Annotated in this window: 49 protein-coding genes and 7 tRNA genes (1 of these 56 running past the window's edge); 27 read left to right on the top strand and 29 right to left on the bottom strand. The window is 57.9% G+C overall.

Features of this window, described 5'->3' with window-relative positions; genetic code table 11:
• The 11 genes from carA to rpsF all read right to left on the bottom strand — a co-directional run.
• On the bottom strand, positions 1-48 hold the 5' portion of the coding sequence (gene carA / locus ACTNB2_RS06480; RefSeq protein ID WP_441042195.1) for a glutamine-hydrolyzing carbamoyl-phosphate synthase small subunit. It extends 1398 nt beyond the left edge of the window; only the first 48 of its 1446 coding nucleotides appear in the window; it begins with the start codon at positions 46-48; its stop codon lies beyond the left edge, outside the window.
• A 411-nt stretch (positions 49-459) separates the two neighbouring features.
• Complete coding sequence (locus ACTNB2_RS06475) at positions 460-1425, bottom strand: hypothetical protein (protein WP_427729200.1); 966 nt, start codon at positions 1423-1425, stop codon at positions 460-462.
• 19 nt (positions 1426-1444) lie between these two features.
• Entirely contained in the window at positions 1445-3214 is a 1770-nt protein-coding gene (locus ACTNB2_RS06470; protein WP_441042197.1) for an ABC transporter ATP-binding protein, read from the bottom strand.
• Positions 3215-3296: 82 nt separating this feature from the next.
• Complete coding sequence (locus ACTNB2_RS06465; protein WP_441033470.1) at positions 3297-3992, bottom strand: NUDIX domain-containing protein; 696 nt, start codon at positions 3990-3992, stop codon at positions 3297-3299.
• Between the two features lie 21 nt (positions 3993-4013).
• Positions 4014-5318: a phosphoribosylamine--glycine ligase gene (gene purD, locus ACTNB2_RS06460; RefSeq protein ID WP_441042199.1), complete on the bottom strand. Its 1305-nt coding sequence runs from the start codon at positions 5316-5318 to the stop codon at positions 4014-4016.
• Between the two features lie 120 nt (positions 5319-5438).
• On the bottom strand, positions 5439-6725 hold the full coding sequence (locus ACTNB2_RS06455) for an adenylosuccinate synthase (RefSeq protein WP_427717940.1): 1287 nt from the start codon (positions 6723-6725) through the stop codon (positions 5439-5441).
• A 92-nt stretch (positions 6726-6817) separates the two neighbouring features.
• Positions 6818-8215, bottom strand: a complete 1398-nt coding sequence (gene dnaB, locus ACTNB2_RS06450) for a replicative DNA helicase (RefSeq protein WP_441042237.1) — start codon at positions 8213-8215, stop codon at positions 6818-6820.
• A 218-nt stretch (positions 8216-8433) separates the two neighbouring features.
• Positions 8434-8973 carry a 50S ribosomal protein L9 gene (rplI, locus tag ACTNB2_RS06445; RefSeq protein ID WP_154516756.1) on the bottom strand — a complete coding sequence of 180 codons (540 nt, stop codon included), beginning with the start codon at positions 8971-8973 and terminating at the stop codon, positions 8434-8436.
• Positions 8974-8988: 15 nt separating this feature from the next.
• Entirely contained in the window at positions 8989-9255 is a 267-nt protein-coding gene (rpsR, locus tag ACTNB2_RS06440; RefSeq protein ID WP_006235829.1) for a 30S ribosomal protein S18, read from the bottom strand.
• A 72-nt stretch (positions 9256-9327) separates the two neighbouring features.
• The gene (locus ACTNB2_RS06435) at positions 9328-9780 is read right to left on the bottom strand and encodes a single-stranded DNA-binding protein (RefSeq protein WP_006235830.1); all 453 of its coding nucleotides are present in this window, start codon (positions 9778-9780) and stop codon (positions 9328-9330) included.
• A gap of 48 nt (positions 9781-9828) precedes the next feature.
• A complete protein-coding gene (rpsF, locus tag ACTNB2_RS06430; protein WP_006235831.1) occupies positions 9829-10122 on the bottom strand; it encodes a 30S ribosomal protein S6 in 294 nt (97 codons plus the stop codon).
• A gap of 493 nt (positions 10123-10615) precedes the next feature.
• Between rpsF and ACTNB2_RS06425 the strand changes: the two genes are divergently transcribed.
• From ACTNB2_RS06425 to ACTNB2_RS06410, 4 genes are all read left to right on the top strand, one after another.
• A tRNA-Ser gene (locus ACTNB2_RS06425) sits at positions 10616-10706 on the top strand.
• 48 nt (positions 10707-10754) lie between these two features.
• Positions 10755-10845 (top strand) — tRNA-Ser (locus ACTNB2_RS06420).
• A gap of 300 nt (positions 10846-11145) precedes the next feature.
• Positions 11146-11835, top strand: coding sequence for a trimeric intracellular cation channel family protein (locus ACTNB2_RS06415; protein ID WP_229770653.1), 690 nt, complete (start codon positions 11146-11148; stop codon positions 11833-11835).
• A gap of 184 nt (positions 11836-12019) precedes the next feature.
• Complete coding sequence (locus ACTNB2_RS06410; protein WP_441042201.1) at positions 12020-13165, top strand: polymer-forming cytoskeletal protein; 1146 nt, start codon at positions 12020-12022, stop codon at positions 13163-13165.
• 104 nt (positions 13166-13269) lie between these two features.
• Here ACTNB2_RS06410 and typA read toward each other — a convergent pair whose 3' ends face one another.
• From typA to ACTNB2_RS06340, 14 genes are all read right to left on the bottom strand, one after another.
• Positions 13270-15108: a translational GTPase TypA gene (gene typA / locus ACTNB2_RS06405; RefSeq protein ID WP_441032650.1), complete on the bottom strand. Its 1839-nt coding sequence runs from the start codon at positions 15106-15108 to the stop codon at positions 13270-13272.
• A 117-nt stretch (positions 15109-15225) separates the two neighbouring features.
• On the bottom strand, positions 15226-15675 hold the full coding sequence (locus ACTNB2_RS06400) for a hypothetical protein (RefSeq protein ID WP_154516767.1): 450 nt from the start codon (positions 15673-15675) through the stop codon (positions 15226-15228).
• A 30-nt stretch (positions 15676-15705) separates the two neighbouring features.
• On the bottom strand, positions 15706-16095 hold the full coding sequence (locus tag ACTNB2_RS06395; RefSeq protein WP_441015226.1) for a hypothetical protein: 390 nt from the start codon (positions 16093-16095) through the stop codon (positions 15706-15708).
• A complete protein-coding gene (locus tag ACTNB2_RS06390) occupies positions 16096-16596 on the bottom strand; it encodes a bifunctional nuclease family protein (protein ID WP_441042203.1) in 501 nt (166 codons plus the stop codon).
• Positions 16597-16749: 153 nt separating this feature from the next.
• Positions 16750-16826 (bottom strand) — tRNA-Ile (locus ACTNB2_RS06385).
• A gap of 4 nt (positions 16827-16830) precedes the next feature.
• Positions 16831-16906: transfer RNA gene (locus ACTNB2_RS06380), tRNA-Ala, on the bottom strand.
• Between the two features lie 67 nt (positions 16907-16973).
• Positions 16974-17050: transfer RNA gene (locus tag ACTNB2_RS06375), tRNA-Ile, on the bottom strand.
• A gap of 298 nt (positions 17051-17348) precedes the next feature.
• Positions 17349-20060 (bottom strand): DNA gyrase subunit A, encoded by a 2712-nt coding sequence (gene gyrA, locus ACTNB2_RS06370; RefSeq protein ID WP_441042239.1) that lies wholly within the window; start codon positions 20058-20060, stop codon positions 17349-17351.
• Between the two features lie 185 nt (positions 20061-20245).
• Positions 20246-22276 (bottom strand): DNA topoisomerase (ATP-hydrolyzing) subunit B, encoded by a 2031-nt coding sequence (gene gyrB / locus ACTNB2_RS06365; protein WP_441042206.1) that lies wholly within the window; start codon positions 22274-22276, stop codon positions 20246-20248.
• Between the two features lie 104 nt (positions 22277-22380).
• Positions 22381-22944, bottom strand: a complete 564-nt coding sequence (locus ACTNB2_RS06360) for a DciA family protein (protein WP_441042208.1) — start codon at positions 22942-22944, stop codon at positions 22381-22383.
• Positions 22931-24037, bottom strand: a complete 1107-nt coding sequence (gene recF, locus ACTNB2_RS06355) for a DNA replication/repair protein RecF (protein ID WP_427717918.1) — start codon at positions 24035-24037, stop codon at positions 22931-22933. Before recF ends, ACTNB2_RS06360 begins: the two co-directional genes overlap by 14 nt.
• Positions 24038-24046: 9 nt before the next feature.
• Entirely contained in the window at positions 24047-25150 is a 1104-nt protein-coding gene (gene dnaN / locus ACTNB2_RS06350) for a DNA polymerase III subunit beta (protein WP_427794035.1), read from the bottom strand.
• A 238-nt stretch (positions 25151-25388) separates the two neighbouring features.
• The gene (locus ACTNB2_RS06345; RefSeq protein WP_441042211.1) at positions 25389-27092 is read right to left on the bottom strand and encodes a DnaA ATPase domain-containing protein; all 1704 of its coding nucleotides are present in this window, start codon (positions 27090-27092) and stop codon (positions 25389-25391) included.
• A gap of 15 nt (positions 27093-27107) precedes the next feature.
• Positions 27108-28484: an ATP-binding protein gene (locus tag ACTNB2_RS06340; RefSeq protein WP_441042213.1), complete on the bottom strand. Its 1377-nt coding sequence runs from the start codon at positions 28482-28484 to the stop codon at positions 27108-27110.
• Positions 28485-28829: 345 nt separating this feature from the next.
• Here ACTNB2_RS06340 and rpmH point away from each other — a divergent pair, with 345 nt between their 5' ends.
• The 9 genes from rpmH to ACTNB2_RS06295 all read left to right on the top strand — a co-directional run bounded on the left by rpmH (position 28830) and on the right by ACTNB2_RS06295 (position 33866).
• Positions 28830-28964: a 50S ribosomal protein L34 gene (rpmH, locus tag ACTNB2_RS06335; RefSeq protein WP_019127408.1), complete on the top strand. Its 135-nt coding sequence runs from the start codon at positions 28830-28832 to the stop codon at positions 28962-28964.
• Between the two features lie 20 nt (positions 28965-28984).
• Positions 28985-29323, top strand: coding sequence for a ribonuclease P protein component (gene rnpA / locus ACTNB2_RS06330; protein WP_154516785.1), 339 nt, complete (start codon positions 28985-28987; stop codon positions 29321-29323).
• The gene (yidD, locus tag ACTNB2_RS06325) at positions 29320-29544 is read left to right on the top strand and encodes a membrane protein insertion efficiency factor YidD (protein WP_154516787.1); all 225 of its coding nucleotides are present in this window, start codon (positions 29320-29322) and stop codon (positions 29542-29544) included. Before rnpA ends, yidD begins: the two co-directional genes overlap by 4 nt.
• A 29-nt stretch (positions 29545-29573) precedes the next feature.
• Positions 29574-30344 (top strand): YidC/Oxa1 family membrane protein insertase, encoded by a 771-nt coding sequence (locus ACTNB2_RS06320; protein ID WP_441042215.1) that lies wholly within the window; start codon positions 29574-29576, stop codon positions 30342-30344.
• A gap of 44 nt (positions 30345-30388) precedes the next feature.
• Complete coding sequence (locus ACTNB2_RS06315) at positions 30389-30958, top strand: Jag family protein (protein ID WP_154516793.1); 570 nt, start codon at positions 30389-30391, stop codon at positions 30956-30958.
• Positions 30959-31055: 97 nt separating this feature from the next.
• The gene (gene rsmG, locus ACTNB2_RS06310; RefSeq protein ID WP_441042217.1) at positions 31056-31793 is read left to right on the top strand and encodes a 16S rRNA (guanine(527)-N(7))-methyltransferase RsmG; all 738 of its coding nucleotides are present in this window, start codon (positions 31056-31058) and stop codon (positions 31791-31793) included.
• 130 nt (positions 31794-31923) lie between these two features.
• Positions 31924-32724, top strand: a complete 801-nt coding sequence (locus tag ACTNB2_RS06305) for a ParA family protein (protein ID WP_427729019.1) — start codon at positions 31924-31926, stop codon at positions 32722-32724.
• Positions 32725-32743: 19 nt separating this feature from the next.
• Positions 32744-33622 carry a ParB/RepB/Spo0J family partition protein gene (locus ACTNB2_RS06300; protein ID WP_427748147.1) on the top strand — a complete coding sequence of 293 codons (879 nt, stop codon included), beginning with the start codon at positions 32744-32746 and terminating at the stop codon, positions 33620-33622.
• Positions 33612-33866, top strand: a complete 255-nt coding sequence (locus ACTNB2_RS06295; protein WP_441042219.1) for a hypothetical protein — start codon at positions 33612-33614, stop codon at positions 33864-33866. Before ACTNB2_RS06300 ends, ACTNB2_RS06295 begins: the two co-directional genes overlap by 11 nt.
• A gap of 192 nt (positions 33867-34058) precedes the next feature.
• On the opposite strand, the gene rlmN is transcribed toward ACTNB2_RS06295, so the two are convergent.
• Entirely contained in the window at positions 34059-35111 is a 1053-nt protein-coding gene (gene rlmN, locus ACTNB2_RS06290; protein ID WP_154516799.1) for a 23S rRNA (adenine(2503)-C(2))-methyltransferase RlmN, read from the bottom strand.
• Positions 35112-35196: 85 nt separating this feature from the next.
• Between rlmN and ACTNB2_RS06285 the strand changes: the two genes are divergently transcribed.
• Both ACTNB2_RS06285 and ACTNB2_RS06280 read left to right on the top strand, forming a co-directional pair.
• Positions 35197-36162 carry a D-alanine--D-alanine ligase family protein gene (locus ACTNB2_RS06285; protein WP_441042221.1) on the top strand — a complete coding sequence of 322 codons (966 nt, stop codon included), beginning with the start codon at positions 35197-35199 and terminating at the stop codon, positions 36160-36162.
• The gene (locus tag ACTNB2_RS06280; protein ID WP_441042223.1) at positions 36156-39050 is read left to right on the top strand and encodes a helicase C-terminal domain-containing protein; all 2895 of its coding nucleotides are present in this window, start codon (positions 36156-36158) and stop codon (positions 39048-39050) included. The genes ACTNB2_RS06285 and ACTNB2_RS06280 overlap by 7 nt, the downstream gene beginning before the upstream one ends.
• Here the strand turns inward: ACTNB2_RS06280 and ACTNB2_RS06275 are convergent.
• A complete protein-coding gene (locus ACTNB2_RS06275) occupies positions 39047-39964 on the bottom strand; it encodes a helix-turn-helix transcriptional regulator (RefSeq protein WP_441042225.1) in 918 nt (305 codons plus the stop codon). The genes ACTNB2_RS06280 and ACTNB2_RS06275 overlap by 4 nt on opposite strands.
• Complete coding sequence (locus ACTNB2_RS06270; protein ID WP_441044789.1) at positions 39951-40973, bottom strand: helix-turn-helix transcriptional regulator; 1023 nt, start codon at positions 40971-40973, stop codon at positions 39951-39953. Before ACTNB2_RS06270 ends, ACTNB2_RS06275 begins: the two co-directional genes overlap by 14 nt.
• Before the next feature lie 198 nt (positions 40974-41171).
• On the opposite strand from ACTNB2_RS06270, the gene ACTNB2_RS06265 reads away from it, so the two are divergent.
• Together ACTNB2_RS06265 and ACTNB2_RS06260 are read left to right on the top strand one after the other, a co-directional pair.
• Positions 41172-44282: a hypothetical protein gene (locus tag ACTNB2_RS06265; RefSeq protein ID WP_441042229.1), complete on the top strand. Its 3111-nt coding sequence runs from the start codon at positions 41172-41174 to the stop codon at positions 44280-44282.
• Between the two features lie 20 nt (positions 44283-44302).
• A complete protein-coding gene (locus ACTNB2_RS06260; protein WP_427729007.1) occupies positions 44303-44521 on the top strand; it encodes a hypothetical protein in 219 nt (72 codons plus the stop codon).
• Between the two features lie 62 nt (positions 44522-44583).
• Here ACTNB2_RS06260 and ACTNB2_RS06255 read toward each other — a convergent pair whose 3' ends face one another.
• Entirely contained in the window at positions 44584-48015 is a 3432-nt protein-coding gene (locus ACTNB2_RS06255; RefSeq protein WP_441042231.1) for a SpaA isopeptide-forming pilin-related protein, read from the bottom strand.
• A gap of 298 nt (positions 48016-48313) precedes the next feature.
• Between ACTNB2_RS06255 and ACTNB2_RS06250 the strand changes: the two genes are divergently transcribed.
• The 10 genes from ACTNB2_RS06250 (at position 48314) to ACTNB2_RS06205 (ending at position 57036) form a co-directional block, all read left to right on the top strand.
• Positions 48314-48388, top strand: a tRNA-Gly gene (locus ACTNB2_RS06250).
• 194 nt (positions 48389-48582) lie between these two features.
• Complete coding sequence (gene purB, locus ACTNB2_RS06245) at positions 48583-49929, top strand: adenylosuccinate lyase (protein WP_441042233.1); 1347 nt, start codon at positions 48583-48585, stop codon at positions 49927-49929.
• 129 nt (positions 49930-50058) lie between these two features.
• The gene (locus ACTNB2_RS06240) at positions 50059-50322 is read left to right on the top strand and encodes a TIGR03905 family TSCPD domain-containing protein (RefSeq protein ID WP_427717875.1); all 264 of its coding nucleotides are present in this window, start codon (positions 50059-50061) and stop codon (positions 50320-50322) included.
• Positions 50322-51533: a hypothetical protein gene (locus ACTNB2_RS06235; RefSeq protein ID WP_441044787.1), complete on the top strand. Its 1212-nt coding sequence runs from the start codon at positions 50322-50324 to the stop codon at positions 51531-51533. Before ACTNB2_RS06240 ends, ACTNB2_RS06235 begins: the two co-directional genes overlap by 1 nt.
• 152 nt (positions 51534-51685) lie before the next feature.
• Positions 51686-52408, top strand: coding sequence for a response regulator transcription factor (locus ACTNB2_RS06230; protein ID WP_006236208.1), 723 nt, complete (start codon positions 51686-51688; stop codon positions 52406-52408).
• A gap of 11 nt (positions 52409-52419) precedes the next feature.
• Positions 52420-53985: a sensor histidine kinase gene (locus ACTNB2_RS06225; protein ID WP_154516828.1), complete on the top strand. Its 1566-nt coding sequence runs from the start codon at positions 52420-52422 to the stop codon at positions 53983-53985.
• A 118-nt stretch (positions 53986-54103) separates the two neighbouring features.
• A complete protein-coding gene (locus ACTNB2_RS06220) occupies positions 54104-54982 on the top strand; it encodes a phosphoribosylaminoimidazolesuccinocarboxamide synthase (RefSeq protein ID WP_154516897.1) in 879 nt (292 codons plus the stop codon).
• Entirely contained in the window at positions 54983-55558 is a 576-nt protein-coding gene (locus ACTNB2_RS06215) for a hypothetical protein (protein WP_427717870.1), read from the top strand.
• Between the two features lie 93 nt (positions 55559-55651).
• A complete protein-coding gene (locus tag ACTNB2_RS06210) occupies positions 55652-56932 on the top strand; it encodes an aminopeptidase (protein WP_441042235.1) in 1281 nt (426 codons plus the stop codon).
• A gap of 28 nt (positions 56933-56960) precedes the next feature.
• Positions 56961-57036: transfer RNA gene (locus ACTNB2_RS06205), tRNA-Lys, on the top strand.
• Positions 57037-57671 lie beyond the last annotated feature (635 nt).

Genomic DNA, 57671 nt, shown 5'->3' with positions numbered 1-57671 from the left:
GGGCGCGATGGTGCGGGCGGCAGCGCCCGCAATATGGTTGTTCGCCATAGTTCTCCTTCCCGGTCTCTCGGGACCGGCTTAAAGGTGTGTAGTTAGGCCTCGCGGTATTCTAACCGTAAGTATGCCTTATGGCCTTAATTACATAGAATTGTTTACAAAATGATAATTATGACTTCTTATGCATAATGATTTTTCTGGGACGGGGATTAAAAAATCATTCTGAAAGCAGAGCTTTGTCGCTGAGTAGTCAATTTGGGACGGGGCTATTTTAGCTGCCCCGTCCGTCAATCAACCTAACCGTCGTGCCACCAGCCGGGGTAGCTAAAATAGCCCCGTCCCAAATTGACTACTCGCCAACCGCATACATGACAGAATAATTTTTTAATCCCCGTCCCAGAAAAATCATCCCGCGTGGGCTTGCGGCTCACGCGGGATGTCATCGTTCTATGTGGCTGCGGACTACTTTTGCTTGTCCTGCTCAAGTAATTCGGACGGGGTGCGGCCAAGCTTGCCGCCACGGAAAATCTCGCGGCCGTGCAGGCGGTGCTCCAGGTCACGTTCGGCCTTTTCCTCGTCAATCTTAGTCTGGCTCACCGCCGGGTCCTCGATGAGCGACGATACCGAGTTCACCTGTTTCTGAATGCGCTCGGCAATGGTGTCATCCATGCTCACGATACGCATCTTCCAGTCGATATTGGTGGCGTTGGAAGAGCTCTTGGTCCAGACGAACGTCAGGATGGCACTCTGGTGGCCCTGGGCGGGAAACATGCCAAAGAAGGAATCATGCTGAATCCTGCTGTCCTCGTCGATATAGGCGTGGACGTTATACACCACACGGTCAATCTTGTCGTTGAGCAGGGCATTGGTTGCGAGCGCCGCCGCCTGAATCTGACCGTTGGACAGCAACTCTAGTTCATTGGCAGAAGACGTGTCCAGCACCGTCACCTCAACCGTGCCCGTACCCTCGTCGGCCTCGTCGACGGTAAAATCGAGCGGGAACTGCGTAAAGCCGTTGCCCCATTCAAGTCCACCTTTGAGCGCGGTCGAGACGGTATCCACCGAAACGCTCTCGGAGAGGTTCGCGGTGTTCAGGCGTCGCATCACGCCGTAGCCGATCTGCATGCCCACAATCAGCACCAAGATGCCGATAACCACGACCATGGCAGTTTTCGTAATGGTATGGCTCACCTGCGAACCCGAAGGATCGTCCTCGGACAGCGGGTCGATATGTTTTGCCTGGCTCGCGCGATCCTCGCTGCGCAGCCGCGCCAGTGTCGCCTTGTCACCGCGTTTGACGGCAGACTCTTTCTCGCGCATGCGCTCGGTACGCTTTTTGGCGAGTGTAGGATCCAAGACGCCGGATGCATCGATTTCGGAGAATAACTCCGTCACTTCTTCCGGAGTCAGATGGTTCTTATCAGCCATAACCTTCCTGTCATATCAATCAGTCGAGCTCGTGCGCACGCGCACCTTCGAACTGCATTCGATAGTAACGGGCATAAGTGCCGCCACGGGCGAGAAGCTCCTCGTGCGTGCCACGTTCCACAACGCGACCATGCTCAACCGTCGCAATCTCGTCGGCATGCTTAATGGTCGAGAGACGGTGAGCGATGATGATCGTGGTGCGGCCACGCGCCAAGCGCTCGAGCGACTCCTGCACCGCCTCCTCGCTCTCGTTATCCAGAGCACTGGTCGCCTCATCCAAAATAAGGATCTTGGGATTTTTGAGAAACACGCGCGCGATGGCGACGCGCTGCTTTTGACCACCAGAAAGACGGCTGCCGCGCTCGCCCACCACGGTGTCATAGCCCTGCGGAAGCGACTCGATAAAAGCATCGATGTTGGCGCGATGGGCCGCCTCGGCGACCTCTTCTGCCGTGGCGCCCGGCTTGCCATAGGCGATGTTCTCGCCAATCGTTCCGTCGAACAGATAGACATCTTGCTGCACCAGGCCGATGGATTGGCGCAGGCTACGTTGCGTCACGTCGCGCACATCCTGGCCGTCAATGCTAATGGAGCCGGCGGCAACGTCGTAAAAGCGCGGCAACAGCGAACAAGTCGTTGATTTGCCGCCACCCGAGGGACCAACCAAAGCGATGGTTTGACCGGGCTTAATGGACAGATCCATATGGTCGATAACGGGACGCGTCCCGTCGCCCGCGCCCAGCTCGACATCCTCGTAGCTAAAGCACACGTCGCGATACTCAACAGCGCCGGCCGTCACCTGCAGATCCGCAGCACCCGGCTTATCCTGAATATCGGGGACAGTCGAGAGCACCTCGTCCATGCGCTTAAAGCCGGCGATGGCTTTCTGATACGTCTCGGCCGAATTGACGAGCGTCTCAAGCGGCGTGCAGAACAGCGAAATGTAGAGCGCGAAGGTTGCCATATCGACCGCCTGCAGCTGGCTTTGGGCAACGAGCCAACCGCCCAGCAGCACCACGATTACATAGAGCACGCCCGAGAGCAGACCATACGTCGCGGTGTAGACGCCCATGGCGTGATACATGTTTTCCTTGGACGAAAGGTAGCGATCGTTAGAGGCACGGAACTTAGAGCGTTCGGTCTGCTCATTGGCAAAACTTTTGACCACACGCATGCCCGCCAGCGAATCCTGCAGCTGCGCATTGATGCCGCTGATCTTTTTGCGGTTATCGCTAAAGACCTCGCGCATGCGCATATTCTGCCAAAACATAATGACCGCGAACACCGCCGTCACCACGACCATGGCGAGTGCGAGCACCGGCGCAATGGTAAACAGAATCACAAACGAGCCAATGATCTCGATACCGCAAATAATGATCCATTCGGGCACGTGGTGCGCCGCCTCGCAGATATCGAACAGGTCGTTGACCACGCGGCTCATCATGTCACCCGAGCTGTTGCGATCAAAGTACGCAAAGCTAAAACGCTCGTACTGATCGAACAAGTCCTCACGCATCTTGGACTCCATGCGCGCGCCCATCACGTGGCCCCAATAGCTCACAAAGTAGCGGCAGGCGCAGCGGGTGGCATACATCAGCACCAGTCCCACCGCGATCATACCGATCGCCTGCATAATGGCAGTCTGGCCCTGGGTAAACAGCCCGCCGCACAGATTGCGCAGGATAATGGGAAACGCCAGGTCAATGGCGGCGAGCACCAGGGCGCAAATGGTATCGGCAACAAAAAGCCCCATCTGGGGCTTGTAGTAAGACAGAAAACGCTTCAGCATGTGATCCTCAAAGAAATATCAGCAACGTAAGACCCTGGGACAAAGCAATCAGTAGTACTTGTCCCAGGGCTATCCCCACTCGTTACAGCTCAGAACCACCAAGGCGGTGCGCGATGCTGTCGCAGGCAAGCGCGCCCACGACGGTCTTGGCATCCTCGATCTTGCCGTCGAGCACGGCATCGATCAGCTCGTGCAGCGGCACCAGGTCAACGTTGACAAACTCGTCATCGTCGGGGTTGGGCGCATCGAACTCGAGCTTGGTGGCCAGGTAGATGTGAATAATCTCGTCGCAAAAACCACAGGTCGTGACAATCGACGTTAAAAAGCGAATGCGCCCGGCCTTAAAGCCCGTCTCCTCATGCAGCTCGCGCCTGGCACAATCGAGCGGGTCCTCGCCTGGGTCGAGCTTGCCGGCGGGAATCTCAACCGTCACGCGGTCGATGGCGGTGCGGTACTGACGCACCAGTACGATCTTGCCGCTCTCGGTCAGCGCCACAACGGCCGCCGCACCCGGATGGCGAACGATATCGCGGGCGCTGCGGTGACCGTTGGGCAGCTCAACCTCAAGACGGTGGACGTCGAGGATCTTGCCCTTCCAGGCGCACTCCTCCGAAAGAATCTTCTCGTGCAGCTCGGCATCGTGCGGGTCGTCGTCGCCCAGCACCAGCGCCGGCTCGTCAGCGACCTCGCCACCAGGCTCGCCCTCGGCGTGCCCATACATGTGGCTGTCCTCTTCGACGATTTGCGCGTCCACGAGCTCTTCGTTCTTCTCGTCCATCCGTCTCATTCCTCTCGGATTTTAAGCATCCCAGGCGTCGCGGCCGCGCAGCGCGCGCAGGCCAATGTCGTGACGCAGGGTCTTGCCCTCAAAATCGATCTTCTCGCAAGCCTCGTAGGCAAGGTTGCGAGCGTTCTCGAACGTGTCGCCCAGCGCGGTCACGGCGAGCACGCGGCCGCCGTTGGTCACGAGCTGGCCGTCCACCACGGCGGTGCCGGCGTGATACACGGTCACGTTCTCCATGGCCTCGGCATCCTCGATGCCGGTGATGACCTTGCCCTTCTCGTAGCTGCCGGGATAACCCGCGCTCGTCAGGACAACGGCCACCGCCCACTCGTCACGCCAATCGAGCTCAATCTGGTCGAGCTCGCAGTTAGCGCAGGCAAGCATGACCTCGACCAGGTCGTTCTTAAGGCGCGGCAGCACGACCTGCGTCTCGGGGTCGCCAAAGCGGGCGTTAAACTCCAGCACCTTGGGGCCGGCGGGGGTAAGCATAAAGCCGCCGTACAGGCAGCCACGGTAATCGATGCCCTCGGCGGCGAGCTCGGCCACGGTCTGCTCCATGACCTTCACCATGGTGGCGTGCTCCTCGTCGGTCACGATGGGCACCGGGCTGTAGACGCCCATGCCGCCCGTGTTGGGACCAAGGTCGCCCTCAAGCGCGCGCTTGTGGTCCTGCGAGGTGGCCATGGGGCGCACGGTCTTGCCGTCGGTAAAGGCCAGCAGCGAGCACTCGGGGCCAACGAGCATCTCCTCGATAACCACGGTGTTGCCGGCGTCGCCAAAGGTGCCGCCAAAGCACTCGCGCACGGCCTCTTCGGCCTGCGAAAGCTCGGTTGCCACAATAACGCCCTTGCCCGCAGCAAGACCGTCGGCCTTCACGACCAGCGGAGCGCCCTGCTCGCGCACATAGGCGAGAGCCGAAGCCTCGTCGGTAAACGAGCCGTAGGAGGCCGTCGGAATGCCCGCGCGCTCCATGAGCTGCTTGGAGAACAGCTTAGAGCCCTCCATCTGAGCGCCCTCGGCACCCGGGCCAAAGCAGGGAATACCCGCCGCGCGCACGGCGTCGGCCACGCCCGCCACGAGCGGAGCTTCGGGGCCAATCACCACGAGTCCGCATCCGTGGCTCTGTGCAAACGCCGCCACGGCAGCAGGATCGCAATCGTCGAGAACCACGTTCTCGCCGCAGCTCGCGGTGCCGCCGTTGCCCGGGGCGATGTAGAGCTTGCCGGCGCGCGGTGATGCCGCGAGCTTGGCTGCCAAAGCATGCTCGCGGCCGCCGCTGCCCAACAACAGGATGTCGATGGTTTGAGTGTCCGCCTTCAAGGGTGCCTCCTCTATGGATTAACGGCCCGTCAACCATGCGGGCCCATTACAAGCAAATATACCCCTCGGCCGCCCGTCCGGGCTGCGAAGGGGTATATCGCAATAACCAAATAACGCCGATTACTTCCAGAATCGGTTGATGATCTGCTCGCGGCCGGCGCCAACACCGACAAACGTCACGCGCGTGTGCGCCAGATCCTCGACAAATGCCACGTAGTCCTGAGCCTCCTGCGGCAGCTCCTCAAAGCTGCGGCAGCCGGTGATATCGCACTTCCAGCCAGGAAGCTCCTCGTAGATGGGCTTGGCATGCTCAAAGCGCACCTGGTGCTCGGGCACGCTGGTGTAGCGCTCGCCGTCGACGTCATAGGCCACGCACACCTTAATGGTGTCGAAGACCGAAAGCACGTCGAGCTTGGTCAGGGCGATGTCGGTAAGACCGTTGACGCGCGAGGCGTAGTTGGCGATGGGACCGTCAAACCAGCCGCAGCGACGACGGCGACCGGTAGTCACGCCGTACTCATAGCCCTCCTCGGTCAGCGTATGGCCGGCCTCGGACTCGTAGGAAAGCTCAGTGGGCATGGGGCCTGCACCGACGCGGGTGATGTAGGCCTTCATGACGCCCAGCACGCGGTCGACGTTTTTCATGCCAACACCAGAACCGGTGATCGCGCCGCCGGCGGTGCAGTTAGAAGACGTGACAAACGGATAGGTGCCGTGGTCGATATCGAGCAATGTTGCCTGGGCGCCCTCAAAGAGCAGGGTCTTGCCCTCATCGATCATGTTGTTGAGCAGCAGGCTCGTCTCGGTGATGTACGGGCGCAGGCGCTCGGCCATGGGCAGGTACTCTTCACAGATCTGGTCCACGGTGTAGGTGGGCAGGCCGTAAAGCAGCTCGAGCTCGGGATTCACGCGGGCAAGAGCGGTTTCCAGCTTGTCGCGGAAGAGCTCCTCGTCCAGCATGTCCTGCATACGAAGACCAATACGAGCCATCTTGTCCTGATAGCACGGGCCAATGCCGCGCTTGGTGGTACCGATGCTCTTCTTGCCGAGCTTCTGCTCAAAGGCGCCGTCCAGGTCGACGTGATACGGCATGATCACGTGTGCGTTGCCGCTGATCTTGAGGTTCTTGGTGGTGATGCCATCGGCCTCGAACATGTCGATCTCCTCAAGGACAACCTTGGGGTTGACGACGCAGCCGTTACCAATCACCGACACGTGGTCGGCGTACATGATGCCGGAGGGCACCTGGTGCAGGCCGTACTTCTTGCCGTTGACAACGATGGTATGCCCGGCGTTGTTGCCGCCCGAATAGCGCACGACGGCATCGAAGTCGCCGGCGATCAGGTCGCAGATCTTACCCTTGCCCTCATCGCCCCACTGGGCACCGACCAAAACGGTTGACGGCATGTTTACTCCTTACATACATGGACTGTCTGCGCGCCATACGGCGGGCAGAAGCACAAAACATTCCCAGTATACCCGTGCAACGGGCGCCTGTCCTACTCCTCGGTATGCACCCCATCAAGCTCATAGAACTTGGTAGACGCCGGCAGAAACATCAGGTCGACGTCGCCGATCGGGCCCGAACGGTTCTTGGCCACGACAATACGCGTGACGCCCTCGTCGGGTCGGTCGTCGCGCGAGGCCTCAGCCTCGTCGGCGGAACGGTCCAAGAACATGACGATATCGGCGTCCTGCTCGATGGAGCCCGATTCGCGCAGGTCGGAAAGCTGCGGGCGCTTGCCGGTACGGGATTCGACCTGACGCGACAGCTGAGACAGCGCGATCAGCGGAATCTTGAGTTCCTTGGCCATAATCTTTAAGCCACGCGACATCTCGGAGACCTCGACGGTGCGGCTCTCGGAACGGCGTCCCGGCGGAGGACTCACCAGCTGCAGGTAGTCCAAGATAATGATGGCCTTCTCCTTGTTGTGGAGCATGCGGCGGCTCTTGGCGCGAATCTCGGTCACCGTGGTGCCGGGCGTATCGTCAATCAGAATATCGAGCTTGGACAAGGTCTGCGTGGCCTCGTTGATATTGGCCCACTGCTCGGGGCTAATGCGACCCATGCGAAAATCACTGATCGAAATCATGGCATAGGCGCAAATCAGGCGCTGGGCAATTTCCTTGCCCGACATCTCCAGCGAGAAAAAGCCGACGGTGTAGCCCACAGCGGCGGCATTGAGTGCCAGGTTTAGAGCGAACGAGGTCTTACCCACGGCGGGGCGGGCGCCGATAATGATGAGCTGGCCCTCACGGAAGCCCATAAGCATGCGGTCGAGTGACGGGAAGCCCGTGGGCACGCCCGCTGCCTGGCCACCGGCCTGGCACACTTCCTCGGCCTCGTTATAGGCCTCGACCATAAACTCGGTCAGTGTCTTGTAGCTCGACTTAACCTCGCGCGCCGTAACCTTGAGCAGCTTGCTCTCGGCCAGCTCCACGATCTCTTTGGTATCGGTGGGGGCGTTATAGGCCAGCGCGTTAATCTCGTTGGTGGCGCCAATCAGCTCACGCAGCATCGAGTCGCGACGAACGATGGCGGCATGGTGCTGCCAGTTGACGAGCGACAGGGTCTGACCCATCAGCTCCAAAATGTACGCCTCGCCGCCCACGGCATCGAGCTTGTTGATGCTTCGCAGGTAATCGATCAGCGAGATGGAGTCGATGGGAATGCGACTGTTGTACATATCGACCATCGCGGTATAGATGGTCTTATGAATGGGCCGGTAGAAATCATCGGGCTGCAGCTCGACCTGGGCTTCTTCGACCACCTCGGGCGATAGCAGCATGGCGGCCAGTACGTTGGCCTCTGCATCTTGGTTTTGGGGGAGACCCAACTTGGAGCCGCGGTCCTCGACCGTCAGCCATGTCTCCCTATCGTCATATGCCATGAGCATCCTCATTCATATCGCTTGCGAGCATCCATAGTATCAGCCACAGCTTTAAATCGAGGCGCGCCTTAACAATCATCACCGAACCAAACGGATGAACGGTCCCTTATGTGGAGCTACATCTCAATGTATGACGTGACGCCCACTCAGCGCAAAAAATAAAAGGGCGCCCCGGTCTCCCAGAGCGCCCTTCTTAGAACAAGATTGTTGCGTTGCAGCAAATGCTACTCAGCAGCAGCCTCGGTCTCGACCTCGGCGGTCTCGGCCTCGGCGACCTCAGCGGCCTCCTCGACCTCAGCCTCGGCAGCGAGCTCCTCGGCGGTAACGCCGACGAGAACGACAACCTCGGCCTTGATCTCGCGGTACAGCGAGATCGCAACGGTGTGGGCACCGGCAACCTTGATGGGCTTACCGAGCTCGACGCGCTTGCGGTCGATGTCCATACCGAGCTGATCCTTGATGGCGTCAGCGATCATAGCGGCGGTGACGGAGCCAAAGAGGATGCCCTCGTCGCCGACCTTGACGTCAACGGTGACCTGCTTGCCCTCGAGGGCAGCCTTGGTCTCGTTGGCGGTAGCCAGACGGACGGCCTCGCGCTTGGCGATGTTGTTGCGACGCTCGTCAAGCTGCTTGAGGTTGCCCTTGGTGGCGGCAACAGCAAGCTTCTTGGGGAACAGGAAGTTCTCAGCGTAACCCTGAGCGACCTCTACGACGTCACCCTCGCCGCCCTTGCCCTTGATCTCATCGAGAAGAATAACCTTCATGATGCGTCTCCCTTCTTAGCCGCGGTCGCGGTTGCCACGAGAGGAAACCACGGGGACGGTGTACGGCAGGAGAGCCATCTCGCGGGCGCGCTTGATGGCGTTGGCGATGTCATGCTGATGCTGCGTGCAAGCGCCAGTGACGCGACGGGGCTTGATCTTGCCACGGTCGGTCATGTACTTACGGAGAAGCTGAGTGTCCTTATAGTCGATGAACTCAGTGTTCTCCTTGCAGAACTGGCAGTACTTACGACGCGGCTGACGTGCAGAAAAATCATTAGCCATGTCAAAATACCTTTCATTTGGCAACTTCGGCGAACCGAAGCCGCCTCTCACTCAAAAATAGGTGAACAACCCTTAAAACGGGATGTCCTCATCGTAGACGTCGACCGCGGGCGGCGTAGCCACCGGTGCGGCAGGACGCGCTGCGGGCGCGGGAGCTGCGGGGGCGTAACCGCCCTGATCGTAGCCACCCTGGCCACCACGGGAGCTCATAAACTCGATCTCATCGACGATGACCTCAAGCTTGCTCCTGCGCTGACCGTCGCGCTCCCAAGAGCTGTAGCGCAGCTTGCCCTCGATCGCGACCTTGTTTCCCTTTGCCAGGAAACGGCTCACGGCCTCGGCGCGGGTGCCGAACATAGTGCAGTCGACAAAGTTGGGATAGTCCTCCCACTCGCCAGTCTGCGCATTGCGGCGGCGATCGTTCACGGCGACGCCAAAGGACAGAACCTGGGTTCCGCCGGCAGTGGCGCGCAGCTCGGGATCGCGGGTGAGGTTACCGGTGATGTTCACTCGATTGATGCTCATTACTCACTACTTCCTCTTGGGGCACAAGCCCAGTCCAAAACGACAGTCTTACTCCTGGTCGTCGCGACGGACGATCATGTGGCGGACCACAGCGTCGGTGATGCGCAGGACGCGATCAAGCTCGGCGATCTGGGTAGGATCTGCGTGGAAGTTGATGAGGGTGTAGTCACCATCGGTGAGGTCGTTGATCTCGTAGGCGAGCTTGCGCTTGCCCCACTCGTCAACGGAGTCGACCTTGCCAGCGCCCTCAGCGATCGTGGTATCGATACGCTTCATAACAGCGAGACGAGTCTCGGGGTCGAGCGACGGGTCAACAAAGAACAGCAGTTCATAAGCCTTCATATTGTCACCTCCTCTGGACAAATGTGGCTTCAGGTCGTGAAGGTGCGCCTGAAGCAGGAAAAGACTTGGTAATAGTATCTTTCAACCTCCCAGGCTGCAAGAATATGCAGCTACAACCTCATGACCTCCACATATGTCCATACTCGCACGGCCTTTCTTGCATATTCCAACCAAATGCTGTCCAAGAGCTTGACGGATTTGAGGACAAGGGCGGGTACATACCGACTTTCTGCCAGATAACCGCAAGTCGCTCGCAGCATGGCTGCGGTCACAAAATGCATACCAGCGGTACAACGCGACATTTTGAATTATTAAACTTGATTCCCGACCGTCCGTAACTACCTCATTTGAACAGTTCGCCTGGGCCGATTACGCAGGTCATCGATTGGTTTCGGCACGGTTGGGCAAACGACGGAGCGATGCAATTTAAAAAATGCCAAGTTTTTGGTTTGCACTTTGCGATTCCTCGTGTATACTGACTTTCGCATTTAATGGAGAGTTGTCCGAGTGGCCGAAGGAGCACGATTGGAAATCGTGTAGGCGTCAAAAGCGTCTCCAGGGTTCAAATCCCTGACTCTCCGCCAGTTAATTCCAAAGCAGGCCTTTGTGCCTGCTTTGTTTTTACCCCACGCGGAGGGGTGGCAGAGTGGTTGAATGCGGCGGTCTCGAAAACCGTTTGGCCTGTATAAGGTCACGAGGGTTCGAATCCCTCCTCCTCCGCCATTTTGGTTGAGAAAGCTCCCAACAAAGGGAGCTTTTTTGTTTTGATTCCCTTACAGACAAATACGGCGGCGGAGGAGGGGTTCGAACCCGACAGGGCGTTCAACACCAACCCAAATCTCCAAACATGTACATCACCCTCCAAAGATGTCAAAAAATGTCGTTTTTGGATGCTGATGTACATGTTTGGAACCTGTGACCGCGCCCAGTTCCGACCGTTTACCGAGCAATGGGGTCACGACCTCCCACAACCATGTACTATGTACGGGCATTTTCCAATCCAACTACCCAAAGGAACCCACCTTGCCCGTCATCGCCACTGTAATCGTTACCGCACACGCCTCGGATGCCATGGTTGCCATCCCGTTTTGGCTCGAGATGTTCGCTGTCGTCGCGGCGTCGATTTCGGGTGTACTGGTTGCGCGCGAGCACAAACTCGATCTGGTGGGCGCCGTCGCGCTCGCCGTGGTCTGCGGTCTGGGCGGCGGTCTTTTGCGCGATATGACGCTCCAGGTGGGCAACGTCTACATCCTTAACCAGCCCATGGCGCTTCCGCTGTCCATCGCCACGGCGGCCATCATCTACATCTTCCCTGCCATCGTCGACAAGCCCGACAAGCTCATCCCCCTGCTCGACATCATCTCGGTGGGTATTTATGCGGCAACCGGCGCAGATAAGGCGCTCGTGTACGGATTTGCACCGGTCGTGTGCATCATGATGGGCTTTTTTACCGCGGTAGGCGGCGGCATGCTGCGCGATGGTTTTATGGGCGTGGTGCCGGGTATTTTCCAGCGCACCAACTTCTATGCCATCGCGGCTATCGCTGGATCGGCAAGCTATGTTTGCCTTGTCATGAGCGGCTTGGTCAGCAATGTCGTCGCGCTGGTCGTTTGCGTCGCAGTGACCATGGGCCTGCGCTGGCTCTCGCTGCGCTTTGACATCAAAAGCCCCACCGAGGACGATATCGCGCGTTTCCTACATCGTAAAAAATAGATAGCACGGCCCGGCCCATCGCAAGGTGACAGCCTATCTACAACCGGCCGCAGGCCCGATATCCCGCGACGCCTTACGTAGGCAATTGCCCATGCAGAATACTGCAACCGCGAGTTTCTTTTAGAGCGAAGGCGCAATGGGTACCATATTGGGCGTATGCAAATCACCAAGCAAAGGATTCACCATGCCTCACAACCAACCCGCGGCGGCGCAACGTCACAACATGCGCGGACACCTCATTATGGCCTTCGCGCTTATCGCGCTGGCGTTTACCGCGCTGCCTTCCATGGCATTCGCCGGCACCGACACCGCGGGCAATGTTTTCGTGTCCGACGGGGATTCCAGTCCATCCGGCGTCGGGGGCGATCTGTACTGGGCCGGTCAAAGCCTTAGCCTGGATGACGCGTCCATCGACCGCGATATCATCGCCGCCGGCGAAAGCCTGTCGATTCGCGACTGCACCGTAGGCGGCGCCGTTCGCCTGGCGGCGCGCACCATCGATATCGCCAAGACCACCATTGATGGAAGCGTGACAGTTGCCGCTCAGCACGTCGTACTTAACTCCGGCAGTACCGCCAATTGCTTCTATGCCGCAGGTGAGACGGTTGCCCTGCGCGGCTCCGCCAAGTCGGCAGTGCTCGCGGGCAGTACGGTAACCATCGACGGCACTGTCGATGGCGATGTTGAGGTCTGGGCCGACAAGCTGGTGCTCGGCAAAAACGCCAACATCACCGGCACCGTAAACGCTCATGTCTCACAGGATCCCGAACGCGCCGACGGCGCCAAAGTGGGAGCCCTCAAGATCGACCGCACCGAGAACGAGGATACCTCCACCATCAACGACGTCATCGGCGGCATCGTTGCCGCAGCTCTTTCCACCTGCTTTGTCGCGATTCTCCTTGAGCTCGTCTTTCCGCGTGCAACAGCCAGCGCGGCCGGCATGCTTCACCAGCACCCCGCCCCGCTGTGGGTGAGCGGTCTTTTGGGCACGGTAGCCGCCGTTCCCGCCATCTTGCTGCTCATCATCTCTATTGCCGGCCTGTCGCTCGCCGGAGCCCTGATGTGCGGCGTCATCGGCATCGCCCTGGTCTCGGCGGCCTTTGCGGGCACCGCGGTCGCACGCATGGTCGGGCACAGCCAGAACCGCTACGCCATGGCCGCCGTGGGCGGCGCCATCGCCGGCGCCCTTACAGCACTTCCCCTTATGGGCAACTTTATCAGCGGCGTAGCCTTCGTCTTTATGCTGGGCTATCTCATTCAGATCATCTGGCGCAACGCCCACGTCAAACCGCAAAAGGCCCCCAACACCCCGGGCCTTCCCTCCGCCTAACCGCCAACCACCGCAAAGGTGTCCTTCCTCTTTGTGGTGGTACAAAAAGGGCGCCGGCCGCGATGGTCGACGCCCTTTCTTGTGAATGCTACAGAGCTCAGCGCTTATTTGTTGACCTGACCGGCGCGAACGGCAGCCTTCTTGCGATCGGTGGCGTTGAGCAGACGCTTGCGCAGACGGATGTTCTTGGGGGTGATCTCCACCAGTTCGTCATCGGCGATGTACTCCAGCGCCTCCTCCAGCGAGAAGGTGCGAGGCGGCACCAGCTGCACGGAGATATCGGAGGTCGAGGAACGCTGGTTGCCCAGGTTCTTGGTGCGGGCGATGTTGACGACCATGTCGCCGGCCTTGCTGCGCTCACCCACGATCATGCCCTCGTAGCACTCGACACCCGGCTCAACAAACAGCTGGCCGCGCTCCTGCAGCGTGCCCAGAGCGTAGGCAACGGCCTTCTCGGTGGTCATGGAGATCATGGCGCCGTTCTGACGGTTGCCGATCTCGCCGGCGTAAGGACCGTACTCCAGGAAGGTGTGATAGAACACGCCCTCGCCGTGAGTGACGTTCATGATGCGGTTCTTAAGGCCCATGATGCCGCGAGTCGGGATCTTAAACTCAAGGTGCGTCACGATGCCCGAGGTGTCCATGCTGGTCATAATGCCGCCAGAGGTGCCAAAGACCTCGACGACCTTGCCCGAGTACTCGTCCGGGCACTCGACGACAGCCTGCTCGACGGGCTCCATCTTGTTGCCGTTCTCATCCTTCTTAAACAGAACGCGGGGACGGCCGACCTGGAACTCAAAGCCCTCGCGACGCATGGACTCCATCAGGACGGACAGGTGCAGAATGCCGCGGCCCGAGACCTCGACGCCGCTCTTGTCCTCGAGCTCCTCAATCTTCATGGTCACATTGTTCTCGGCCTCATTGAACAGGCGCTCCTTGAGCTGACGAGCGCCCACAATGTCGCCATCGCGGCCGACGAGCGGAGAGGTCGAAGCCTCGAAGACGATGGACAGGGTCGGCGGATCGATCTCGATAGGCTCGAGCTCGACGGGGTTCTCGGGATCGGTGTAGACATCGCCGATGTCGGTGCGCTCGATACCCACGACGGCGGCAATGTCGCCGGCGCCGACTTCCTGGCACTCGGTGCGGCCCAGGTAGTCGAAGGTAAAGAGCTGCTTGACGGTAGCGGTGGCGCTGGAACCGTCGTTCTTGACGACCAGGATCTGATCGCCCTGGCGAATGCTGCCGGAGTACACACGGCCAATGCCGATGCGGCCGACAAAGTTGGAGTGGTCGATGGTCACGCACTGCATAGCGAGCGGCGCGGTCTCGTCAACCTCGGGCGCGGGCATGTCGTCGATGATCATGTCGAGCAGCGGGTACATGTCCATGTTGCCGTCGTTGGGGTCAAGGCGGGCAAAGCCATTCATGGCGCTGGCATAGACCACGTGCTCCATGGCAAACTCGAGCTGGTCGTCGGTGGCGCCCAGGTCGGCCATAAGGTCCAGACAGTCGTTGTAGGCCTTCTCGGGGTTGGCGCCCGGACGGTCGATCTTGTTGATGACGATCATGATCTTAAGGCCGGTGTCGATGGCGTGACGTAGGACAAAGCGGGTCTGGGGCATGGGGCCCTCAAAGGCGTCGACCAGCAGCAGAGCGCCGTCGGCCATGCGCAGCACGCGCTCGACCTCACCGCCAAAGTCGGCGTGGCCCGGGGTGTCGATGACGTTGATCTTAACGTCCTTGTACTCGATAGAGATGTTCTTGGCGAGAATCGTGATGCCGCGCTCGCGCTCCTGGTCGTTGGAGTCCAGGACGCGATCCTCGACCTGCTGGTTGGCACGGAAGGCGTCCGTGGCACGCAGGAGCTTGTCGACCATCGTCGTCTTACCGTGGTCGACGTGGGCAATAATGGCGATGTTCCTCAGATTGTCTACGCGCATGTAGTTCCCCTATCTTCTCTCTATATACAAACGGCACGCGTATGCGACCCGTCCAGCAACACAACGCTCGGCGGGAATATTGAGCCTTTTACCGAAAACTCGTTTATTTTAGCGATTCTAGATGAGAGGGGTTTCCTCACCTGCAGGTTCAGGGTCGCTCCACATAAAACCATCGCCGGCGCCCATGCCCTCGTACAGCACATATGCCGAAAAACCGCTCTCGAGCGTGGTCTCGAAGAAGCTAACGAGCAAAGCGTCGTGATATCCACCCTCGATCTCCACACAGCCGGTGTAGCCGATGGCATAGCGGGCGATGCGGCCCAGGCCTTCGTCCTTGAGACCCATCTTGTGCTCGGAGATAAAGTTGGTGGCAGCCTCCAGGCATGCTTCCTCACCGTCCTCGTCGAGAGCCGCAAGGTAGCGGTTGGAGGCGGCATCCTCGATCGCCACGACAACGCCCGGGTTTTCACCGGCGGCAAGGTCGTCCAAAAACGCACCGATCAGATCGCACACCATGGCGTCGAGCTCGGCGGAGACGTTACCGGCGTCCTGCATATCCTGTGCCATCTTTTGACCTTCCCATCGCATTCGGCGTCGTTATAACTCCTGTGCCTCGGCCGCGATTCTGGCGGCAGCGTCACGGGCGCGAACCATATCCGCCGCGCGCTTGTCGAGCACCTTGATCTGGTTGGTCAGCATTACCGCATCGACCACGCCCCAGATCACCAGGCCCGTCGAAATCGAAAACCCAAGCGCACCAACTGTACCACGAAGCCGCGACAAGATTACCGCAGCAAGCGCGGAGACAACAACCATCTTGATATAGGAGTCACGGCGCTCGCGAAGAGTGCGAGCCTGCGTCACATACGCAATGCGCGCGGCCTCAAATGCCTCGGCGCGCATATGGGCCTCACGCGCGATAGCGGCTGCTTCGGCCGACACGCTGGTGCCCATCAGCGCTCGCCGTGCATCGTGCTCAACCGACATTTAGAAATCATCGGGCGAGAGCGTGTGGACAAACTCGTCAAACTTCTCGAACTCACTCTCGTCGTCAACCTCGTCGGCAAGCGGAGAGACGGTGCCCAAGCGATTCATGATGTCGTCCTCCACAAACATGGGGGCATTGCTGCGCACGGCAAGGGCGATAGCGTCGCTCGGTCGTGCGTCAAGCATATGCTCGCCCCTATCGGTGTGCACGACGACCGTCGCGTAGAACACCGGCGGCTCGGCGCGCACGATCTCGATACGCTCGATCTTCGCTCCCACCACTTCGATGGTATCGAGCAAAAGATCGTGGGTGATGGGGCGATCGGTGCGGCCGGTATCGATACCGCGGCTGATGGCCGCTGCCTCGTAGGAACCGGTCTGGATGGAAAGAGAGCGCAGCGGCGCGGACGAATCCGACTTACGGCAACGCTCGCGCAAGACGATCAGCGATGGCACGGGACCGGCGGCCATGACGATGGTCTCTATGTCGACACGAACCATGGAACACCTCCGGTACGTTGTTATTGGCATGCGCGGCAGCTCCGCCGCGTTGAATAGCTATACTACCCAAACTTTCGCACCGCACACAAAAACTTATTGGATAGGTAAGAAAAGAGCCCCGAGGCAATAGCTCGGGGCTCTTTACGTTTTAGATGGTGGACCTGACAAGATTCGAACTTGTGACCTCCCGGTTATCAGCCGGACGCTCTAACCAACTGAGCTACAGGTCCATCATGGTGGAGGTTAGGGGGATCGAACCCCTGACCTCAGGCTTGCAAAGCCCGCGCTCTCCCAGCTGAGCTAAACCCCCACGGAGACAGTAATAAACACCCCAGCGGCGACTCGGCTCTCGCTGGGGTGTTTATTGCGAAAGAAAGTGGTGGACCTGACAAGATTCGAACTTGTGACCTCCCGGTTATCAGCCGGACGCTCTAACCAACTGAGCTACAGGTCCATCGCGCAAGGGATATATTAGACGAGTCGTTACGCGCGCGTCAACAACTTTTTTGAAAATCTTTGGGAGGGGTGGTCGCTGGGCTGGCGAGATAGTGTTGGTTTGCTGCTCGGGCAGTCCTGCGCAAGACGAAGGCCACATTAAGTGGCCTTCTTTGCGTGCGGAACTCGCGAAAAACCAACACTATCTCGCCAGCCCAGCGACCATGGGGTCCCAAGGTTTTCAAAAAAGCGGTCGGCGCGCAGGTGCGCCGACCGCCGATATATGGGGTCTGATGATTATTACCAGCTAGGGCCTCTTACTCGTCTAGGAGATCCTCTGGCATGTCGTTGCCGTCGCCTGGGTCGACTGGGGCCTCTTCGGTGACGTCTGCGGTCTCAGCACTTTCGCCCTCGGGCTTCTCTTCGGCGGCCGTCATGCGGGCAACGGCGCACACGCGGTCGTCATCGCTTACGGTCATCATCTTGACACCCTGCGTGGTTCGACCGGTCTGGCTGATCTCGTCGGTCTTGACGCGAATGACCGTCGCGCCCTCCGTCACGATAAACAGCTCATGCTGCGGGCCGACCGCCTTCATGGCCGCAAGGTTGCCCTTGCGCTCGGTCATTTGGATGGTGTAGACACCCTGGCCGCCGCGGTTTTGCTCCGGATAATCCGAGACCGGCGTGCGCTTGCCGTAGCCGCACTCGGTAATGACAAACAGGTCGCCCTCGCCGTTGGTGACCTCCATGCCCAAGACACTCACGCCGTCCTTCATGCCAATGCCGCGGACACCGCTGGTATCGCGGCCGGTAGCGCGAACCTGGTCCTCGGGGAACATGATCGCCTTGCCCGCAGTGGTGGCCATGATGATCTTATCGCCCTCGCGCACGCGGCGCACGGCGAGCAGCGCGTCGTCGTCCCTCAGGTTGATGGCGATGAGGCCATCGCGGCGGCTGCGATCATAGGCGCTCATCACGGTCTTTTTGACCATGCCGTTCTTGGTGGCAAACATCAGGTACTCATCGGCGGGGAACTCACGACAGCTAATGACGCTCGCGATCTTCTCGCCTTCCTCAAAGGGAAGCAGGTTGACGATTGCGGTGCCGCGCGCCTGGCGCGTACCAACCGGCAGCTCGTGCACCTTCAGACGGTAGACCTTGCCCTTGCTCGAGAAGAACAGCACATACTCGTGGGTGGACGCGATAAACATCTCGTCGATAACGTCGTCCTCTTTAAGGTTGACGCCCGACACGCCCTTGCCGCCGCGCTTCTGGGCGCGGTAAGCGGCCACCGGGATACGCTTCACATAGCCGGTGTGGGTGATCGTCACGACCATGTCCTCGTCGGCGATGAGGTCCTCGACGTCCAGATCCTTCTCGACCTGGCTGATCTCGGTACGGCGCTTGTCGCCAAACTTCTTGGAGATCTCGCGCATCTCTTCCTTGATGACGCCCAGTATCTTCTCCTCGTGCGTCAGCAGGTCCTCGTAGTAGGCGATAGCACGGCGCAGGCCGTCCAGCTCTTCCTGGATCTTGTCGCGCTCCAGGCCGGTCAGGCGACGCAGCTTCATCTCGAGGATGGCCGTGGTCTGCTCGGGCGTAAAGCCAAAACGCTCAATCAGGCGGCTGCTGGCCTCGGCATCGGTCTGCGAGGAGCGGATGATGCTAATGACCTCGTCGATATGGTCGAGGGCCATAAGGTAGCCCTCAAGGATATGTGCACGGGCCTGGGCCTTTTTAAGGTCAAAGTGGGTGCGGCGGGTGACTACGTCGACCTGGTGGTCGATGTAGTGCTGCAGCATCTCGCGCAGGCTCAGGCATTTAGGAACGCCATTGACGAGTGCCAGGTTGTTGGCACCAAAGGTGGTCTGCAGCGAGGTGTACTTATACAGGTTGTTAAGTACGACCTGCGGGATAACGCCCTTCTTGAGCTCAATGACCAGACGGATGCCCTTTTGGTTGGACTCGTCGCGCATATCCGAGATGCCCTCGATGCGCTTGTCGTTTACGAGCTGGGCGATTTTCTCCTGCAGGGTGCCCTTGTTGACCATGTAGGGAATCTCGGTAAAGACCAGGCGGCTGCGGCCGGTCTTGGTGGACTCCACATGGGCCTTGGCACGCACGGTGATGGAACCGCGGCCGGTCTCGTAGCTCTGCCTAATGCCGGCGCTACCCATGATGATGGCACCGGTGGGAAAGTCCGGGCCGGGCATAATCTGCATGAGCTCGTCGACGGTGGCGTCGGGGTTGTCGATCAGGTAGCAGGTGGCCTCGATCGCCTCGGTGAGGTTATGCGGGGCGATATTGGTGGCCATGCCTACAGCGATGCCTTGGCTGCCGTTAACCAGCAGGTTGGGGAAGCGAGCGGGCAGTACCACGGGCTCGGCGAGCGACTCGTCGTAGTTGGGCTGCCAGTCGACGGTATCCTTCTGCAGGTCGCGGAGCAGCTCCATGGCGGGCTTTGCCAGACGGCTCTCGGTGTAACGCATAGCTGCGGCACCGTCGCCGTCGATGTTGCCAAAGTTGCCGTGGCCGTCGATAAGCGGCGTGCGCATGGAGAACCACTGCGCCAGACGAACCATGGTCTCATAGACCGCGGAGTCGCCGTGGGGGTGGTACTTACCGATAACTTCGCCGACCGTCCAGGCCGACTTCTTGTGCGGGCGGTTGGGGTAGATGCCGCTCTCGTTCATGGCGTACAGGATGCGGCGGTGCACCGGCTTTAAGCCGTCGCGCACGTCCGGCAGGGCGCGTGCCGTAATGACCGACATCGAGTACTCGATAAACGACTGCTTCATCTCGCGGCCAAACTCCGAAATCTGGAGCTGGCCGCCGTTGATGTCCTCGCCGGCCGAGGCACCGCGATCGACCGCGCCAAAGCTCTCCTCGAGCTCGGCGTCGTCATCCTCTTCCTCTTCATCCTCGACATCGGGGTTGTAGGAATCCGGATCGCCGTCCTCGCCCTGCTCGGCGCGGGCGAGCAGGCGCTTCAGATCATCGGGCATACCGGCGTCGCCGGCCTCGTCCATACCCTCGTTGTTGTTGATATCGTCTGCCACGTTACCTCCTCATGGTTTGCGTGGTCCATTAGTTCCCTACCACGGAGACGGCTTTTCCAGGTGCCGCAGATTCGCCCGAAAGAGGAGGGAAGCGTACTTGGGTACGCAACCGACGATTGAGGGCGAAGGTGCGGTGGCTGGGAAAGCCGAACAGGTTAGGCATCTAAGAAGCGTGCATCATGCGCGTGTTTTTCAATGTACTCGCGGCGATAGCCCACCTCGGAACCCATGAGCTCGCGTACGGCACGGTCCGCCACCACGGCATCCTCGATCGTCACGCGCTGCAAAATGCGGGTCTTGGGGTCCATCGTCGTCGAGGCAAGCTGCTTGGGGTCCATCTCACCCAGGCCCTTGTAGCGCTGGACGGTATAGCCCTTGCGCTTCTTGGTGATCTTGCCATCCTTGGCCTTGCCGTCCTCGTCGTTGTCGTCGGGGTTCAGGCCCAGGCTCTGAATGGTGTCGCGCAGAATCTCGTCTTCGGGCTGTCGGCCGTTGGGATACACGTAGTGAATCTTGTTGCGCACCTTAATGCCAAAGATGGGCGGGCAGGCAACATAGACATAGCCGGCATCGATCAGCGGACGCATGTACTTGTAGAAGAACGTCAGCAGCAGGATGCGGATATGCGCACCGTCGACATCTGCATCGGTCATGATGATGATCTTGTGGTAGCGCGCCTTGGTGATATCGAAGTCGCCGCCGTCGCCGGCGCTCGTCGTGACGCCGCAACCGATCGCGGTGATCAGCGACTGGATGGTGTCGCTCGAGAACGCACGATGGTCACCCACGCGCTCGACGTTCAGAATCTTGCCGCGCAGGGGCAGAATCGCCTGGATGTCTCGGCGGCGGCCGTCCTTGGCCGAACCGCCTGCCGAGTCTCCCTCTACGATGAAGAGCTCGGTCAGCTCGGCATCGCGCACCGAGCAGTCGGCGAGTTTGCCGGGCAGCGACGCCGTCTCGAGCAGGCTCTTGCGACGGGTCGCCTCGCGCGCCTTGCGGGCGGCGTTGCGGGCCTTGCAGGCCTGCTGCGCCTTCTTGACGATCTCGCGGGCGGGCTTGGGGTGCTCCTCGAGGTAGTCGGCAAGACCGTCGGTCACGATCTTGAGCGTAAGCGTGCGCATGTAGGAACTACCGAGCTTGGCCTTGGTCTGGCCCTCAAACTGCGGATCGGGCAGCTTGACCGAGATGACGGCCGAGAGACCCTCGCGCACGTCGTCACCGCTCAGGTTGGCCTCTTTCTCCTTAAGCAGGTTCTGCTTGCGGGCGTAATCGTTAATCACGCGGGTGAGGGCGGTGCGGAAGCCCTCGAGGTGCATGCCGCCCTCGGGGGTGTAGATGTCGTTGGCAAACGACATGACGTTCTCGCCATAACCGGCGTTCCACTGCAGGGACACCTCGACCTCGCCCATCTTGGCCACGGGCGCATCCGGGTCCGATTTGCCCTCAATGTAGATGGGCTCCTTAAAGGCCTCGGGGACGTCCTTGCCGTCGTTGAGGAACTTGACGAAGTCGATGATGCCGCCCTCGTAGCAAAACTCCTCCACGCGGGGAGCCGCCTCACGCTCGTCAGTCAACACGATCTTGAGGTTCTTGTTGAGAAACGCCGTCTCTTGCAGACGATTGTGCAGTGTATCGAAATCGTAGACGCAGGTCTCGAAGATCTCGTCGTCGGGCCAGAAGGAGACGGCGGTGCCCGTCGAATCCGAGGTGCCCACGACCTCCATCTTCTTGACGGTCTTGCCGCGCGAGAATTCCATCTCGTAGATATTGCCGTCGCGGCGCACCTGTACGACCACGCGCTTGGACAGGGCGTTGACAACGGAGATGCCCACGCCGTGCAGGCCGCCGGAAACCTTATAGGCCGAGTTATCGAACTTACCGCCGGCGTGAAGGATCGTCATGACGACCTCGAGCGTCGGAATCTTTTTGACAGGGTGCTCGTCGACGGGGATGCCGCGCCCGTTATCGACGACCGTAATGGAGTTGTCGGCGTGGACCGTCACCTGAATCTCGGTGCAGAAACCGGCCATGGCCTCGTCGACGGAGTTGTCAACGATCTCCCACACCAGGTGGTGCAGACCGCTGGCGCTCGTCGAGCCGATATACATGCCCGGGCGCTTACGGACGGCTTCGAGACCCTCGAGGATCTTAATTTCGCCGCCATCGTAATCGTTTTCGTTTGCCACACGTCCTCCTTCGGTTAAGAAAATCTGTATAGCCTTACTATTTTATCGTAAAAAATACCCTCGGGGACGAGGGTATTTGCCTATACAAGGCCACCAGATGCGATTTAAGACTCTTTTTTGCTTTGCACGCCCTTGGCCCACTCGGCACTGGCCCTCATGGCGTTCTGGAGGGCCTCACGCAGTTTTTGGTCTTCGATGGGCGATACCTGGCGCTCGATCTCGGCGCGCTCGGCTTCATTCAGGTCGGCATGCGGCGCGGGCGGGCGCTCGGTCGCGACCGGGCGCAGGCGCTCTTTTGCCGCGGGCGGCGTGTGGCCGGGACGGGTCGTCTTAAATACCAGGCCATCCACATGCGCGCCGGCACGCTCCATGCGTGCGCGGATTATCTCGCGCAAAAGTGTCATCTCCTGTGTCCACGAGGGCGAATCGAGATACACCAGCAGCTCGTTGGACTCGGGAAGATAACGCAGCCCCGTCACATGCCGGCCCTCGCGCGTGCCCGAGCACACCGCGTTCCAAGCACGGTAGACCGCGCGCGATTCCTCGGCGGCCTCCATTTGCGCACGACGCTCGGGCGTAGCCGATGCCAAGATGCGCTGGCGCTCGGCACCCAAAAAGTCACTGAAGGCAGCCGTGCCGTTCTCACGCTCGTAATTAGCATGCCTCACCCATGCTCACCACCTTGGCTCGATCAAGTAACTCATCGGTAAAGTATCCCAAATTGGTGGTGGTTATGACTGTCTGGATGTCGTCGCCGATCAGCTGCAAAAAAGCGGCGCGGCGATCGCCGTCGAGCTCGCTCATCACGTCATCCAAAAGCAGCAGCGGGGCGGTACCCAGAATATCGCGGGCTACGGCCACCTCGGCCACCTTCCAAGCCAGAACCAACGTACGTTGCTGACCCTGACTAGCAAACGAGCGAGCCGAGCGGCCGGCGACCGAAAACTCAATCTCGTCGCGGTGCGGACCCACGAGTGTCACGCCGCGGCGGATTTCCTCGTCGGCGCGCTCGTCGAGCGCCGCGAGCATGTGCTCGTATGCCCAGCCCCTCAGCTCCTCGCGGTCATCGGTCTGGGGCAGCTCTCCCAACGTGGACGCATAGGCCACATCGGCCTCCTCCCCGGACGCAACCAGCCCGTAGGCATTGCGCACGTGGGCATCCAAGCGATCGAGCAGGGCCAAGCGGTGCACCAGCAGGGCCGATCCGGCGCGGGCAATCGACTCATTCCACGCACCGAGCATCTCACGGCAGCACCATGTCTCTTTGAGCAGGGCGTTGCGCTGCGTCACGCAGCGGCCATAGGCGCTTGCCAGATCGGCATAGCGGGCGCTCAGCTGCACGCCAAAGTCGTCGAGCGCGGCGCGACGCACGCTGGCACCACGCTTAACCATATCCAGATGATCGGGGCAGAACAAAACACTCGGCAGCACGCCGCGCACGCCAGAGGCGGCACATCGCTTGCCGTTGCGGCTAAACGAACGCTTACCGTCCTCCACGCATAGGCCCATGTCCAGCACGCGGCCATCGCCCTCGAGCCTAAGCTCGGCCTTGCACAAACCCGTGCCGTCGTGCACAAGCTCGACGGCAGTGGAATGCCTAAACGAGGCGCCGCTCGTTAGCAGCTGCAGCGCCTCTATGAGGTTGGTCTTTCCCGCCGCGTTGGGCCCCGCGAGCACCGTCACGCCATCGCTCAGTTCCAGGCGATAGCTATCGAAGCTGCGGTAGCGCGCGACGGAAAGATCGCGGGCGAACATGGCCATAGGGCGCCGCTAGATGCGCACCGGCATGACCAGGTACAGATAGTTGATCTTGTCGTAGGACTTAAAGATGCCGGCCTGCGAGTAGCTCTTGAGCTCCAGCGTGATCTCCTTCTCCTTGGACAGGGCGTTGAGACAGCCAAAGATGTAGTGGTAGTTAAAGGCAATGGTGCCCGACTCGCCCTCGGCCTCGACATCGATCGTCTCCTGCGCCAGATCCTGGTCATTGGAGATGGAGGACAGGCCCATCTGGCCGTTCTCGACATCGATCTCAAACTTGACGGCGGGGTTGGCGCTCGCGATGACCGCCACGCGCTTGAGGGCGGCATTAAAAGCCGCCACGTCGATCTTGACGCTCGTTACGCACGAATCGGGGATGAGCTGCTTGTAGTTGGGATACACACCCTCTATGCGGCGCGACACGTAGGTGGTGTTGCCGGCTTCAAAGACAACCTGGGTGTCGGTGGCACCGATCATAATGGTCGCCTGGCTCGCCATGATGCTCAGGGCGTCGTTGAAGGCATCGGCCGGCACGTTGAGCTCAAAGGAGCCCTCGAGCGTCGAGGTCTCCACCTGCGTATCGCACACGGCCAGACGGAAGGAGTCGGTCGCCACCAGGCGCACGGTGTTGTTTTCGACTCTCATATGCACACCGCCCAGGATGGGGCGGGCCTTGTCGGTCGAGGTGACGCGCCACACGCGGCCGACCATCTCGGACAGAATGTCGGTCGGGAGCTCAACGGCGCTCTCGATGGCATAGGCCGGGAACTCGGGGAAATCGTTGGCATCGAGCGTATTCAGGCGGAAGGAACTCTTCTCGCAACCGATCAGCACCTGGCGCTCCGAAAGCTCAAAGGTAACTGGGGCATCGGGAAGGGTCTTGGTGATGTTGGAGAGCATCTTGCAGGGGATTACCATCTCACCTTCCTCTTCCACATGTGCCGCGATGCGGTGACGAATCGAGATAGTGTAGTTAGAGGTTTGGAATTCCAAGATGCCGTCTTGTGCCTTGATGAGCACGCCCGACAGAATAGGGAGGGTGGATGCCGAAGCGACACCCTTCATGACGACGCCGATTGCTTGCGTAAGCGAGCTCTGGCTGACGGTGAACTTCATCTTTTAATACCTTTCTATAGATATAAATATCTTAATAATAGTAATAGTACTGACGAAACTGTTGATTACTCCCAAACATGCAGGTCAAACCCAAAAAGAGAATTGACAGTTCCCTGTGTGCAACAGGGGTCGTTTTCCACGTTCAAAACCTGCGCAAAACTTTTCATCGGAGCGGGCTGGGTTTTAGACACCTTATGCCCGCGGTTTCGACAAGTTTTCAACAGGTGTGCCTATTTCCCTACGAGCGCAGTGTAATTTTGTCCCGTAGCGATTTGAGGTCCTCGGTCACGGTCCGGTCTTCCTGAATCATCTTCTGGACTTTTTTGTAGCTCGTGCTGACGGTCGAGTGGTTGCGGTTGCCAAACTCCGCACCCACGGCGGTGGTTGTCATCTCGCACATCTCGATCGCTAGGTAGATGGCGATATGGCGCGCCTTGGCGATATTGGCATTGCGGCGCGGACCAATGAGCTCCTCATGCGTCACGCCGTACTGCTCCTCGATAACAGACTGAACTGTCTGCACGTTGATCTTTTTGGCCGACGTGTCGAAGTACTGGCTGGCGATGGCATCGATGTCGTCGAAGCTCAGCTCGCTACCCTCGCGCTCGCGGTCGCCCGCCTCCCCGGCGCAGCGCTCGCAGAAGCTCTCGAGCTCACGGATGTTGGTGCCCGATACCTCCGCCATGTGTTTAAAGTGCTCGTCAGTCAGATGTCCGCTGTCGCCACCGTAGGCCGCCAGCAGCGAGTCGTCGCCCGCCTCGGGCGCCGCCGCGATCGTGTTCTCGTAATAGCGCTGCAGAATCTTGTACTTCATCTCGTAGCTGGGCTCTGCTACCAAGCAGAGCATGCCGGCGTTAAAGCGGCTGGTCAGGCGCTCGTCCATGTTCAGGTCCTTGGGCGCACGGTCTGCGGCAATCACGACCTTCTTGTTGTTGCGGATAAACTCGTCCATGAGCTGGAAAAAGTAGTCCACGCTCGCGCGTTTGCCGATGATGTTTTGGATGTCATCGATGATGAGCACGTCCACGCCGTGGTATGCCTGCATGATGGGAGCGTTACTCTTCTTTTGGCGGTCGAATTCTGTCATCAGATCATCGATGTATGCCTGTGAGTTGGCGTATTTCACTTTGATCTCGGGCGACTTCTCGGCGAGCTCGTTTTTGATGGCGAGCAGCAGGTGGGTCTTGCCTAAGCCCGATTTGCCATAGATGAACAGGGATGTGCAAGTACCGCGTTCGTCTGCGAGTGCGGCGAATTTAAGTGCCGAACGATAGGCGTGGCTGTTTTCGGGGCCGTAGACAAAGTTTTCGAAGGTGAATTTTGAGTTGGCCACGAGGGGCGCGCCATCGGCGTTCTGCTCGCCCGGCGCAGCAGCCGTGGGGACGCTCACAGGCGATGTCGAGACTGGTTTTGCGCTCTTGGCGGGTGCCACGCCCTTCATCTGATTCATCATGCGGCGGAAATCGTCGGCCGACAGCGTGTTTTTGATCGCGATGCCCGGTTCTTCGCCCGGCGCCGCGTCGTGCGCGACGGGCATGTGTGAAACGCTGGGCGCGGTTGCTACCGGCACGGCTGTTGCGTGGGGCATGGTTTCACGGGAAACATCGCTCGCATTGGTCTCCGGAGCCGCCACGGGGGCGACGGTCGTCAAAGGGGGAGTGACGGGTGCCGCCCCTGTGGCGCCTGTCGTGGGACCCTGCGGGGCCACGATGTTGAGCGCGATCGGCGCAAAGGCAATCTCTTCTAGATAGTGCTCGATAGTCGGCTGGTGCTTTTTGAGCTGCGCAATGGCAAAGCGCGACGGTGCCTCGATGGTCAAGGTGTCCTCGGTCAGGCTCACGGCACGCGATTGCCCCAACATGTTGATGAGGCGTGCATCTTGGCCGTCGCGCTGGCAAAAGGCGATGGCATCCTCCAGGATGATGCTTGCTTCCTCGTCCACTGTCTCTCCCGTTCCTTAACTTTGGGCACGCACGCGAGCGCTGCCGAGTTCGGTCAGATGGTATTTCTGACCGTGTTTGATTACCAAGCCGGCCTGCGCCAAGTCATTGAGTGTGCGTGACCACGTGGGCGCGGAGTTTCCAAATGCTCGCGCCAGGTCGGTGGCGCCGCACTCTTGGTTTTGAGCCAGATATCCCAGCGCCGCGTTGCCGCGCTCGCTCACAAATACGTCCGGTTGCGGCTGTGCGTATTGATTTGCCGCATTAGGATACATCATTTGAGCTGCTGGTTGTTGAGAACTCTGCATGGTTGGCATCGGCTGTTGAAAACTTTGCGGCCACTGTTGGTATGGCTGCGGCGGCATCTGATGGGCCCAGGGATGGTACGGCTGCGGCATCTGCTGATACGGCTGCTGATAGCCCTGGGGATACTGCTGCATATATTGCTGGGAGTATCCCTGCTGCGGCATATATTGTCCCGGATATGCCTGCGGGTACGGTTGGAAGCCCATCTGCCGCGCTCCTGGCATGCCCGTCACCTGCTGCATCGCGGCTGCATCCAAATCGGCCGGGACCATGGACTCTGCCGAGCCTTGAGTTGTCGTCTGTCCCGCGGGCTGGGGGTCCTGCATGGGCGGCATGCCGGGTTGATGCATCTGCTGCGAAGCCATGGGCTGTTGTAGTGGGGACGCGGCCACGGTTTGCTGCGGAGTCATCATTGCTTGCTGTGGAAATGCTCCCGGCAGTGGGTATTCCGACCCCTGGGCCTCGGGGCGCACGGCTGCCCCGCGCCCTCCCGCGCGCTCAATTTCCTGCACGCGCTTGGGGTCGAGGCTCACCGTGACGACGGTGCCGTTGCCCATGTTATCTTCGATGGAGACTGCCCCGCCGGCGTTTTCCAGGTATTCCTGCACCATGGGAAAACCTGCCCCGGTGCCGCGTATATACCGCTTCATCTTGCTGTTTGCGCTGGTGACGCCAAAGTCGAAGGCGCGCTCTTTGTCGTCGATGCCCGGACCTTGGTCGGCAAAGCGGATAGTTTCCCCGCCGTCCAGGATCGAGATAATGGGCTCGGCAAAGTGGGCGTGGATAAAGTTTTCGACAATCTCGCGGATAACCATGAGCGAGATGTGTCCGCCTTGCTCTTTCATGCACTGGTAGACGGTGTTAGTCGTCTCTTCCAGATACGTGCGGATGTCTTGCGGCTCGATGACGATCACGCGCGGGGTCGAAAGCATGTCGTCATAGACGGCGATGCGCGCCGCATACATGGTTTTCGGTGTCTGTTTCGATGTCTGCTCGCCCTCTTTGCGCTCTTCGCGTACGCCGTTGATGTGCTCGTTGTCGGGTGCCGGGTCACCGGAATCGACCATGGTGTAAAAGTCGTCAGACATGCCGCTCGCAATCTTTCAAAAGGTTTCGGATAAATAGTAGCTCACCGCGCAATGTTTCTCATCTTTCGACAAGTTTTCAAAACATGTTGAAAACTTTGGAAAATGGGGGAAAAGTTCTCAACATTGCCAACATGACCTGTCGAAAACTCGGTGAAATATCGTGAAAAGTTGGAGTCATACTCAAAAACTCATCCGGCTTATGGCGGAACCGTGTGAACTGCGCAACCTTTTACCTTTGATTTCTTGACATTTGAACATTGATTTCCCTACAATCTTCAAGCTCACGTGTCTATATCTGCGTCCGCGCCCTCGCGGACACTCGAAATGCAGCAGGAGGAACTTAAGATGAAGCGTACGTATCAGCCTAATAAGCGTAAGCGTGCCAAGACCCATGGCTTCCGTGCCCGTATGGCCACCAAGGGTGGTCGTGCCGTGCTCGCCCGTCGCCGCGCCAAGGGCCGCAAGCGTCTCACTGTCTAGCAGCGATACACACATCTCGCATGAAGACTATTAAGTCTCGGCAAGATTTCGAGCATGTGTTCAGTCAGGGGCGTCGTTTCAATCATCCTCTGATTCGAATGACCATATGTGAATCGGTTGGCGAAGGCGACTCTGGAAGGGTCGCCTTCGTTGGTGCTAAACGACTCGGTTGCGCAGTTGTGCGCAACCGTTCTAAGCGTGTGATGCGCGAGGCCGCCCGCAGCTGCGGATTTCCCGTTGCGGGTTATGACATCATCTTGTTCGCGACCCCCAAGACGAGGATCTCGTCGCCGGAGGAGATGAACGAGGCATTGCGTTCGCTTGTGATACGCGCCGGCGTTGCCGGGGAGGAGCGATGAGCAATCACGTTTTGCGACGTGTTGCCATCGCTCCTATTCGCATATATCAACAGGTTATTTCGCCCTTATTGCCTGACGCCTGCATTTATTATCCAACGTGTTCTCATTACGCCGTTCAGGCTATCGAGAAATACGGTGTTTGTAGAGGCTGCTGGCTTGCCGTGAGGCGCATCGCTCGCTGCAATCCCCTGCACGTCGGCGGTTATGACCCTGTGCCCTAGCGGGCACTCGCTATCGGAGGAAAAATTACATGTGGGATTGGATCGTTAACATCCTTTTCGAGCTGCTCAAGCTCATCCAGACCTTTGCGGTCGACTGGGGCCTGTCCATCATTATCCTGGTGGTCATCGTCCGTCTGCTGCTGACGCCGCTCATGCTCAAGTCGACCAAGTCGACGGCCCGTATGCAGGTGCTGCAGCCCAAGATGCTCGAGATCCAGGAGCGCTACGCCGACGATCCCCAGCGTCAGGCCGAGGAGATGCAGAAGTTCTACAGCGAGAACAAGTTCAATCCGCTGTCCGGCTGCCTGCCGCTTCTGATTCAGATGCCTATCCTCATCGCCCTGTTTACACTTCTGCGCAACCTGCCGCAGTACTTTAACGAGGGCACCTTCTCGTTCTTCAACATTCTGCCCGATCTGACTACCACGCCGAGTGCCTCTTTTGCCGATGGCTTTATGGTCGCACTGCCTGCGCTGATTTGCCTGATTCTGTTTGCTGTCCTGACCCTGATTCCGCAGCTGTACATGTCGCGCAATCAGACCGGTCAGCAGGCCCAGAGCATGCGCATGATGGCTGTCGTCATGACCGTCATGATGCTCTGGATGGGTTGGAGCCTGCCCGTCGGTGTTCTTTTGTACTACGACGTGTCTTCTGCCTGGCAGGTCATCCAGCAGATCTTTGTGACGCAGAAGGTTATCGAGAAGGCTAAGGCCGAAGAGGAGGAGCGTCTTAAGAACGCCCCGCTGCAGGTTGAGGTCACGCGTCGCGAGAAGAAGCCGCGCCCGCACAAGAAGAAGTAGCAGTATAGTAATCTTATTTAGGTACCTAACTTTTGGAGTACGTTATGTCTGAAGAGATCGTCGAGGATATGCTTGAGGAGGTTGCCCCGCAGGCCGCGGGCGATTATCTCGAGATTGCACAGCGCTACAAGGCTGGTGAAGAGCTTACGGACGAAGAACTCGACACCATTGCCGATGTTGCGATTTCTATTCTTCGTTCCATCCTTTCGCATTTCGACGCGGCCAACTCTCCAATCGATGAGTATGAGGGCGACGAGGGCGAACTGATTCTTGATGTAACGGCTCCCGACCTTGCCGTCCTTATTGGTCGTCATGGTCGCACCCTTGATGCCCTTCAGGTTATGTTCTCGCTGTTGGTGAGCCGCAAGCTAGGCTTTAGGTATCCGGTCGTCGTCGACGTCGAGGGATATAAGAGCCGCCGTCAGGACAAGGTTGCCTCTATGGCTCAGTCTGCTGCCGAGCGGGCAGTGCGCACTCACAAAAGCGTTTCGCTTCCGCCCATGAATGCCTACGAGCGCCGTCTGGTTCATATTGCTCTTCGTGGCAACGATGCCGTCGACACGCATTCTGAGGGTTCTGACCCCGATCGTCATGTTGTGATTGTTGCTCGATAACCTAAACGAGCTTATCTTAAGGGGGGCGTGGTTTCCACGTCCCCTTTTTTTGTCAAAAGTTCTTGATACACTGATTTTTGTCAGATAGGAGTTTGTCTTGTTTGTACTAACCGATGAGCAGACAAGTCAGATGCTTAGTCGTCTAATTTCGTATTGCGAAGACTATTCTTTGAAGGTCTCCCATGATGCCCTACGCTCCTGTATTGAGCATCTTGATCTTGTTTTGGAGGCTAATAAGACCACCAATCTTACGCGCATCCTAAATATCAAAGATGCGGCTGTTCTTCATATTCTTGATTCGCTTGTGTTGCTTCCCTATATAGACATAGCTCCAGAAGGCGCTTTGTTAGACATGGGTACTGGTGCTGGGTTTCCTGGTATCCCTTTGACAATTGCTAGCGGACGTAAGGCTACCTATATCGATTCGGTTGGCAAGAAGGTTGATGCCGTTAACTCATTTGTTGAGGCTCTCGGTCTCAAGCATGCTCACGCGGTTCATGATCGTCTTGAAGAATATGCCCGAAGCCATAAGAAGCAGTTTGCTGTTGTCACTGCTCGTGCACTTGCACCGTTACCAGTTCTCGTCGAGTATGCTTCACCATTTCTAATAGATAATGGTCTCTTTGTTATTACTAAGGGAAACCCGTCAGACGTCGAACTTCAGTCTGGTCTAACTGCCGCTAGCATATGCGGGTTCACCACACTTTTGACAGATGATTTAGATTTGCCAAATGGCTTGGGTCATCGCGAGTTTATCATTCTAAAAAAATCTCGTCCGGCAGCTATTTTGCTTCCACGTGCTAATGGCATGGCGAAGAAGAATCCGCTTGCCTAGATGTTTCACGTGAAACATAATGGATAGTAATTACTTGTTATGTTTCACGTGAAACATAACAGATGATGAATCGGAATGTTTCACGTGAAACATCCTCCGTTTAACAGCTTAAAATACACCAGGAGGGACCGTGGGATTTCGCGACGTTAAGCGTTCAAAGAGCGCAAAAGACACGCGTATCATTGCAATCATCAATCAAAAGGGTGGTGTGGGTAAGTCCACCACAGCAGTAAACCTTGCAGCAGCACTGGGTGAACAGGGTCGAAAGACGCTGATTGTCGATTTTGATCCACAGGGTAATAGCACGAGCGGCTTCGGAATCGAAAAAGAAGAACTCGATAACTGCATCTATGATGCATTGCTGAATGATGTTCCGGCTGAATCGCTTGTTCTTGATACAAATTGCAGTAAGGTATTTGTAATTCCGGCTACTATCCAGCTTGCAGGTGCCGAAATTGAGCTTGTAAGCGCAATTGCACGAGAAACACGCTTGAAGGATCTGCTTGAGCCTGTTAAGGATGAGTTTGACTTTATATTTATTGACTGTCCGCCTTCACTTGGCTTGTTGACCATTAATGCGTTGACGGCGGCGGACAGTGTTCTGATTCCGATTCAGTGTGAGTATTACGCACTCGAAGGTGTCACGAAGCTGCTTGAGTCGATGAAGATGGTCAAAACACGCCTAAATAAGAGCCTTGATACCTATGGCGTGCTTATGACGATGTATGATTCGCGAACATCGCTCTCAAATCAGGTTGTCGAAGAAGTGCAGTCGTACTTTGGCGATAAGGCATTTAAGACCTTGATTCCGCGTACGGTTAAAATATCAGAAGCACCGTCGTTCGGTGAGCCGGTAATTACATATGCACCGCAAAATAAGGGTGCAAAGGCGTATATGAACCTTGCCAAAGAGGTGATCAAGCGTGCCTAGTCCTAGGAAGCGTGGCGGTTTGGGTCGCGGACTCAATGCATTGGTATCCGAAGCAGAATATGAGACCGGTGGATCTGCGACGTCCGCATCCAATACTGCTTCGAAAACTAAACTTCCAATCGAAGATATCGTTCCAAACCCCAACCAACCCAGAATTCATTTTAATGAGACCGAGCTTCGAGAATTGAGTGAGTCGATTCAGGAGCATGGTGTTCTTCAACCGCTTCTTGTACGCAAGCACGGTAATGGCTATGAGATTATCGCGGGTGAGCGCCGTTATCAGGCTTCTAAGCTCGCTGGACTTGAGGAAGTTCCTGTCATTATAAAAGATGTTGATGATGAACAGATGCTTGCGCTTGCATTGATTGAAAATCTGCAACGCTCTGATCTCAATCCCGTCGAAGAGGCTAAGGGATATCGACAGCTCATCGATGCGAGTGGTATGACTCAAGAGGCCTTGTCGAAGGCTGTTAGCAAGTCTCGCTCTGCAATCACCAATTCGCTGCGCCTACTTGATCTTCCAGAGGTTGTTCAGCAGATGATCTTTGAAGGTAAGCTGACTGCTGGCCATGCTCGTGCAATTCTTGCAGTTCCATACGAAGATGCACGCATTAAGTTAGCTGAGAAGGTTGTTGCGGAAGGATTGTCCGTCCGCGCGACAGAAAATCTTGCTCCGTTGTTTTCTGCCGGAGAGACACCAAAAACGCCTCGAACCGCAACGCCTCAGTCTTTTAAGAAGGCGGCACGCGTTCTGCGTCAGGTGTTTAACACGAACGTTCGCGTAAAGAGCTCGCGCGGCAAGAACAAGATCGAGATTGAATTTAAGGATGAAGAGGAACTCTCTCGCATTCTTGGTGAAATCATTCAGTTTGATCAAGGAGGTCAGGATGAGGAATAAAGTTCTGACTGCTGTCGCTTTGGCTGCTACTGTTGCAGTTGGCGCTTTTGCCGGTTATAAGATTGTGACAGATGATGAATTGCGTGGTCGTTTACTTCGCGGAGCGCAGGATATCGTTGATACCTCAAAAAAGAAAATGGATGTTATGACCGAGGACGTTGCCATGCGCACCGCTCAGATGACTAAGAATCCCAAGATCAACCAAGATTGGGTTAATCATCAATGGGAAAATGTAGGCTTTTAGGTACCTAACGATGACTCATCTATTCTGAAGGGTTCCTTGTCTGATCACCATTACAGGGATCCCTAATATCGTCCTAAATAATGCTGGACAATCGTATGATTCAGATAATCGATGAATATGAAACAGCCCCGGTTGCAATTAAGCAACCGGGGCTTTCTGATGTTTCACATGAAACGTTTAGGCTGGTCTCCCCTACGCGTTCTTCTGAACTTTGAAACGCTGCTTGAGTTGGCCACAAGCCGCATCGATATCGTTGCCACGAGAGTTGCGGATCGTGGTCTCGATACCACGGGACTCAAGACGGCGTTGAAGGTCTTCTACCTTATGGATCGGTGACGGCTTGAGCGGGCTGCCCTCAATATCGTTGAGCTGAATCAGGTTGACGTGGCACAGCGTGCCCTCGCAGAAGTCGCAGAGCGCCTGCATTTCGGGGTTGGTGTCGTTGACGCCCTCGATCATGGCATATTCGTACGTCGGACGGCGGCCGGTCTTCTCGGTGTAGAGCTGCAGTGCCTCGTGAAGGCGCAGGAGTGTGTATTTCTTGACTCCGGGCATGAGCTTATTGCGTGTGGACTGGATGGCGGAGTGCAGCGAGACAGCTAGGGTGAACTGCTCGGGAATGTCGGCAAACTTACGGATGCCAGGAATAACACCGCTGGTAGACACGGTGAGATGGCGCGCTCCAATGCCGATACCGTCGGGGTCATTAAGGATGCGCAGCGCCTTAAGAACCTCATCATAGTTGGCAAAAGGCTCGCCCTGGCCCATGAACACTACGCTTGTCGCGCGCTCGCCAAAATCATTGGAAACGTGAAGTACCTGGTCGACGATTTCCTGGGCGGTCAGCGAGCGCCTGAGGCCGTTGAGACCGGTAGCGCAAAAAGCACAGCCCATTCCGCAGCCGGCTTGGGTGGACACGCAGACAGAGAGCTTGTTACGACGGGGCATGCCGACGGTCTCGACAGAAATGCCATCGTGGTACTCGAGTAGGTATTTACGAGAGCCGTCCTTGGACACCTGCTTGGTGAGCTCGGTCGGCGTGTCGAAGGCAAATGCCTCCTTTAACTGCTCGCGGAAAGCCTTGGGAAGGTTGGTCATATCGTCAAACGAACAAACGTTCTTCTCAAAAACCCATTCAATGAGCTGCTTCGCGCGGAAAGCGGGCTGGCCGAGTTCGGCCACGAGCTCGCGAATATCGTTTTGGCTCAAGTCGCGAATGTCCTGAGATTTAGTCCTGGGATTCATGGAAGCCTTTCGATTTTGGGGAAACGTAGGGGGTATCGCTACAATATGGTATCAGCTGCAGAAATCATAGAGGAGGAGTCTGCCCATGCCGGGTAAAAGCCTAGAGAACATGCACGTAGCGGTCTTGGCGGGCGGCCATTCCGCCGAGCGCGAGATCTCGCTCAATTCGGGAAAGAACGTCGTGGCGGCCCTAAAGGAGGCTGGCTACACTTCGGTGGAGCTGCTCGATACGGCTGCCGATGATTTTATGGTGACTATGGCAACTGGCGATTTTGACGTGGCGTTTATCGCCATGCACGGCGCCGGCGGCGAGGATGGTGCCATGCAGGGAGCCATGGAGACGCTGGGTATCCCCTATACGGCGTCGGGTGTGCTCGCCAGCGCGTGTGGCGCCGATAAAGAGGTTTCAAAGCTTCTGTATGCCAAGGCAGGCATCCCCATTGCCCCCGGTTTGGCGCTTGAGGCGGGCGACGAGGTCGATATCGATCGCATCGTTGAGATTTGCGGCGAGCGTTGCTTTGTAAAGCCCGCCGTCAACGGCTCCAGCTACGGCATCTCCCTGGTACACGAGCCCTCTGAGCTGCCTGCCGCCATCGCCAAGGCCTTTGAGTACGGCGATAAGGTGCTGGTCGAAAAGTGCATCGAGGGAACCGAGATTACCGTAGGCGTCTACGGCGAGGATGACGTGCGCGCCCTGCCGATCGTCGAGATTCGCAAGCCTGAGGACTGTGAGTTCTACGACCTGGATGTGAAGTACGTCGATCCCACGGATATCCACCGTATTCCGGCGCAGATTTCGCCCGAAAACTATGCCCGTGCCCAGGAACTAGCCTGTGCGGCCCACAAAGCCCTCGGCTGTCTGGGCATTTCGCGCAGCGATTTTATCGTGAGCGAGGACGGCCCCGTCATCCTCGAGACCAATACGATTCCCGGTATGACCGATACGTCGCTGTATCCGGACGAGATTCGTCATACCAAAGACATGACCTTCCCGCAGGTCTGTGACAGTCTGATTCGCATGGGTCTCCGTCGAGCGGGCATTGCATGCTAATCGAGGACGCTGTATCTCCTGGAACGCCGCAGTTTGTCATTGATTCCTATGCAACGCTCGCCGAGCGTGCCCGCACACAATCGTTTGGCCTTATCGAGGAGGATGTTATCGTCCTCGATACCGAGACCACGGGTCTTTCGGTTCAGGACAACGAGCTTATCGAGATTTCCGCGGCCCGTCTTTCGGGCCGCGAGGTCGTTGACCGCTTTGATACGTTTGTGCATCCCAAGCAGCTGATCCCTGCCGAAATCACTAAGCTCACAAGCATCACAAACGCCGATGTGGCCGATGCCCCCTCGGCTGTAGAGGCCGTGGCTGCGCTCGCCGATTTTGTGGGCGGGTGCCCGGTTATCGCGCACAATGCCACGTTTGACCGATCGTTCATCGAATCGGTCAAGGGCGGTGTCAACGTCAGCGACATCTGGATTGATTCGCTGGCACTGTCCCGTATCGCGCTGCCGCGCCTGGCATCGCACAAGTTGTCCTTTATGGCCGATCTGTTTGGCTGCGACTCCGTGTCGCACCGCGCAAACGCCGATGTCGATGCCCTGTGTGGGGTGTGGCGCGTGCTGCTGGTTGCCCTTACGGACTTGCCGCAGGGCCTTATGGCGCGTCTGGCGGATATGCACGCGGATGTTCCTTGGTCCTATCGTCCCATTTTCTCGTTTTTGGCAGGTCAAAACCCCGGCTCGATTTTCTCGCTTGCCGCAGCCCGCGCCGACGTGCTCAAGGCCGATCGCGCCGATGATCGCGTGGATGCCGACGAGCTGCCGGTTCTTAACATGCCGAGCCGCGAAGAGATCGAGGCGGATTATGCCCCTGGTGGCCTAGTCAACCGCATGTATCCCACATATGAGCCGCGCGACGAGCAGATTGCCATGGCGCTCGAGGTGCGCGACGCGTTGGTTACGGATACGCATCGCGTGATAGAGGCCGGTACGGGCGTCGGTAAATCGATGGCGTATCTCGTGCCCTTTGCCGAGGCCGCCCGCCGAAACAACATTACCGTTGGCATTGCGACCAAATCGAATAATCTTGCCGATCAGCTTATGTACCACGAGCTGCCAAAACTCGCCGAACAGCTGGACGGAGGCTTGTCATTCTGTGCGCTCAAGGGATATGACCACTATCCGTGCCTGCGCAAACTCGAGCGCATGAGCCGAAGTCAGGCCGAGATTACCACCAAGCGCGATCCTGCCGACACGCTCACAGCGGTTGCGGTGATCATGGCGTATGTGTGCCAATCTGCCGATGGTGACCTCGATTCGCTCGGCATTCGCTGGCGCAGCGTCAACCGCCCCGACTTTACGACGGCCTCGCGCGAATGCGCTCGCCGCCTGTGCCCGTTCTTCCCCGATAAATGCCTCGTCCACGGTGCCCGTCGTCGCGCGGCGCATGCCGATGTCGTGGTCACAAATCATTCCCTGCTGTTTCGCAACGTTGCGGCCGAAGGGAGAATTTTGCCTCCCATCCGCCACTGGGTAATCGACGAGGCCCATTCCATCGAGCGCGAGGCGCGCCGCCAGTGGGCGCGCGTGGTCTCGGCAGACGAATCTCGTGTGCTATTTGAGCGCCTTGGCGGGTCGAGCTCCGGTGCATTGAGCCAGGTATCTCGTGATTTGGCGATATCCGAAGGCCCCACGCTTTATCTGGGGCTCACCGCGAAGGCGACGTCTACGGTCGCACGCGCGAGCATGGCACTCGCCGAGGTGTTTGACGGCGTGCGTGAGCTCGGCCGTCGCGCTCGCGGTGGCTACGACAGCGCAAATCTGTGGATTGGCCCCGAGTTGCGCGAGTCGGATGACTGGCATGACTTCTTGCAGTCTGCCAGCGCTGCTATCGATGCCCTGGAGCAGGCGGATAAAAATGTTGCCGCGTTGGTGCAGGCTGTCGCTGCCGATAAACCCGAGGTCGTCGTCGACCTGGGCGATATTTCGCGCCGTCTGCACGAGCTGGCCGAGAACCTCAAGCTCATCATTGACGGCACCGACGAGCATTATGTGTACTCGCTGCAGGTCAACCGCCGCCTACGTGCGGGCGGAGAATCCATGACCGCCGAGCGCATCGACATCGGCGAGGCCCTGGCGAACGAGTGGCTGCCCGAGGTGCATACGGCCATCTTTGCCTCGGCAACCATGACGGTGTCCAAGAGCTTTGAGCACTTTAACCATGCCGTAGGCCTCGATCGCATTGGCGCTTCGGCATCCTCGTCACTACATCTGGATTCGAGCTATGACTTCGATTCGAACATGGCCGTAGTCGTGGCGGGGGACATTCCCGACCCTCGCGACCGCGAGGGCTACCTGTCCGCGCTCGAGCGCGTGCTGGTCGATGCCCATCTTGCCATGGGCGGGTCGGTGCTCACGCTGTTCACCAATCGCCGCGATATGGAAGACCTGTACGCTCGGGTTGAGCCCAAGCTGGCGCGTGCCGGCCTGGAACTCAATTGTCAGCAGCGCAATTCGTCTCCCCGTCGCTTGCGCGATCGCTTTATCAACGAGTCGACCTCGTCGCTCTTTGCTCTCAAAGCATTTTGGGAGGGCTTCGATGCCGGCGGCGAGACGCTGAGATGCGTCATTATCCCCAAGCTGCCATTCTCGAGCCCAACCGATCCTCTCTCGTGCGAGCGCAATCTGCGCGAGGACCGCGCCTGGGTACGCTACTCGCTGCCCGAGGCGGTTCTCGAGGTCAAGCAGGCGGCCGGTCGCCTGATTCGTTCATCGACCGATTGCGGCGTGTTGATTTTGGCCGACCCGCGTCTGGTGACGAAGGGTTACGGCAAGAAATTTCTGACATCGCTGCCCACCAGCTCGTATCAGCGCATCGAAACGGCGCAGATCGGCCACTATCTTCAGTTATGGCGCCAAGCGCACGAACGCCATCGCTAAGAACGGAAGGCCATTGCCTCGGCGGCATGACATAGGCGCTTTGAAAGGGCGGGGTCGTCTGCGATGCGGATAGCTCCGCCCGCTGCGATAATCTGGCTAAACAGCCAGTTTTCGGAGCTATAGCAAACGGTCACGCTTGCCGTATCCTCCCCATCGGCTTTAATTGACCTGATACCTGCCCACCTCACGCGTTCTGCCATATCGAGCGGCATCAGGAGCTTAACGCTCTGGCTTGCCTGTGCAAGGGAATCGTGCAGGGACGTGGTTTCGGTCGTGTGACGCACGACGGAGTCTTCCGTCAGCAGAAGCTCCTCGATCTTGTCCATACGGTAGGAGCGCTGCCCGTCTGCCTCGACATCCCAGGCAATCAGGTACGTTTGGTCGCCGTTGGTCGTGATCTTTAGGGGGTCGATCAATCGCCTGCGTGGATGCTGGTCGTCCAGGGAGCGGTAGGTGACGAGGCATCGCACGCCATCCTGAATTGCACAGCAGAGTTGCTGCCAATAAGATCCGCGGGCGACGGTATCGTCAACGCGTTGGTTGTATCCGAGTTCCGCCGGAAGGAGTGCGCGCCGGATGCGCGCCGCCGCGCACTCCTCGATTCCGAGTGACTCCAATTCATGATTGAGTACGGCGCCCTCGGCGGCACTCAGGCGAAGCGGCAGCACACGGCCCGCATCGCCGATGAGAACCACACGTTCATCGTGGCATTCGCAAATGATGCGCGCGCCCGATTCGCGGTCTGCGAGCGTCGAGATGATGCCGATGATCTCGTCGAGCGAAGCTCCGGAGATATCGAAGCGACTGCAGATTTCGTCTCGCGTCATGCCCGCCTCGCCGGCGGCATAGAGTGCCTCCATAATGTCGATGGAGCGCGAGAGCCTTTGTTCGCTGGTGAGCTTACGCACGGCCATGAGCGCTCACTGTCCTTTCGATGAGGCGGTTCCACGCCTGCTTGAGTTCGTTGGGCTCTACGGGCCTCATACCGTCAACGCTGTGTTCCATGCAAAATGACGCCGCCGCATTCAGGTCGCGAACGTTAACGGTCCAGGTCCAGCCGTCTTTGGCGTGCTCGAGCCTGCCTCGCCCGCGTGTGAGGCCGTGGACCATGTCGGATTGAGCCTGCGGAGCAAACGAGAACGTTGCCGTGACGGGTTGGCAATCGGAGAAATCGAATTCAAAGAAGAGGTAATCGTTGAGATTGAAGTCTGCGGGAATGGCGTAGGCCCGCGATGGGCGCCACGCACGAACGATGCGATCGCAACGAAAGGTTCTGATTTTTCCGGTGGCGTCATCTAGGCCGCAAAAGTAGGCTGTTCCTTCACGCTCGAACATGCCGTAGACGCAAACAGTGCGTTGTCGTTGCTCACCCCGTCCGTTTTGATACAAAAAACGCAGCGCGCATCGGTCGGCAAACGCGCTCCATACCGCATCGACCGTCGGCGAGTGAAGAACGGGGTGCTCGGCCGTATTCGTCTCGCCGGTAAGATAGGCAATTTTGGAGCGTATGTCGGCGAGCGGGGTCGCAAAGGCCGAAGAGCCCGTGGTGAGGGTCTGATCGATAGCGTTTAGCAGAATGTCGGCATCGTCTGCGGTGATCAAGCCGCCCGCGGCAAACGTATGCTCACGGTCGATTGTCCAGGCGCTCTCCTCGGTCTCCTGGGCACCCGCGGCGCGAACTTCCTTGATCACAACGCCCCGCTCGAGCAGCTTGTCGCGGTCGCGGCGAAATTTTCGCTTATCCGAGTCGACGTTGCCCGATCCGTAGCCTAGGTCAGAATCCAGCACGATCTGCTCGGTAGTTAAGGGCTCGGGGGAACTGTTGAGGACAAAGAAAAGGTTGAGGATACGCTGGGCGGTTTTGTCGAAACCGGGTTCTGGCGCATTTGTTTTGTTTGTCGCGGTCATATCGCTTACCGTCATAGAATCCTCGCATGGGAAGGTTATTTGATGCCATGATTTTAATCCGATATGGAGATTAGGCTATATCCTTGTCCGCTCAGTGCGTTAAGATGCCCAGATTTCGGCCGATTGCGTTCGCTCGGGGTATACTTTCGACTATATACGGTTCTAATGTGCAAGCATTGGGCCTATTTGTCGGATTATGGATGTGGAGCGCACATGGCGAACACCCAGAACTATATCAATCATCTGCTACAGGGCACGGGCATCACGCCGGCGTGCAGCGAAGAAGAGCGTTTGGCTGCCGAGGATATCGCCCAGATCTTCCGCAATCATGGCTTTGATCCCGAAGTCCAGGAATTTAACGCTCCTGCACCCAGCAGGCTGGCATTTGCCGTCACAGGCATTCTGTCTTTTGCCGGTGCCCTGCTTATGGGTATTGGCGGCAGCATCGGCTTAATCGGTGTTCTGCTGGCCATCGTCGGTGCCGTGTTGTATGTGCTCGAGCGTACCGGTCGCCCTGTTATTTCTCGCCTGGGCAAGACGGGCGTGAGTCAAAATGTCATTGCCTATCACAAGGCCACAGGTCCGCTTGCATCTCCGCGCAACCGTCCGGTGGTTGTTGTCGCCCATTACGATTCTCCGCGTGCCGAGCTCCTCGCTCGCGAACCGTATGCGCCGTATCGCGCGCTCATCGCCAAGATGCTGCCGGTCGCCACGATTGTCCCCGCTGCCGTCGCCATTCTGCGTATTCTGCCGCTCCCCGGCGCTCTGAAGGTTCTGCTTTGGATCGTTGCGATCCTCGCCTCTCTTGTGGCGCTCGCCAACGCGGCCAATATCATTGCCAACCGTTTTGTTCTTCCCTATACGTCCGGTGCGGTCTGCAATAAGTCTTCTGTAGCCGCGATGCTCGGTGTCATGGATAACGTTGCCCCTTACCAGGGAGAAAACGAGTTTCCCAACGACATTCCGTTTGATGACTATTTTGGTGAGCAAAAGCGTCGTGCCGAGGAGATGGCGCGCGCGGCGGCTGAGTATGCCGCTGCCCAGCAGCAAAACGACTACGGCAACACGATCGAGTACGAAGAGCCCTCCTACACCGAGGACGAGTTTGGCCAGCCGATCGCTCCCGAATCCGAGCAGGGCGAAGTTTTTGACGAGCAGATCGATGGCTTTGAGGGTGCCTCAGCTGACGAAACCCTGATTGGTGTCATTGCTCCCGAGGCTCAGGCTGAAGCCGAGGTTGCTGCCGAGCCGGTCGCGGATGAGGATGTCGTCGAGTCGATTGGGGCGCCCGCTGTCGCCGAGCCGAGCGAGCCCGAGCCCAAGCTGTATCGCAATGCTGCCGGTAATATTCGCTTTGGTTCTGATGCCATTCGTGCCTTGGGGATGCTTCCCGAGTCGTGCACGCTTGATTACGAAGAGGGCGAGGAGCCGACGATCGATCCCGCGCCTGCTTCGGTTGAACCTGTCGTCGCGCCTGCCGACGAGCCCGTCGTCGATACCGAGCCCGAGACGGAACCCGAGCCCAGCCCTGCACCCGAGCCGGACACCGCTGCACCCGCTCCGGTGGTTCAGGATGTGTACGACGATTCCGCCAGCGATTACGATGAGTATCCGCAGCGCGTTTCCTATGAGAGCGATACCGATTTTTCGGCCGATCTACCGGTCGCGACGCCCCATGCCGATATAGCATCTGCGTTCTCTTCGATTGGAGCCAGTGCTTCAAGCTTCTTTAAGGGCGCACTCGCTAAGGGTAAAAAACTTGTCGACGACCTTGAGGAAAAGCGTGCCGCTGCGCGCGAGGTGGCAGAGCAGGAGGCTATTGCCCACCAGCAGGCTGCCGAGGCCGAGCGTGAGCGTGCGGCGCGGGAATTTGAACAGCATGAGGCTGAGCAGCCTGCCGCTACGGAGGTCGCCGAGGCTACGACGTCCTTTGAGGCCCAGCAGCCAATCGACGCCACCGAGACGCTCGATGCCGCGAAGTTCGATGCCACGATAACGTTCGAGAAGCAGGGTACTGCCATCGCCGAGCCCCTTTCTGTTTCCGATGAGTCCCAGGATGCTGCAGATGAGATCGAGGCGCCCGAAGCCGAGCCGGCTGAGAGTGTCGATGCCGAGCAGGTTGAGAACGTTGACGCCGAGACGAACACCGCCGACGAGATTGAAGCCGACGCGACGGTCGTCGTTGAGCAAGAAGAGACCCCGGTGATTTCTAACGCCGATGAGTCCAGGCCGTACTCTACGCAGATCTTTACCATGCCTGCCCCGAGCGATCCCGGCTCCACGGTTGCCAACCCCGCATCGGCGCAGGTCGAGACGGTTGATTCGCTCATGGCACAGATTTCGTCCAAGGCCGCACCGCGTCCGCAGATGAATATCCCCGATCCCGCTTCTGTTCCGGTGCTCACACCTTCTTCTTCGCCGCTTGCCTCGGTCCCCGATCCGTCGCTGCCCTCGATGCAGCAGGCCAACGTCGCATCCCGCACATCCCTCTTCGATCTCCCCGACCCCTCGGCTCAGGCCGACGATCCTTTCGCGACAGCTCGGGGGCCCGAGCCCACGTCGGCACCGGTTGCCCCCTCCATGCCTATTTCTTCGGGCGCTCAGCCCATCGAAACCATCTCGGCTCCCGTCGCCAAGGAGGCAAAGCCTCAGAAGCGCGGTCTGGGCGGCTTGTTCGGACGCAAAAAGAAGAATGAGCAGAACAGCATGAGCGACTGGCTGGGCGTCGAGGATGACTACGATGCTAAGAAATCTGGCCGCGGTATCGGCTCTTGGGATAACTTTGAGGACGATGATAACGGCTGGAAGGGCGGTGCCACCTCTTCTGACGGCGCTTCTGCCGAGGACATGCTTTCGGCTGTTGCCTCCATGGGTGATGACGAGCTGCTTGGTCACGATATCTGGTTTGTGGCAACGGGTGCCTCGGATTGTGACGGCGCCGGTATGAAGGCGTTCCTCGAAGCCCATCGCGATAAGCTGCGTGGTGTGTTCTTTATCAATCTTGAGTCCATTGGATCCGGTAGGCTTTCGGTCGTGACGGTCGAAGGCGAGCAGCAGTTGCTCAAGGGTGATCGCCGCATCATGAATCTGGTCAGCAAGGTGTGCAAGTCGTTCCACGTTGATTGTGGCGCGTTTGAGATGCCCTATGCCAAGACCGATGCCTATGCCGCGCTCGAGGCGAGCCGTCGCGCCCTCACAATTGCCGGTGTCGATGGCCCGCGTCTTGCCTGCGCGCGCACCGAAGACGATTTGCCGTACAACGTCAACCCGACGAACATCGCTACGGTGTCCGAGGTTGTCACCGAGGTCATCCGCCGTTCGTAGCGGACCTCTAAGGAGTTAGCGTGTTTTCATACATCAAACGCCATTGGCCCGTCTATGTGGTTCTGTTTTTGATCGCCATCGCTATGGGTCTGGGGGCCGCATATATCGTGGGCGCTAAGGGGTCGACGCCCAGGTCCACGATGAGCGAAGAGGTGGAGCAAGAGCAGAGTTTGGGTGCCGACGGCATTTCGGATGGCGATCTGGAACTTGTTGACGGCGGGTCTGCGTCTACGGAATAGCCTTTGGTTACATACGCCAGATAACGGGCGAGCCGGCATATCGGCTCGCCCGTTATTTCTACCTACTCCTCTTTTGATGCCGAGCTTAGCCAAGTGAGCCAAATTGCTGTGCCACCGGCGGTCAATAATGCGGTGAGAAAAGAGATGATGGGTGCATTGCCCGTATTTGGAAGATCCTGCGGAATGGCGCATTTTTGAACAACACGATCTTTATCGTGCGACTCGAGTTTTTCGCCTCCTCCGTTGCGGCAAAGGTCAACACGGGCACTGTTGGCGAGTGCGGTTTGGGGCGTATAGGATGAGGTTGCACACATCCGGATGATTGCTCCGTGTAAATCCGATTTGAGGGATGCCGCCGCGTCGTCAAGGTCGTCATGCTCGTCTTTAAGCCCATTGCGATTCCAAGAATCGTTGTCGCGCCGGGTCGTAAAGTCTGCGGAAACCGAGCCATACTCAAAGCGAATCCCCGTGATAACATCGTCGTCCGAAAGCGTAAGGTCCTTTACTTCGAGGGTGGAAGACTCCGTGGTCGAGACATCGGCTTTCCAAAGACTCCAGCCGTCGTAATCGACAATCCGCACATCCTCGCCCAGCCGCTCTTTGACCTCGGCTGTCTCGAGCCACGGGTTGGTGTGTTCATCGTCAAGTGTGGCGTTGGCCTTTTCCTTTATGCCCAACTTGTCTGCCGGTGACGTTCGATACCAAACATTGCAGAGCCCGTTTAAGTCGCCGACGGCGATCGGGGTTTTAATGGCGACAAGTTTGGCCGTGCCGTCTTTGGCACATTCGAGATCGTCGGTGACGGTGAACTCGTCGACCCAGGTGCTCGATTCGTTTTGAGCGTCGATGGTGTAGGAATAGGAGCCCTTACTGTCGGGTTGCGTCGCCGCCCGGTTTTTACCGTCGCCGTTCGCCACTGTTCCCTTTGCGGTTGGCCGCGCGATTTCTTGTCGCTTGTCGACGCTCCCCTTAATCTCAATCGGTGCATCCGTCATGGTTACGGCCTGGATCTTCCCCGTATCCTCGACTTCAAAGGATACGTCTTCAGCGAGGTCATAGGAGCGCGGGGACATTGTTTCGCGTAGGGTATAAGAACCGGGTTCAAGGTGCTCCACGCGATGGGGCTGCTCGGATGATATCCAAGAATCAATTTCTGTTCCATCGGCGTCGCATAAGACCAGTCGGGCGCCTTTAACTTCATGCTTGTCTGTTATATCGACCTTGGAGAAATCGACCTTGGTGTAATCATTAGGCAATTTGATCTGCGACTCGACCACGGGGACCTTCTGGTCGATATAAGTAAGCTCAACGATATGTGCTGTCCGATCAAGTAGATAGCCGTCGGGAGACTGGGTTTCAACGACTTCGTATCGTGCCGTTCCGCAACCCAGCGAAAGGTTGTCTACGCGAGCTTTACCCTGTTCATCAGTTGTGACGGCGGCAACGGCTTCACCGGCAAGGGCGGCAATGTGGCCATCGGGACAAACGATATCGTCGGCAGCGCGAATTTCAAACTTGGCACCAGATAGGGCACTGCCGTCTACTGCGTCAGCCTTCGCGATCTCGATGCTTCCGGTTGCCGCGCTGTTGAAATACGAGACGGCGGCGATAGGTGTGAGATCTGCATCGGCAGGAATCGTCACCTTCAGTTCGTCGCCCACAAGGTAGGGCGCTTTGGCTGCGACTTCTCGTACGTAATATGTGCCCGGCTTGAGCGATTCTGGCAACGTGACGGTGCCGGTCGCATTGGTGGTAAAGGTGTTCATAACGTTGTGCGTCGGATACCAGCATGTTTGAGAGATGGGTTCACGGTTGCTGTTGAGCAGCTGAAAACTAAAGCCGGCAAGGGGGACGGAAGCTCCCGTCTGGGCATCGCGTTTGATGATTTGGAGATGTGTCGAAAGGGTGTGATTGTCCACTATGTACTGAAGCTTGGCTCCGTCGGCGATTTGCTCGGGCGTGATGGTCCAATCCTCTGCCCGCTTGAAGCCTGTGGGAACAGTTTCCGGGACCTCGCGAACGGTATACCCCTCACGATCGTAGGGGATGGCGCCGTGGACGCCGTCCGGTCGTGTGCCCGCGCCAAACCAGGCCTTGGGCTGGTCTTTGGTGGATGCGAAGCCATAGATATTTGTCGTCAATGTGCCTACGACCTGCTTAGAGCTGTTGCTGACGATTTCAAAGACGACGCCTTCCGCTGGCTGTTCTAATCCCGATTGCTCGCCGTTCCCGTAATCCTTGAACTTGGAAATCTCGATGTCAAACGCAACATGAGTATTGGGGATGCGGCGTTCGAGCTCAACGACGCCCATGTCGTTTAGTTGATTGGGGCCGACCGTATAGGTCCAGCTGTCATGGGGGAGCAGGTAGCCCTCTGGTGCTTTCGATTCGTAGAGGGTAAAGGTTCCCAGGGGAATGCCGCTTAAGGTCGCCTGGCCATCGCCTTCGGTCGTGAAGGTACGCGTCCACCCAGGGGTAGATTGCGAGACACAGGTAAATTCGGCTTTGGCGAGCGAGGTTCCCGCCTGCGCTCCGGCATTCGTGGCGGCATCGGTTTTGACGACACGCAGCGTGATAGAACCTGGCTGCTCGTTGATTGTGACATGTCCGCCGCTTTTTCCGGTGGTAAAGGCAATGCGATCGCGTCGGGACAGATAGCCTGTCGGCGCTTTGGTTTCGATTAGGTAATATGCCGTGTTGGGCAAAAGTGTTGCCCGTGCACGACCGTTGCCGTCCATTTTGATGCTGCCGACGTGTTTGTCCGTGTTTTTCTCAAAGATGTTAAACGTCGCCCCACCTAACTGATACGTATCGTTCCCGCTGGTAATGACAGTGTTTGCAGATCTTTTTTCAAAGGATACGTTGATGGTGGGCAAAACGTAGAGCATATCCTGGTGCCGGCCTTCGTTAGAGACGGGTCCGTGATAGCGTCTGGCGCGATGCGGGTCGGCCTTAATATTTCCGGCTTTTGCGTTGTCGTAGAGCCAGCGCGCCGCCGCGACAACCTCGGCGTCTTGATCGAACTTGCCGCTTTTGGCAACGCCGGCGTTGTTTGTATACGCAAAAGAGCCATCGGGGCGCGTGGTTCCTTTGAGCATCCACACGGCAATCTGGGTCGCGGCGCGGGCGCGTTCGGCCGTTAGGTTATGGCCGCCAAATGATGTGGCGGAAGGGTATCCATGGCAGATGACGGCGGCAAACTCGTTGTCGAGCCATGTCCAACCCTGATTGTAGGTCCGCCAGGGTCCTCCTGGGCTGCTGGGGCCGGGGCAGTCTTGGTTCATGCAGTAAGAAATCGAGGCGTCTTGTGCCTCGTACTTGCCAATGCCAAACGGTCCGCACATATCGCTGATGGTGCGAAAACTAAGCGTATCGTTTCCATCGACGGCGCAGGCGGTACCAGGCGTGGCGCAGGCTAGAAACAACAAGAGGAATAGGAGCAGCGGTGCTGTTGCGATTGCGCTGTGGACAGAGTGCGTGGGTGCATTGGACATGGCTGCTCCTTATCCTTTGTGCGCCGCGCTGGGAGATTGCGGCGCGTGGGATGAGATTAGCGCCGGGGGTCATACGGGTAAGTACCGCGAGCTGACCAAGAACTTGCCAAGTTCCCAACAAATGGAGACCGGTTTTAGATAATCAAACAAAAGAGCAGGTAGAAGACGGTGTAAAACAGGTTACTCGAGTCCCTGTTTTCGCAATTCGAGCAACAAGAAGATGTTTTTCCATGCGTAAAACATGGGTTGGCGCCCTTGTATCAAACAAGACAACCGCGTTATACTATCCCCCACATATGCGGGCATCGCCAAGTGGTAAGGCATCAGCTTCCCAAGCTGACACTCGCGGGTTCGAGTCCCGTTGCCCGCTCCAGTTAAAAGTACAAGCACGGCACCATCACGGTGTCGTGCTTTTTTCAATAAAGTGCCGGGACTCGAACCCGACAGGGTGTGAACGTTAGGCAAATGGCAAAATGTTAGGTTAATACCTGCTGCCTATACTTGCACCTGCGCACGGTACAATGGTTGAGTTACGACCAACGTGCCAATAACCAAAAAGGAGCCGCTATGATCGATCGCTATACCCGCCCGGAGATGGGACACATCTTCTCCCTCGAGAACAAGTACGCCATTTGGCAGGAGATTGAGGTTCTGGCCTGCGAGGCCCAGGCGGAGCTCGGCAAGATCGGTATTTCTAAAGAAGAAGCTCAGTGGATCCGCGACCACGCCAACTTTGAGAAGGCGAAGGTCGACGAGATCGAAGAAGTCACGCGCCATGACGTCATTGCCTTCCTGACCAATATGAAGGAGTATATCGACGCCGATGTTCCCGAGGGCGAGCCTAAACCCAGCCGTTGGGTTCACTATGGCATGACCAGCTCTGACTTGGGCGATACGGCCCTGTGCTATCAGCTCACCCAGGCCTGCGACCTAATTATCGAGGACGTCAAGAAACTCGGCGAGATCTGCAAACGTCGCGCTTTCGAGGAGCGTAACACGCTCTGCGCCGGTCGCACTCACGGCATCCACGCCGAGCCTATGACCTTTGGTATGAAGTTTGGCTCTTGGGCCTGGGAGCTCAAGCGCGATATGGATCGCCTTGAGGACGCTCGCAAGAACGTCGCCTTCGGTGCCATCTCGGGTGCCGTTGGCACCTACAGCTCCATCGAGCCGTTTGTCGAGGAGTATGTCTGCGAGCACCTGGGTTTGGTTCACGACCCGCTGTCCACGCAGGTTATCAGCCGCGACCATCATGCCTACCTCGCCGGCGTACTTGCCACCACGGCGGCCACCTGCGAGCGTATCGCTACCGAGGTTCGCAATCTGCAGAAGACCGATACGCTCGAGGCCGAGGAGCCGTTCCGCAAGGGTCAAAAGGGCAGCTCCGCCATGCCGCACAAGCGTAACCCCATTACCATGGAGAAGGTCTGCGGCCTGTCGCGCGTCGTGAAGTCCAACGCTCAGGTCGCCTTCGACAACGTTGCCCTGTGGCATGAGCGTGACATTTCGCACTCTTCTGCCGAGCGCGTCGCCCAGGCCGATAGCTTTATCGCGCTTGACCACATGTTCCAGTGCCTTATCCGCGTTATCGATGGCCTCCAGCTGTATCCGGCTCGCATGATGGCCAACCTCAACAAGACCCGCGGTCTCATCTTCTCCTCCAAGGTTCTGTTGGCCCTCGTCGATACGGGCATTACCCGTGAGGACGCCTACGCAATCGTGCAGGAAAACGCCATGGCGACCTGGCATGAGGTGCAGGACTGCGTTTCCGGCCCCACCTTCAAGGAGCGCCTCGAGGCCGATCCGCGCTGCACCGTCAGCCAGGAGAAGCTCGACGAGATCTTTGATCCGTGGGACTTCCTCACCCGCATCGATACGGTCTTCGATCGTCTGGAGCAGCTGAGCTTCGAGTAGGTTCGGGCATAACGTTAGCTTTTTAGGGCGCTTTGCTGGTAATGTGTGTTGCCGGTAAAGCGCCTCGTTGCATTTATGGAAAGACGGGGATAATAGTCGTCTCGAATGACATTCTGAGAAGGAGATCGCATGATTTCGTTTGATTACAAGCCCCAGGGCGTGTGTACTCGCAATATTCACCTCAACCTTTCCGATGACGGCAGCAAAGTGCTGGGCGTTGAGTTTACCGGCGGCTGCAACGGCAACCTCAAGGCCATCTCTAAATTGGTCGAAGGTGTTTCTTCCGATCGTGTGATTGAGGTGTTGGCCGGCAATACGTGCGGCACGAAAAAGACCTCCTGTGCCGACCAACTTACGCGTGCCATCGAGGCCGCGCGTGCCGAGATTGCCTAATGAGTATTTTTGATCGCGTTAAGAATGGGGTAACGCGCCGAGGATTTGTGTTGGGTGGTGCTGCCGCGAGTGCTGCCACGCTGCTTGCGGGGTGCTCGAAAAAAACGGGCACCAGCGATGATGCTGCCGGTGAGCCGCAGGTTATCAAAGATGATTCCAAGATCGTCTCGATTACCGAAGAGTATGAGGCCGTCGACATTGATCTTAAGCCGACGGCGTCGTGGACGTTGCCATTGGGGACGCTACTGTGCTACTGCGATGGCGGTTACGCTGCGGCGATGATGGCGCCCGCATCTGCGCTGCATGCCAACACGCTTGGCGTGTTCAACATGGGGGACGGCTCACTCACCACGTTGATTGACGATCCTGTCGAGGGTTCCGGTTATGCGTTTTACGACGTTCGCGCCACCGATAGCGTGTTTGCGTGGGTTGAGATGAACTACGCGAATTCGTCGTGGAAGCTCTATGCGCAAACCCTGTCGGGCGCGGCGCTTACTGGTAATGCCGTTGAGCTTGATCGCGGCGGTGAGGACTACGACCCTCCGCTGTTTACCGCCTTTGACTCGTCGGTCATCTGGTACAAGATGCCTTCGACCGGTGGCAATAAGTCCGGCAGCGATTCATATTGCTACCGCCGTTCGCTCGATGAATCTAAAGCGGAGGCAATCTGGAAGTCGACAGGCCGCTTTGCGTCTGCACCGCGCGTGAGCGATGGCATCTTGACTATCTCACCCCGCGTGCGCAATGACGAGGGCGTCTATTACGGCATGACGGCGATCGACCTGACGGACGGCAACAATACCAAGAGGGCTCAGCTGGTCCTTCCTTCGTCGGTGTCACCTTTCGAGGCCGTATATATGGGCGATACGTTTGTGTTCTCCATTGAGGCGACCTATGCCGGCGTGGGCGGCCTGGGCAATATGGGTACCTACATTGGCAACGAGGGCGGCCCGTATCAATTTCTATCGCGCGAACCGCTTGCGTGCGCCGCCGGCAGGAAGGGCAAATATCTGGTTAAGGTTCAGGCATCGCATTTTCTGATCGATACCTCCGCTAAAACCTATGGTTCGCTGCTGTCGCCCGACCGCGCTCTCGAATATGGCGATTATCCAGCTACGGCGGGAAAATCGAATACGTTTTTAACCTATGCCACGGTGCGCAATAGCCAAGGAATTCCCGAGACGGTTACCGCTCGCCTGTTCTCTCTTTAGCGCCGAGGGGTTAAAAAGGCGCCAACGGGGGAATAAGCCCATTGTAACCGTGAGTACCGCCCGCCGAGCTGTCGCGCCCATGCGATGCCCGGTGGGCTCAGGTGCGTTAAAATGGGCTTGTTCTGAGCTAATTGAGACAGGGGGGCCGTGTTATGGCTTCAGATGCAAAAAAGATTCTGCTGGTCGAGGACGAGAAGGCGATCCGTGACGCTGTCGCTGCCTATCTCGAGCGCGAGGGCTACTGGGTTGTTGGCGTTGGCGATGGCCAGTCTGCGATCGAGGAGTTCGAGAAGCACCAGTTCGACCTGGTTGTGCTCGACCTTATGCTCCCCAAGATCCCCGGCGAGCGCGTTTGCCGCACTATCCGCGATACCTCGGATGTGCCCATCATCATGCTTACCGCCAAGGGCGAGATCGAGGATCGCATCATCGGCCTCGAGCTTGGTGCCGACGACTACCTGATCAAGCCGTTCTCGCCGCGCGAGCTCGTCGCCCGCGTTCGCGCCCTGTTCCGTCGTGCTCACCAGGCAGACGAGCCCGCCGTTGAGGTACTCGACTTTGGCGATCTGGTCATCGATATCTCGGGCCACAAGATCTTGGTCGAGGGCAAGGAAGTTGATTTGACCGCTTCCGAGTTTAAGCTGCTCACCACGCTTGCTCGCCATCCCGGTCGCGTCTATAACCGTATGGAACTGGTCGAGAAGGTGCTCGGCTACGACTTTGAGGGCTACGAGCGCACCATCGACAGCCATGTGAAGAACCTTCGCGCCAAGCTGGGCGACGACCCCAAGAAGCCTAAGTGGCTCTATACCGTTCACGGCGTCGGTTATCGCTTCGAGGCTCCGGCCAAGACCGATAAGTCGGACGAGAAATAGGTAAATCACATATGACACCTGCGCGCTTTGAAATCGGACAAAAGCACAAGCAGGAGAACGAGGCGGGTTCCAAGGCAAGTTGGAACACGCCTCGTTCCGATTCACGGCCGGCGATGAGCTATCCCTCGCGTATGGCTTTGGCTTTTGCCCTGACATCGCTCATGACGGTATTGGTGCTGGTGGGCGTTGTCTCCGTTGTGTGGGGCACCGTCTTTTCGGATTACACGCGCTCCAATATCGTCGAGATCGCCAATTCTGCTGCCGAAAAGCTTGCGACGTCGTATGAGGAAAACGGCAATTGGACTGCGGGCGAGCTGCGCACGGTCGCGACATCGAGCTTGGTGTCCGACGACCTGGGTATGCAGGTCGTCAACAAAAAGGGCGTTGTCGTTTATGACGACTCATGGCCTTCGGCAAGTGCGACCGCCGATGTGCGCGAGAGCGAATTGCCGTCGAGCAGCTCGAGCGGTAAAAAGGCCTCGCATAGCCCGGTCTCGTCAGCGCCCACCGATTCCGATAGCGTTGCCAACGTCGAAATCGTTACGTCCTCTGGCGAGCATGTCGGACAGGTAAAGCTATGGGCTATCGGCTCCGACGCTCTGCTCACTAAGGCAGATTCTGCGTTTAGGGAGAAGACCTTTAACGCCATGGCTCTTGCCGCGGTTGTTGCAATCTGCATCTCGGTCGTTATCGGATCGCTCGTGTCGCGCATGCTTACCAAGCCGATTCATCGTATTACGAGCACAGCCAAGCAAATTCGCGACGGCGATCTGTCTGCTCGTACGGGCTTGCGCGGCGATGACGAAATCGACCAGCTGGGTGAGACCTTTGACGAGATGGCCACCTCACTCGAGAAAGATATGAAGCACGAAAAGCGCCTGACCTCGGATGTCGCACACGAGCTTCGTACACCGCTCATGGCCATGCTTGCAACGGTCGAGGCCATGCAAGATGGCGTGTATCCCACCGACGACGAGCATCTGGAGACGGTCGCTTCCGAGACGCGTCGCCTGGCTCGTTTGGTGCAGCAGATGCTCGACCTATCGCGTATGGAAAACAGCACGGCTCCGCTCAATCTCGAACCGGTGGACATGGTTCCGTTCGTGCGATCGATTGTGAACGGCCAGGAGCGTCTGTTTGCCGACCGTGACCTTCGCCTTCGCTTTGCAGATGAAACCCAGGGGCACGACGATGTCGTCGAGGCCGATCCCGACATGATCACGCAATGCGTCATCAACCTCATGAGCAACGCCATGCGCTACACCCCCGAGGGCGGTTGGGTCGTAGTGTCGGTGCTCAGTGACCGCAAGCATGTCAGTATTGCCGTTTCGGATACCGGTATCGGTATTGCCAAGGACGATCTGTCGCGTATCTTCGGACGATTTTGGCGCGCCGATGCCAGCCGCGCCCGCGAAGCTGGCGGCCTGGGCGTCGGCCTCGCCGTAACTAAACAGATCGTCGAGCGTCACCATGGCTACATATCCGTGGAGTCGGAGCTTGGAAAGGGTACGACTTTTACGATTCATCTGCCCCGCGAGCACACGGCGGACGCGGCATCTACTACAATGGAGCACTAGCTTTTCGCTATTCGGTGAAGGAGGGGCCGCGTCCCTGCCGCTCCGAGTTTGCGAAAACGTGCGGTAAAGAACCCGCATTTCTGTCGTATTTAGGTAAGGAGTGACTCACGTGACAACGATGGAGCGTCGTCCGGATTCCCGTGGCAAGGTTCGTGATATCTACGATGCCGGCGAAAACCTGTTGATGGTCGCCACCGATCGCATTTCTGCGTTCGACTTTATTCTTCCCGACGAAATTCCGTTTAAGGGAGAGGTGCTCAACCGTATCTCGGCGTTCTGGTTCGACAAGTTTGCCGATATCGTCCCCAATCACCTCGTCTCCATCGATCCGGCGGATTTCCCCAAGGAGTTTGCCGAGTATCGTGACTATCTCGCAGGCCGCGCCATGCTGGTTAAGAAGGCCCAGACGATTCCTATCGAGTGCATCGTCCGCGGCTATCTGACCGGTTCGGGCAAGAAGACCTACGACGAGAACGGCACCGTCTGCGGCATCCAGCTGCCTGAGGGCCTGACCGAGGCCTCCAAGCTCCCCGAGCCGCTGTTCACCCCGTCCACGAAGGCCGAGATCGGTGATCACGACGAGAATATCTCGTTTGAGCGTTGCTGCGAGATCGTTGGCGAGGACATCGCCACGCAGATCCGCGATCTATCTCTTAAGATCTACAAGGCTGCCGCCGAGTATGCAGCGACCCGTGGCATCATCATTGCCGACACCAAGTTTGAGTTTGGTGTCATCGATGGCAAGGTCACGCTGATCGACGAGTGCCTCACGCCCGACTCCAGCCGTTTCTGGCCTGCCGCCAGCTACGAGGAGGGTAAGATTCAGCCTAGCTACGACAAGCAATTCGTCCGCAATTGGCTCAAGGCCAACTGGGATATGACGGGGGAGACCCCGCATCTGCCCGCCGAGGTCATCGATGGCACGTCCGAGCGCTATCGCGAGGCCTTCCAGATCATCACGGGCTCCCAGTTTACAAGCATGAAGGAGAACGCGTAAGTGAGTACCCGCAGCGCCACGAACAAGCGCACGCAATCCCACGAGGTTACCGGGGTTGCGCGCAAGTCCGCCGCATCCGCCAAGCCAGCTCGTCAGGCAGCGAGTTCTGTTCGCGTCGTGCCGGCATCATCCAAGGCACGCCGCAAGGAGCTCGAGAAGGGCGAGAGCCTCGAGGGCCTCTCTAAAGAGGAGAAGCGCGCCCGCAAGGCTAAGCGGCGCGCCAAGGAGGACCGCATCTACACGGTGTCGAGTATCCTTCTCAAGCAGGATGAGGACTACACCAAGCGCCGCCGCATCTGGTGGGCCGTGCTTACTATCGGCATGGTGCTCGTCGTGGCCATTTGGTCTTCGCTGTACTTCGCTCCCGCTGGCATGGTGTCCAGCCCCGTCCAGATGGCCGGCATTGTTTTGTCCTACATCGTCATTCTGGGTGACTTCATCTACGACTTCGTGCGCATCCGTCCCTTGCGTAATATGTATCGCGCGCAGGCCGAGGGTATGTCCGATAACAAGCTCAACGCTATCATCGAGCGCTCGGCTGCCAAAGAGGACAAGAAGGCCTCCAAGAAGAAGTAGTAGCGTTACAACCTATAGATATCGCTAAGATATAAGGCGCGTCGTTTTTTGCGGCGCGCCTTTTTACTGTCCTGTAGATAGATGGAGTGGCACATGATTCGAGCTGCCCTGACGGTCGAAGAGGCTCTGGAGGGTATGAAGTCCCTGGAGCCCAAGATTAAAAATTATGCGCGTCTCGTTGTCCGCAAGGGCGTCAACGTTAAGCCCGGTCAGGAGGTCGTCGTTCAGTCTCCCGTCGAGTGCGCGTCATTTGCGCGCGTGGTGGTTGCGGAGGCTTATGACGCCGGCGCCGGTCACGTGACGGTCATCTGGGCTGACGATGCCGTGACGAGGCTTACCTACGAACATGTCGAGAAAAGCTATTTTGAGCAGACTCCCGAGTGGAAGCGCATGCAGCTGGATTCGTTTGCCCAGGACGGTGCCTGCTTTATCTTTATTGAGGGCACGGACCCTGCTGCCCTCAAGGGTATCGATCCCGCTAAGCCTGCCGCAGCTTCTAAGGCGAGGAACATGCAGTGTAAGGTCTTCCGCCGTGGACTGGACTACAACATTAACCCGTGGTGCATCGCCGGCGCTCCGGTCGCTGCTTGGGCGCGCGAGGTATTCCCGGGAGACGCCGATGAGGTTGCAGTCTATAAGCTGTGGAATGCGATTCTGCACACCGCTCGTGCTGATGGCCAGGACCCGGAGAGCGACTGGGAGCTCCATGACGCCACATTCGAAAAGAACCTGCGCTTCCTAAACGATAATCAATTTGATTGCCTGCACTACACCGCTTCGAACGGAACTGATCTGACGATTGGAATGACGAAAGGCCATGAGTGGGCCGGCGGTAAGGGAAAAACTCCCGACGGTCACCCTTTCTTCCCCAACATTCCCACCGAGGAGGTCTTCACCTCGCCCGATCGTATGCGCGCCGACGGCATCGTGTACTCGGCTATGCCGCTCATTCACCACGGCAATAAGGTTGACGATTTTTGGATTAAGTTCGAGAACGGCCGCGTAGTGGACTATGACGCTCGCGTGGGTAAGGCAACGCTTGCGAGCATTATTGAAACCGATGAAGGTGCTGCTCATCTGGGCGAGGTCGCGCTTATTTCCAAGAACACACCAATTCGTGAAAGCGGCATTCTGTTCTACGACACACTCTATGACGAGAACGCCAGCTGTCACCTTGCGTTGGGTGTCGGTTTTCCCGAGTGCATCGAAAGCGGGTATGACATGTCCAAAGAGGAACTTCTGGAGCACGGAGTCAACGTTTCGAGCACGCACGTTGACTTTATGATTGGCACGGACGACATCGATATTACGGGCATTACACCTGATGGACGTGAAATTGTGATTTTCCAGAACGGCCAATGGAGTTGGGAATAGTCTCAGACCGTGGTACAATGCCATCCGCGGGCCGTTAGCTCAGCTGGCAGAGCAGGGGACTTTTAATCCCAAGGTCCAGGGTTCGAACCCCTGACGGCCCACCATAGAATAGAAAAGCGACTGGCGGATGCCGGCCGCTTTTTTTGTTGCCGGTGCACGGGTTCGAACCCGAAAGGGCGCGGAGCTGAGGAAACGCGTCAGCGTTTGCCAGCGCAGCGCGCGAGGCGCGGAGGCGCCGAAGCGGCCGCCCGCGCAGCGGGCCCGAACCCCTGACGGCCCACCATAGAATAGAAAAGCGACTGGCGGATGCCGGCCGCTTTTTTGTTGCCGGTGCACGGGTTCGAACCCGATCTTCTCTATATATAAGGACGCCTGGCGGCCAAAACCAGCCTTTTACCGACAGGAAACCAAAACCAGATGCCGTTAGAGTAAAGTAGCGCACCAGAGATGACCGATACCTCAACACCTATAAACCAGCTGGTCATCGCCAATACCGGAAGCCGATGCTTCAGATATGACTTCAGTGGAACAGCTGAAGGATCAATTTATTTGTGAACAAAATATGGAGTGCGTGATTCCCGCCCCCGGGGCCCCTCCGGTCTGGCAATATATCTCCTTGCCGCGCGGCCCGGTCGGACCGGATGAGACGCGCAGGCGTGCACCTTGAGAACCGGATACTGCGAGGATGGACACACATGATGTGTCGCATCCGGGCAGACATCGAACCATTTGAAATGGT

This window comes from Collinsella sp. HCP28S3_G2 (assembly GCF_052065125.1).
Taxonomy (GTDB): Bacteria; Actinomycetota; Coriobacteriia; order Coriobacteriales; family Coriobacteriaceae; genus Collinsella.
This window is presented reverse-complemented; position numbering and strand designations above follow the sequence as displayed.

Bases quoted from the DNA above. Each gene is read 5' to 3' on its own strand.
- ACTNB2_RS06475 (WP_427729200.1), bottom strand. From the start codon at position 1,425: ATGGCTGATAAGAACCATCTGACTCCGGAAGAAGTGACGGAGTTATTC.
- ACTNB2_RS06470 (WP_441042197.1), bottom strand. From the start codon at position 3,214: ATGCTGAAGCGTTTTCTGTCTTACTACAAGCCCCAGATGGGGCTTTTT.
- ACTNB2_RS06465 (WP_441033470.1), bottom strand. From the start codon at position 3,992: ATGGACGAGAAGAACGAAGAGCTCGTGGACGCGCAAATCGTCGAAGAG.
- ACTNB2_RS06455 (WP_427717940.1), bottom strand. From the start codon at position 6,725: ATGCCGTCAACCGTTTTGGTCGGTGCCCAGTGGGGCGATGAGGGCAAG.
- dnaB (WP_441042237.1), bottom strand. From the start codon at position 8,215: ATGCTCATGGCATATGACGATAGGGAGACATGGCTGACGGTCGAGGAC.
- rplI (WP_154516756.1), bottom strand. From the start codon at position 8,973: ATGAAGGTTATTCTTCTCGATGAGATCAAGGGCAAGGGCGGCGAGGGT.
- rpsR (WP_006235829.1), bottom strand. From the start codon at position 9,255: ATGGCTAATGATTTTTCTGCACGTCAGCCGCGTCGTAAGTACTGCCAG.
- ACTNB2_RS06435 (WP_006235830.1), bottom strand. From the start codon at position 9,780: ATGAGCATCAATCGAGTGAACATCACCGGTAACCTCACCCGCGATCCC.
- rpsF (WP_006235831.1), bottom strand. From the start codon at position 10,122: ATGAAGGCTTATGAACTGCTGTTCTTTGTTGACCCGTCGCTCGACCCC.
- ACTNB2_RS06410 (WP_441042201.1), top strand. From the start codon at position 12,020: ATGCCTCACAACCAACCCGCGGCGGCGCAACGTCACAACATGCGCGGA.
- typA (WP_441032650.1), bottom strand. From the start codon at position 15,108: ATGCGCGTAGACAATCTGAGGAACATCGCCATTATTGCCCACGTCGAC.
- ACTNB2_RS06400 (WP_154516767.1), bottom strand. From the start codon at position 15,675: ATGGCACAGGATATGCAGGACGCCGGTAACGTCTCCGCCGAGCTCGAC.
- ACTNB2_RS06395 (WP_441015226.1), bottom strand. From the start codon at position 16,095: ATGTCGGTTGAGCACGATGCACGGCGAGCGCTGATGGGCACCAGCGTG.
- ACTNB2_RS06390 (WP_441042203.1), bottom strand. From the start codon at position 16,596: ATGGTTCGTGTCGACATAGAGACCATCGTCATGGCCGCCGGTCCCGTG.
- gyrA (WP_441042239.1), bottom strand. From the start codon at position 20,060: ATGGACGAGGCCGGCGACGCCGGTATGCCCGATGATCTGAAGCGCCTG.
- recF (WP_427717918.1), bottom strand. From the start codon at position 24,037: ATGGCCATGTTCGCCCGCGATCTTTCCGTCGCGCGCTACCGCAGCTTC.
- dnaN (WP_427794035.1), bottom strand. From the start codon at position 25,150: ATGAAGTTCACCGTCAGCCAGAGCTCGCTTACGCAAGCAATCGGCGTC.
- ACTNB2_RS06340 (WP_441042213.1), bottom strand. From the start codon at position 28,484: ATGTCTGACGACTTTTACACCATGGTCGATTCCGGTGACCCGGCACCC.
- rpmH (WP_019127408.1), top strand. From the start codon at position 28,830: ATGAAGCGTACGTATCAGCCTAATAAGCGTAAGCGTGCCAAGACCCAT.
- rnpA (WP_154516785.1), top strand. From the start codon at position 28,985: ATGAAGACTATTAAGTCTCGGCAAGATTTCGAGCATGTGTTCAGTCAG.
- yidD (WP_154516787.1), top strand. From the start codon at position 29,320: ATGAGCAATCACGTTTTGCGACGTGTTGCCATCGCTCCTATTCGCATA.
- ACTNB2_RS06320 (WP_441042215.1), top strand. From the start codon at position 29,574: ATGTGGGATTGGATCGTTAACATCCTTTTCGAGCTGCTCAAGCTCATC.
- ACTNB2_RS06315 (WP_154516793.1), top strand. From the start codon at position 30,389: ATGTCTGAAGAGATCGTCGAGGATATGCTTGAGGAGGTTGCCCCGCAG.
- ACTNB2_RS06295 (WP_441042219.1), top strand. From the start codon at position 33,612: ATGAGGAATAAAGTTCTGACTGCTGTCGCTTTGGCTGCTACTGTTGCA.
- rlmN (WP_154516799.1), bottom strand. From the start codon at position 35,111: ATGAATCCCAGGACTAAATCTCAGGACATTCGCGACTTGAGCCAAAAC.
- ACTNB2_RS06285 (WP_441042221.1), top strand. From the start codon at position 35,197: ATGCCGGGTAAAAGCCTAGAGAACATGCACGTAGCGGTCTTGGCGGGC.
- ACTNB2_RS06280 (WP_441042223.1), top strand. From the start codon at position 36,156: ATGCTAATCGAGGACGCTGTATCTCCTGGAACGCCGCAGTTTGTCATT.
- ACTNB2_RS06275 (WP_441042225.1), bottom strand. From the start codon at position 39,964: ATGGCCGTGCGTAAGCTCACCAGCGAACAAAGGCTCTCGCGCTCCATC.
- ACTNB2_RS06270 (WP_441044789.1), bottom strand. From the start codon at position 40,973: ATGACGGTAAGCGATATGACCGCGACAAACAAAACAAATGCGCCAGAA.
- ACTNB2_RS06265 (WP_441042229.1), top strand. From the start codon at position 41,172: ATGGCGAACACCCAGAACTATATCAATCATCTGCTACAGGGCACGGGC.
- ACTNB2_RS06255 (WP_441042231.1), bottom strand. From the start codon at position 48,015: ATGTCCAATGCACCCACGCACTCTGTCCACAGCGCAATCGCAACAGCA.
- purB (WP_441042233.1), top strand. From the start codon at position 48,583: ATGATCGATCGCTATACCCGCCCGGAGATGGGACACATCTTCTCCCTC.
- ACTNB2_RS06240 (WP_427717875.1), top strand. From the start codon at position 50,059: ATGATTTCGTTTGATTACAAGCCCCAGGGCGTGTGTACTCGCAATATT.
- ACTNB2_RS06235 (WP_441044787.1), top strand. From the start codon at position 50,322: ATGAGTATTTTTGATCGCGTTAAGAATGGGGTAACGCGCCGAGGATTT.
- ACTNB2_RS06230 (WP_006236208.1), top strand. From the start codon at position 51,686: ATGGCTTCAGATGCAAAAAAGATTCTGCTGGTCGAGGACGAGAAGGCG.
- ACTNB2_RS06225 (WP_154516828.1), top strand. From the start codon at position 52,420: ATGACACCTGCGCGCTTTGAAATCGGACAAAAGCACAAGCAGGAGAAC.
- ACTNB2_RS06220 (WP_154516897.1), top strand. From the start codon at position 54,104: ATGGAGCGTCGTCCGGATTCCCGTGGCAAGGTTCGTGATATCTACGAT.
- ACTNB2_RS06210 (WP_441042235.1), top strand. From the start codon at position 55,652: ATGATTCGAGCTGCCCTGACGGTCGAAGAGGCTCTGGAGGGTATGAAG.